Annotated in this window: 41 protein-coding genes (2 of these 41 running past the window's edge); 22 read left to right on the top strand and 19 right to left on the bottom strand. The window is 70.7% G+C overall.

Annotated elements, in window-relative coordinates; all coding sequences use genetic code 11:
- From QWU11_RS32225 to QWU11_RS32235, 3 genes are all read right to left on the bottom strand, one after another.
- Positions 1–737, bottom strand: partial view of a hypothetical protein gene (locus QWU11_RS32225; RefSeq protein ID WP_290118250.1) — the 5' portion only. 2,179 nt of this gene lie to the left of the window's left edge; the window shows 737 of its 2,916 coding nt (coding positions 1–737); the start codon lies at positions 735–737; its stop codon lies beyond the left edge, outside the window.
- A 131-nt stretch (positions 738–868) separates the two neighbouring features.
- Positions 869–2,644 (bottom strand): HAMP domain-containing sensor histidine kinase, encoded by a 1,776-nt coding sequence (locus QWU11_RS32230; protein ID WP_290118251.1) that lies wholly within the window; start codon positions 2,642–2,644, stop codon positions 869–871.
- The gene (locus QWU11_RS32235; RefSeq protein ID WP_290118252.1) at positions 2,631–3,332 is read right to left on the bottom strand and encodes a response regulator transcription factor; all 702 of its coding nucleotides are present in this window, start codon (positions 3,330–3,332) and stop codon (positions 2,631–2,633) included. Before QWU11_RS32235 ends, QWU11_RS32230 begins: the two co-directional genes overlap by 14 nt.
- A gap of 113 nt (positions 3,333–3,445) precedes the next feature.
- Here QWU11_RS32235 and QWU11_RS32240 point away from each other — a divergent pair, with 113 nt between their 5' ends.
- The 5 genes from QWU11_RS32240 (at position 3,446) to QWU11_RS32260 (ending at position 13,510) form a co-directional block, all read left to right on the top strand.
- Positions 3,446–4,483 carry a peptidoglycan-binding domain-containing protein gene (locus QWU11_RS32240; RefSeq protein ID WP_290118253.1) on the top strand — a complete coding sequence of 346 codons (1,038 nt, stop codon included), beginning with the start codon at positions 3,446–3,448 and terminating at the stop codon, positions 4,481–4,483.
- The gene (locus tag QWU11_RS32245) at positions 4,480–5,160 is read left to right on the top strand and encodes an ABC transporter ATP-binding protein (RefSeq protein ID WP_290118254.1); all 681 of its coding nucleotides are present in this window, start codon (positions 4,480–4,482) and stop codon (positions 5,158–5,160) included. The genes QWU11_RS32240 and QWU11_RS32245 overlap by 4 nt, the downstream gene beginning before the upstream one ends.
- Positions 5,157–6,353, top strand: coding sequence for an ABC transporter permease (locus QWU11_RS32250; RefSeq protein ID WP_290118255.1), 1,197 nt, complete (start codon positions 5,157–5,159; stop codon positions 6,351–6,353). The genes QWU11_RS32245 and QWU11_RS32250 overlap by 4 nt, the downstream gene beginning before the upstream one ends.
- Positions 6,354–6,379: 26 nt before the next feature.
- Positions 6,380–6,922, top strand: coding sequence for a hypothetical protein (locus QWU11_RS32255; RefSeq protein ID WP_290118256.1), 543 nt, complete (start codon positions 6,380–6,382; stop codon positions 6,920–6,922).
- Positions 6,923–6,991: 69 nt separating this feature from the next.
- A complete protein-coding gene (locus QWU11_RS32260; protein WP_290118257.1) occupies positions 6,992–13,510 on the top strand; it encodes a hypothetical protein in 6,519 nt (2,172 codons plus the stop codon).
- A 43-nt stretch (positions 13,511–13,553) separates the two neighbouring features.
- Here QWU11_RS32260 and QWU11_RS32265 read toward each other — a convergent pair whose 3' ends face one another.
- On the bottom strand, positions 13,554–14,405 hold the full coding sequence (locus QWU11_RS32265) for an RICIN domain-containing protein (RefSeq protein ID WP_290118258.1): 852 nt from the start codon (positions 14,403–14,405) through the stop codon (positions 13,554–13,556).
- Positions 14,406–14,730: 325 nt separating this feature from the next.
- Between QWU11_RS32265 and QWU11_RS32270 the strand changes: the two genes are divergently transcribed.
- The 5 genes from QWU11_RS32270 (at position 14,731) to QWU11_RS32290 (ending at position 24,397) form a co-directional block, all read left to right on the top strand.
- The gene (locus QWU11_RS32270) at positions 14,731–15,213 is read left to right on the top strand and encodes a cupin domain-containing protein (RefSeq protein ID WP_290118259.1); all 483 of its coding nucleotides are present in this window, start codon (positions 14,731–14,733) and stop codon (positions 15,211–15,213) included.
- A 145-nt stretch (positions 15,214–15,358) separates the two neighbouring features.
- Positions 15,359–19,996 (top strand): hypothetical protein, encoded by a 4,638-nt coding sequence (locus tag QWU11_RS32275; protein WP_290118260.1) that lies wholly within the window; start codon positions 15,359–15,361, stop codon positions 19,994–19,996.
- 68 nt (positions 19,997–20,064) lie between these two features.
- On the top strand, positions 20,065–20,619 hold the full coding sequence (locus tag QWU11_RS32280; RefSeq protein WP_290118261.1) for a hypothetical protein: 555 nt from the start codon (positions 20,065–20,067) through the stop codon (positions 20,617–20,619).
- A 487-nt stretch (positions 20,620–21,106) separates the two neighbouring features.
- Positions 21,107–22,279, top strand: a complete 1,173-nt coding sequence (locus QWU11_RS32285; RefSeq protein WP_290118262.1) for a hypothetical protein — start codon at positions 21,107–21,109, stop codon at positions 22,277–22,279.
- A gap of 480 nt (positions 22,280–22,759) precedes the next feature.
- Positions 22,760–24,397, top strand: a complete 1,638-nt coding sequence (locus tag QWU11_RS32290) for a substrate-binding domain-containing protein (protein WP_290118301.1) — start codon at positions 22,760–22,762, stop codon at positions 24,395–24,397.
- A 16-nt stretch (positions 24,398–24,413) separates the two neighbouring features.
- Here the strand turns inward: QWU11_RS32290 and QWU11_RS32295 are convergent, their stop codons facing one another.
- Positions 24,414–25,418 carry a LacI family DNA-binding transcriptional regulator gene (locus tag QWU11_RS32295; RefSeq protein ID WP_290118263.1) on the bottom strand — a complete coding sequence of 335 codons (1,005 nt, stop codon included), beginning with the start codon at positions 25,416–25,418 and terminating at the stop codon, positions 24,414–24,416.
- Between the two features lie 61 nt (positions 25,419–25,479).
- Here QWU11_RS32295 and hisD point away from each other — a divergent pair, with 61 nt between their 5' ends.
- Positions 25,480–26,817: a histidinol dehydrogenase gene (gene hisD / locus QWU11_RS32300; RefSeq protein ID WP_290118264.1), complete on the top strand. Its 1,338-nt coding sequence runs from the start codon at positions 25,480–25,482 to the stop codon at positions 26,815–26,817.
- A gap of 233 nt (positions 26,818–27,050) precedes the next feature.
- Here hisD and QWU11_RS32305 read toward each other — a convergent pair whose 3' ends face one another.
- Positions 27,051–29,465, bottom strand: a complete 2,415-nt coding sequence (locus tag QWU11_RS32305; protein WP_290118265.1) for an FtsX-like permease family protein — start codon at positions 29,463–29,465, stop codon at positions 27,051–27,053.
- An 82-nt stretch (positions 29,466–29,547) separates the two neighbouring features.
- Complete coding sequence (locus tag QWU11_RS32310) at positions 29,548–30,363, bottom strand: ABC transporter ATP-binding protein (RefSeq protein ID WP_290118266.1); 816 nt, start codon at positions 30,361–30,363, stop codon at positions 29,548–29,550.
- Positions 30,364–30,373: 10 nt separating this feature from the next.
- Between QWU11_RS32310 and QWU11_RS32315 the strand changes: the two genes are divergently transcribed.
- The 3 genes from QWU11_RS32315 to QWU11_RS32325 are packed head-to-tail and all read left to right on the top strand — an operon-like array spanning position 30,374 to position 32,281.
- Positions 30,374–30,907, top strand: a complete 534-nt coding sequence (locus tag QWU11_RS32315; RefSeq protein ID WP_290118267.1) for a hypothetical protein — start codon at positions 30,374–30,376, stop codon at positions 30,905–30,907.
- Between the two features lie 13 nt (positions 30,908–30,920).
- Positions 30,921–31,601 carry a histidine kinase gene (locus QWU11_RS32320; RefSeq protein ID WP_290118268.1) on the top strand — a complete coding sequence of 227 codons (681 nt, stop codon included), beginning with the start codon at positions 30,921–30,923 and terminating at the stop codon, positions 31,599–31,601.
- Positions 31,598–32,281: a response regulator transcription factor gene (locus QWU11_RS32325; protein WP_290118269.1), complete on the top strand. Its 684-nt coding sequence runs from the start codon at positions 31,598–31,600 to the stop codon at positions 32,279–32,281. The genes QWU11_RS32320 and QWU11_RS32325 overlap by 4 nt, the downstream gene beginning before the upstream one ends.
- Positions 32,282–32,460: 179 nt before the next feature.
- Here the strand turns inward: QWU11_RS32325 and QWU11_RS32330 are convergent, their stop codons facing one another.
- The gene (locus QWU11_RS32330; protein WP_290118270.1) at positions 32,461–32,949 is read right to left on the bottom strand and encodes a DUF2834 domain-containing protein; all 489 of its coding nucleotides are present in this window, start codon (positions 32,947–32,949) and stop codon (positions 32,461–32,463) included.
- Between the two features lie 63 nt (positions 32,950–33,012).
- Here QWU11_RS32330 and QWU11_RS32335 point away from each other — a divergent pair, with 63 nt between their 5' ends.
- On the top strand, positions 33,013–33,618 hold the full coding sequence (locus tag QWU11_RS32335; RefSeq protein WP_290118271.1) for a TetR/AcrR family transcriptional regulator: 606 nt from the start codon (positions 33,013–33,015) through the stop codon (positions 33,616–33,618).
- Positions 33,619–33,677: 59 nt separating this feature from the next.
- Entirely contained in the window at positions 33,678–35,237 is a 1,560-nt protein-coding gene (locus QWU11_RS32340; RefSeq protein WP_290118272.1) for an NAD(P)/FAD-dependent oxidoreductase, read from the top strand.
- Between the two features lie 75 nt (positions 35,238–35,312).
- Here QWU11_RS32340 and QWU11_RS32345 read toward each other — a convergent pair whose 3' ends face one another.
- Both QWU11_RS32345 and QWU11_RS32350 read right to left on the bottom strand, forming a co-directional pair.
- Entirely contained in the window at positions 35,313–35,813 is a 501-nt protein-coding gene (locus QWU11_RS32345; RefSeq protein ID WP_290118273.1) for an SMI1/KNR4 family protein, read from the bottom strand.
- Between the two features lie 115 nt (positions 35,814–35,928).
- Positions 35,929–36,528, bottom strand: coding sequence for a YdeI/OmpD-associated family protein (locus QWU11_RS32350; RefSeq protein ID WP_290118274.1), 600 nt, complete (start codon positions 36,526–36,528; stop codon positions 35,929–35,931).
- A gap of 80 nt (positions 36,529–36,608) precedes the next feature.
- Here QWU11_RS32350 and QWU11_RS32355 point away from each other — a divergent pair, with 80 nt between their 5' ends.
- Together QWU11_RS32355 and QWU11_RS32360 are read left to right on the top strand one after the other, a co-directional pair.
- Positions 36,609–37,559: a YafY family protein gene (locus QWU11_RS32355; protein WP_290118275.1), complete on the top strand. Its 951-nt coding sequence runs from the start codon at positions 36,609–36,611 to the stop codon at positions 37,557–37,559.
- Between the two features lie 156 nt (positions 37,560–37,715).
- On the top strand, positions 37,716–40,874 hold the full coding sequence (locus QWU11_RS32360; RefSeq protein ID WP_290118276.1) for a BTAD domain-containing putative transcriptional regulator: 3,159 nt from the start codon (positions 37,716–37,718) through the stop codon (positions 40,872–40,874).
- 47 nt (positions 40,875–40,921) lie between these two features.
- Here QWU11_RS32360 and QWU11_RS32365 read toward each other — a convergent pair whose 3' ends face one another.
- The 4 genes from QWU11_RS32365 to QWU11_RS32380 all read right to left on the bottom strand — a co-directional run bounded on the left by QWU11_RS32365 (position 40,922) and on the right by QWU11_RS32380 (position 46,679).
- Complete coding sequence (locus QWU11_RS32365; RefSeq protein WP_290118277.1) at positions 40,922–41,740, bottom strand: alpha/beta hydrolase; 819 nt, start codon at positions 41,738–41,740, stop codon at positions 40,922–40,924.
- A gap of 174 nt (positions 41,741–41,914) precedes the next feature.
- Positions 41,915–45,082, bottom strand: coding sequence for an AAA family ATPase (locus tag QWU11_RS32370; protein WP_290118278.1), 3,168 nt, complete (start codon positions 45,080–45,082; stop codon positions 41,915–41,917).
- Positions 45,083–45,348: 266 nt separating this feature from the next.
- Complete coding sequence (locus QWU11_RS32375) at positions 45,349–46,317, bottom strand: alpha/beta hydrolase (protein WP_290118279.1); 969 nt, start codon at positions 46,315–46,317, stop codon at positions 45,349–45,351.
- A gap of 44 nt (positions 46,318–46,361) precedes the next feature.
- The gene (locus QWU11_RS32380) at positions 46,362–46,679 is read right to left on the bottom strand and encodes an antibiotic biosynthesis monooxygenase (RefSeq protein ID WP_290118280.1); all 318 of its coding nucleotides are present in this window, start codon (positions 46,677–46,679) and stop codon (positions 46,362–46,364) included.
- Positions 46,680–46,863: 184 nt separating this feature from the next.
- On the opposite strand from QWU11_RS32380, the gene QWU11_RS32385 reads away from it, so the two are divergent.
- Entirely contained in the window at positions 46,864–47,808 is a 945-nt protein-coding gene (locus QWU11_RS32385) for an AraC family transcriptional regulator (RefSeq protein ID WP_290118281.1), read from the top strand.
- On the opposite strand, the gene QWU11_RS32390 is transcribed toward QWU11_RS32385, so the two are convergent.
- Together QWU11_RS32390 and QWU11_RS32395 are read right to left on the bottom strand one after the other, a co-directional pair.
- Positions 47,750–48,364: a permease-like cell division protein FtsX gene (locus QWU11_RS32390; protein WP_290118282.1), complete on the bottom strand. Its 615-nt coding sequence runs from the start codon at positions 48,362–48,364 to the stop codon at positions 47,750–47,752. The genes QWU11_RS32385 and QWU11_RS32390 overlap by 59 nt on opposite strands.
- Positions 48,361–48,861, bottom strand: coding sequence for a SigE family RNA polymerase sigma factor (locus tag QWU11_RS32395; protein ID WP_290118283.1), 501 nt, complete (start codon positions 48,859–48,861; stop codon positions 48,361–48,363). Before QWU11_RS32395 ends, QWU11_RS32390 begins: the two co-directional genes overlap by 4 nt.
- 41 nt (positions 48,862–48,902) lie before the next feature.
- On the opposite strand from QWU11_RS32395, the gene QWU11_RS32400 reads away from it, so the two are divergent.
- A complete protein-coding gene (locus QWU11_RS32400) occupies positions 48,903–49,871 on the top strand; it encodes a YbiU family protein (RefSeq protein ID WP_290118284.1) in 969 nt (322 codons plus the stop codon).
- 432 nt (positions 49,872–50,303) lie between these two features.
- Positions 50,304–50,747 carry a DUF6069 family protein gene (locus QWU11_RS32405; protein WP_290118285.1) on the top strand — a complete coding sequence of 148 codons (444 nt, stop codon included), beginning with the start codon at positions 50,304–50,306 and terminating at the stop codon, positions 50,745–50,747.
- 569 nt (positions 50,748–51,316) lie between these two features.
- Here QWU11_RS32405 and QWU11_RS32410 read toward each other — a convergent pair.
- Genes QWU11_RS32410 through QWU11_RS32420 form a run of 3 tightly spaced genes read right to left on the bottom strand, consistent with a single transcriptional unit; the run spans position 51,317 to position 55,413 of the window.
- Positions 51,317–52,411, bottom strand: a complete 1,095-nt coding sequence (locus QWU11_RS32410; protein WP_290118286.1) for a hypothetical protein — start codon at positions 52,409–52,411, stop codon at positions 51,317–51,319.
- A gap of 29 nt (positions 52,412–52,440) precedes the next feature.
- Positions 52,441–53,679, bottom strand: a complete 1,239-nt coding sequence (locus QWU11_RS32415; RefSeq protein WP_290118287.1) for a phospholipase D-like domain-containing protein — start codon at positions 53,677–53,679, stop codon at positions 52,441–52,443.
- Positions 53,680–53,727: 48 nt separating this feature from the next.
- Positions 53,728–55,413 (bottom strand): FG-GAP repeat protein, encoded by a 1,686-nt coding sequence (locus tag QWU11_RS32420; RefSeq protein WP_290118288.1) that lies wholly within the window; start codon positions 55,411–55,413, stop codon positions 53,728–53,730.
- 368 nt (positions 55,414–55,781) lie between these two features.
- Here QWU11_RS32420 and QWU11_RS32425 point away from each other — a divergent pair, with 368 nt between their 5' ends.
- Positions 55,782–57,671, top strand: the 5' portion of a protein-coding gene (locus tag QWU11_RS32425) for a polymorphic toxin-type HINT domain-containing protein (protein WP_290118289.1). Its footprint extends 5,034 nt past the window's final position; only the first 1,890 of its 6,924 coding nucleotides appear in the window; it begins with the start codon at positions 55,782–55,784; the stop codon falls past the right edge of the window.

Below are 57,671 nucleotides of genomic sequence, written 5' to 3' on the forward strand. Positions count from 1 at the left end.
TCTTCCTCTTCGGGTATGGCGGTGCGGCCGGTGACGGTGCGAGCAGGTCGTTGCCGACGCCGGTTGCTCAGTGTGTGCCGGCTCAGTCCCGCCTGCGGCGATTGCCAGGCGGGCGGTCGACTCGTACCGGCCTCGTGGGCCTGCGGCCGGGACTCCCCGATCCGCGACGCGTCCCCGATCTGGTCGGCGTCGGTTCTGCCGGGCAAATGGCGAGACGTTCCACCGGGTGCGTGGTGAGGGCTGGTGCGTTTCGTTCGATGAACGTCCCGCAGCATCTCGGAGAGCTCCCAGGCACGACCTGTGACCTCTCCGTCGTCGAGGAAGATCTGATGAGCGATCGCGCTCCGGACGTCCTCCAGGATCTCATCGCGCCGCGTCTTCGCCGGATCGGCCTCGGACCGAAAGGGAAAGGCACGGTGCCTTGAGATCATGATCTCGGTGGCCTGCAGGATGAGATGGTCGTACGTTTCCGCCGACACCTTGCCGGCGTCGAAGAAACGGCGAGCTTGTGCGACACGGCGTTCGGCATCGGCCCGTTTTCCGGGGCCGGACCGGTCGGCGGGGCGCAGGACCGTCGGCCCGCCGGGAGACGCCTCCAGGGTGACGGCTCCGTCCGGCCACAGGGACGCCGCACCGGCCTGGACACACGCGTTCCCGCGGCCCCCCAGCGCGCTGTACCGCGAGGTTCGCCACGCCGCCTGCCCGCCGTTCACCCGCGCGCCTTTCCCGATCGACATGCTCCTCCAAAAACCGCCGCGCCTGCCAGATCAAGACACCGACGAGCCCAGGCGTGAAGAACCATCAAGGCTTCCACCAGGCGGCCCCGCGAGGCGAGAACGCGTGTGCCAGCGGCCTGTACGGGCTACGGTCAACCGGCCGGCAGCTTCACGGTGAACGTGGAGCCCCGCCCGGGTTCGGAGGCGGCGGTCACGGTGCCGCCGTGGGTCTCGGCGAGCTTGCGGACGATGGGCAGGCCCAGGCCACTGCCCCCGGCCTGGCGGGTGCGGGACTTCTCCGCGCGCCAGAAGCGGTCGAAGACGTGGGGCAGGTCGGCGGCGTCGATGCCGCTTCCGGTGTCGGTGACGTCGATCTGGATCCACTCCCCGTCCCGGCGGCCGTGCACGGTGATCGTGCCGCCGGGAGGCGTGTGCCGCAGGGCGTTGGACACCAGGTTGCCGACCACCTGGCGCAGGCGTACCGGGTCCGCGTGGACGTCGACGTCGTCCTCGACCCGTACGGTCAACGCGACGTCCGCCTCGCCGGCCCGGGCCCGGTGCGCGGCCGCCACCTGGGCGAGCACGTCGCCCAGCCGTACGTCCTCCGGATGCAGGCGTAGCTGCCCGGCGTCGGCCATGGCCAGGTCCTGGAGGTCGTCGATGACCCGCTGGAGCAGGAGCGCCTCCTCCAGCAGCGAGGAGACGAGTTCCTCGTCGGGATTGCTGATGCCGTCCTCGACGGCCTCCAGCCATCCGCGGACGTTGCTCAGCGGGGTCCGCAGTTCGTGGGCGATGTCGCTGACCATCGTCTTGCGCAGCGCCTCCATGCGGACTCGCGCCTCGGCCATGTCGTTGAACGCCGAGGACAGCCGGCCGATCTCGTCCCGGCCGCCGACCCTTACCTTGACCGACAGGTCTCCGCCGGTGATGCGCTGCGCGGCCAGGGTCAGGGCCCGCAGCGGCAGGATGAGCCGTATCCCGGCCACGACGGTGATCACCACGGTGAGCAGGAGGACCAGCGCCACGACGCCGACCACACGCGACTTGTTGCCCGGGGACAGGACGAAACCGGGCGTGGCGCTGCCGCCGATGAACAGCAGCGCGGGCGGAGAGACGTACGGGGTGAGCTGTGCGCGGCGGGACTGGTTGACGCAGTCTCGGATCCGCGTGTTCGCCTGTGCGGACCGCGAGGCCGGCGAGGGGACGCGCGGGTCGATGTACCAGGTCAGATCGAGGTTGAGGACGACCGTGCCCTCCTGCTTCTGCGCCAGGCAGGCGTTGACCATCGTGTTCAGCCCCTTCAGCGCGCGGCGTTCGCTTTTGACCGGCGCGTCCAGCTCGGAGGCGCCACAGTGATCGGCCACGAGGGGGAACCAGGTCGTCACGTGCGGGTGCCCACTGGGGTCCTGTTCGATCACCCCCGCTCCCGTCCGTCCGTGGACGCACGCCAGGACCCGCTCGGCGGAGCGCCGCAACGCGGCCAGCTCGCCTGCGGTCAGCGCGAACGGGCCGACGGCCCGGGGGTCGACACGGTCGGAGGCGGCGGCCGGTACCAGAAGAGGGTTCACCGCCAGGGGGTCCACGGTCGTCGGTGTCCCGGACGGGGCCGGTCCGCCCCGGGCCGACTCTGCGATCGGCCGGCGATCCCTGGAGGTCAGGGTGACGCGGTGGCCGGTGCTGCGCGCCAGCCGGGTGACGGTCGGGCCGACTCCGTCCCAGGACGTGTGGGTGGCGGCGTAGCCGACCAGCTCGTTGTAGACGGCGGCGTCGTCGGTCACCGCCTGGGCCTGCTGGTGCCGGAGCGCGTCGGTGGTGGTCCGGATGGCCAGCCACGCGGTCGTCGTGACCGAACCGACCGCGATGATCACCGAGATCGCGAGCAGCCGGGTGCACAGGCTCCGGCTCCACGGCACGCTAGCGCGCGCCATCGCCCCGCCCGCCGTCCGTCAGCTTGTACCCGATGCCGTAGACGGTGAGGAGGTACGTCGGCCTGCGCGCCTCCGGCTCGATCTTCTTCCGGAGGTTCATCACGTGGACGTCGATGGTCCGGCTCGTGATGAACCGGTCGAAACCGTGCAGCCGGTCGAGCAACTGCTCCCGGCTGAAGACCCGGTCGGGCTCGGCGGCCATCGTCTCCAGCAGCCGGAACTCACCGGGCGTGCACTCGACCGGCTCGCCGTTCCGGTGGATCTCGTGGCGGACGGGGTCGATGACGATGTCGCCCACCCTGAGCCGTGAACCGGCCGCCGTACGCTGGGCGCGCCGGAGCAGCGTGCGGACCCGCGCGGTCAGCTCCCGCGGGCTGAAGGGCTTGGTCATGTAGTCGTCGGCGCCCAGGTCGAGCCCCAGCAGCAGGTCGTCCTCCGTGGACCGGGCGGTGAGCATCAGCACGGCGACGTCGCTCTCCTCGCGCAGGGTCCGGCAGACCTCCAGGCCGTCCACCCGGGGAAGCATCACGTCGAGCACCAGGAGATCGGTCTCCCGGCGGCGGACCGCGTCGATCGCGGCGCGCCCGTCGTGCACGACGACGACCGAGTGCCGGTCCCGTTCGAGGTAGCGGCGCACGAGTTCGGCCTGTTTGACGTCGTCCTCGGCGATGACGATCTGCGCGCACATGTCGTGAATCGTACGGTCGCGGGCGATGTGCGAACCCTCGTACGGGACTCGCGCAACGGCATCCTCATCGTCGCCTGACAGGTCTCTGACATTCACCGGTGATCGTGCTCGTCGTGACGAGACGGCTCCAACGGAAGAAGATCGTGGTGGCGGGCGTGCTCGGCGCCGGCGCGCTGGTCACGCTCGGCGTGCTCCTGCCGCACCGCCGTGTCCCCGTACGGCCGAAGGCCGCACCGGTCCAGGTGGCCACCGTCATCCGGACGGACCTGTCGGACAGCCGGTCGTTCGACGGCACGCTCGGCCACGGGAAGGCACGCCCGCTGAAGGGCGCGGGCAAGGGCGTGCTGACGCGGCTGCCCGCCGCGGGCACGGTCGCCACGCGCGGCAGGTCCCTCTACCGCGTGAACGACCGGCCCGTCCCGGTCTTCTACGGGCACACGCCGCTGTTCCGGAAGCTGGGCGCCGCGCCCGTACACGGCTCCGACGTGGCCATGGTCGAGGCCAACCTGGCGGCCCTCGGCTACGTGACCTCGGCCTCCCGGCGTGCGGTGATGACGCCGGATCTCCGCGACGCGCTCCGGCGGTGGCAGGCGAAGGCGGGACTCCCGGCCACCGGCACGCTGAGCGCCGGGCAGGTCGTCGTGGTGCCGGGGCCGGTCCGGGTCAGCGCCGTACAGGCACAGCTCGGCGACCCTGCGGCCGGGCCGATCATGACGGTGACCTCGACGACGAAGGTCGTGACCCTGCCGGTGGATCCCGCCGACGCGGACGACCTGGAGACCGGGGCGGCCGTCACCCTCGTACGGCCGGACGAGCGCCACGTACGGGCCAAGATCACTTCGGTCGGCACGACCGTGCAGGGCGGCGACGACTCTCCGAAGCTGACCGTGACGGTCACCCCGCTGCGCGGCCGGGACGTCGCGGGCCTGGACGCCGCCTCGGTACGGGTGCTGGTCGCCACCGAGAGGCACACGGGTGTCCTCGCGGTGCCCGTCGGCGCGCTGCTGGCACTGCGCGAGGGCGGATACGCGGTCCAGCCGCCGGGCGGCGGGCTCATGCCGGTCACGACCGGCATGTTCGCCCGTGAGCTCGTGGAGATCAGCGGCCCGGGCATCGTCGCGGGACTGAAAGTGGTGACGGCGTCGTCATGACAGCGGTCGTGGAGCTCCGTGACGTGAGCAAGCACTACTCCGGCGGCGTGGCCGCCCTCGACGGCGTCTCGCTGACGATCGAGGAGGGGGAGCTGCTCGCCATCGTCGGCCCCTCTGGCTCGGGGAAGTCGACCCTGCTCAACATCGTCGGGACGCTGGACCTGCCGACGCGGGGGACCGTCGCGATCGACGGCCAGGACGTCACCCGGCTGACCGACCGGCGGCTGTCGGCGCTGAGAGGACGGCGGCTCGGCTTCGTCTTCCAGGGGTTCCACCTCACCGACGGCCTGAGCGCGGCCGACAACGTCGCCACCGGCCTGCTGTACGCCGGGGTCCCGCGCCGGTATCGGCGCACGATGGCCCTGGAGGCGCTCGGCCGGGTCGGGCTCGGCCACCGCGCGGACCACCTGCCGCACCAGCTGTCCGGCGGCGAGTGCCAGCGGGTCGCCATCGCACGCGCCGTGGTCAACGCTCCCGCGCTGGTCCTGGCCGACGAGCCGACCGGCGCCCTGGACACCGCCAACGGTCAGGCCGTCCTCGACCTGCTGCTCGGCCTGGGCCGGGAGGGCACCACCATCGCCGTCATCACGCACGACCGCGACATCGCGGCGCGGCTCCCGCGGCAGGTCGCCCTCCGCGACGGGCGCGTCGTCGCCGACGCGCGGCGCACGCCATGACCGCGCCCCCACGGCTCGCCCCCGGCGACGTCCTTCGGCTCGGCCTGCTGGGCATCAGCACGCGCAAGCTCCGCGCCGCACTCTCGGCGCTCGGCATCTCCATCGGCGTCGCCACCATGATCGTCGTCACGGGCATCCCGGCCTCCAGCCAGGCGGAACTGCTCGACCGGCTCACCGCGCTGGGCACCAACACCCTGCGGGCCGAACCGATCGCGCAGCAGGACACGCCGGTCGAGCTGCCCAAGGACGCCGTCGCGATGGCCGCGCGCATCGGCCCGGTGACCGGCGCCGCCGCAGTGGCCAACACCCACGCCGTCGTACGCCGTACGGACCGGATCGACCCGGAGGACGGATCCGGCCTCACCGTGCTGGCGAGCGGCACCAACCTGCTCGGCGAGATCAACGGGACGGTTCACTCCGGCCGGTTCCTCGGCGCCTCCACCGAGAACTTCCCGACCACCGTCCTCGGCTACGTCGCGGCCACCCGGCTCGGCATCGACCGGGTGGTGCCCGGCAGGCCGGCCCCGCAGGTCTACATCGGCGACACCTGGTTCACCGTGATCGGCGTCCTCGACCCCCTGCCCCTGGCCCCGGACATCGAGCGCTCCGTCCTCGTCGGCTGGGGTGCGGCCACCGACCGGCTCGGTTTCGACGGCCGCCCGACCGTGGTCTACGTCAAGGCGCGCGAGGACGCGATCGAGGATGTACGCGCCGTGCTGCCCGCGACGCTCTACCCGCAGGCGGCCGGCCTGGTCGAGGTCAGCCGCCCGTCCGACGCGCTCGCCGCCAAGCGGGCGAGCCAAGCCACCTTCTCCGCGCTCTTCCTGGGGCTGGCCGGGATCGCCCTGCTGGTCGGCGGGGTGGGCGTGGCCAACACGATGTTCGTCTCGGTGCTCGAACGCCGCCGCGAGATCGGCCTGCGGCGGGCGCTCGGTGCCACTCGCGGCCAGATCCTCATCCAGTTCCTGACCGAGTCGGTCGCGGTCGCCGGGCTCGGCGGCATCGCCGGGGCCGCGATCGGCGTCCTGGCGACGCTCGGCTACGTGACCTGGGAGCGGTGGCCGCCGGTCATCGCACCGGCGACCGTCGCCGGCGGCCTCGCCGGCGCGGTCCTCGTCGGAACGCTCGCCGGCATCCATCCCTCGGTCCGGGCGGCGCGCCTCACTCCCACCGAAGCCCTGGCCACCTCGTGAAACCCGTTGAAGAAAGGTCTGGTCCCATGCCCGTCCCCGTACGGCTGGTGCTCCTCGGCGCGGTCGTCGCCGTGAGCACGGCCTGCTCGTCCCACCCCGCCGCGCCCCCGAAGGTCGCGTCGCTGTCCACCCCGACGCGCGCGTCGGCGTCACCGTCATCGGGCGACCGGCTCCGGTATCGCCTGGACATGACCGACGCGGATCGGACGGCGCTTCAGGCGCCGTACCTGAAGTGCATGTCACAGCACGGGGTGGACGTGATGAGGACACGCAGCGGTGACGCGCCCCGACCGTCCGGCGACACCATGGACAAGGCGAACCGGGCGTGCGAGAGCCTGCTTCCGCTGCCGCCGTGGGAGGAGGACGCCAGGAACCCCCACGCGGCGGACTTCCAGCTCAAGGTCGTCGCCTGCCTGCGCAAGAAGGGGGTCAAGTACGTCGGGTTGTCCAAGGACACCTCGTCAGGGGTCGTGGGACCGGCCCTCGGCGGGCGGCAGAGCGACCAGGACTCCATCCGGAAGGGCATGGCCCTCATCCCGGGATGTGAGAGAGAAGTGGCCCGGCACTGAGGATCAAGCCTTACCCACTGAACCGACTGTAAGTGTCGACTATCGACGTGAGCAGCACGGGAGTGGGCCATGTGGCGGAAGGCGAGCCGGAGCGCGCACGGCCCGGGGGCGTGCGTGGAGGCCGGTGCGGCGGTGCTCGAACCGGACCGCACGCTGTGGATGCTGGCGCCGGGCACCGGCACACGTGCCGCGCCCCTCGGCAGGCTCGCGCCCTCCGGCCGCTTCGAGGCGGCCGCCCCGGCCGCCGGTGCGCCCCTCGGCCGGGCGTACGCGCGGGCGCGAAGAGAGTTCGGGCTTCCCGCGAGCTACCGCTTCACCCCGTCCCACGCGGACGCGATGGAGCGGCTGACCACACTGGCGTCGAACGGTGGTTCGCGCGCGCTGGACTGGCCCGCCTTCGCGCGGCAGGTGAACCGGTCCCTGCTTGCGCGCGGCGGTGACCTTCCGGTTCTCCTGTCGGCGGCGCGTCTCACCCGGGACGTCCACGGCACGGAGTTCACCGTCGAGCAGCTGCGGAAGGTCCGTCGGCTGGCCGACGCCGTACGCGCGGACACGACCGTCCTGGCGCGTACGGGCCGGGCTCCGGGCAACGAGGTCAGGCTCGACGACCTGTACGCGGTGATCCGTACGTTCCCCGGCGTCGAGGGCGAGGTCACCGCCGAGGACACGCGTACCCTGGCCGGACTCGTGGCGGGTACGGCCGGGATCGACGCGCTGCGCGACGCCTGGTCGGCCGGAGCGCGGGCGCTGCGGGACGACGCCGCCGTGGCGCTGAACCAGGCGATGCTGGCGGCGAGCGGACTGGGGCCCGCGCTGGCGGTTCTCGGCCCGGACGCCGCCGCCGGCCTGGACGCGCCGTTCGGCCGCCTGAGCGAGATCGTCGACGGTCCGTGGCGGCCGAACCTCCAGGAGCGCGTCGAGGCCGCGCGCGCGGCGCTCGGCGAGATCGAGACCGGCGTCGGCGAGATCTACGACGCGGCGGTCGGCGCGCTGGACCAGAGGGTCGGCGCGCTCCTGGCCGATGCACCGGAGCCGCTCCGCGAGCGGTTCGCGGCGGTGGACCGGGCCGCCGGCGCCGCGGCCGTCGACGATCTGCTGGCGATCGGCGTGGAGGCCGCCGCCCCGCCGCCGGACGCGCCTGCGACCACCGGGGACGACCAGGTGCGGCGGGCCCGGCGGCTCCCCGGCCGGGTGCTGTTCGAGGCGGCGCGGAACGGCCGGGTGATCCCGTGGGGCGAGTGGGGCCACGTCGCGCGGGTCGGAGCGGCGCGGCCGGGCGCGGACCGTGCGCTGGCCGAACAGGCCACGGCGCTCCTGCCGGAGGACCGGAGACCCGCGGTGACGGACGCGCTCGTGGCGGAGTTCGAGCGGCTGGGCGCCGCGGAGGCGGGGCGGCGGCTCGCCTCGGCCGGGGGAATCCGCGTCCCCGGGGCCACGGTACGGCTGGCGCTCGGCCCGCTGACCGGCGCGGTCTACCGGCGGCCGGAGGAGGTGCAGTCGGTCCAGGTCGGGGCGCGGCCCTCCCAGGCGCTCGACCTCCCGCAGATCATGACGCCGTCGACCTACACCGAGTTCACCGACAGCCGCTCCATCGCGCCCGAGACGGCCGGCGACGGCCTGATGAGCATCGCCACCGGCCGGTGGTGGATGCCGAGCGTCGGTGTGCTCCCGACCCTCACCGGGCGGGGGTCGCGGACGTTCGGCGCCTACGAGGGCGCCGTCAACGCGTCGGTCCAGCAGATCTGGCACGACCGGTACGCGTTCTTCGACGTGCCCGGCAGCCGCTGGTCCGTCACGCTCACCGGCGGAGACGGGACGGAACGGCTCGCGACGTCGCCTGTCGGCGTGACGCTCGCCTTCGCCGAGGACGAGTCGCCGGAGGATTCGGGGCCCCCGCCGGAGACGCCCATGGTGGCCGAACTGCCGGCGAGCCCGCCCGCGGAGATGGCGGAGGCGTTCCACGGCGTCCTGCGGCGGGTCACGACGATCGTCGAGTCGCTCGTCACGGACGGCGGACCCGGCGCGGCGGCCGCGGAGATCACGCGTCGCTTCCCCGGCGCCGACGCCGCCTTCGGCGATTCGGTGTCCGATGTGTTCGCCGAGCCGTCGCTGTTCGCCGTGGCCCAGCACGTGCTGGGCCATGGGTATCTGTCCGGGGAGTTCCGGGTGAACCCGCAGAGCGAGCAGTGGGCGGCCCTGCGCCTGCGCGGCCGGGTGACGTCGGTCCGGCGCGTCGACACCGCCCACGGCTACGTCCAGCAGGACGCCCGGCACCTGTTCTGGTCCGGAGAGTCCAGCGGGATGAGCGGCGGCGTCTCCTCGGGAGTGCAGTTCGCCCCGAACTTCCCGACCTTCACCGTACGCGGGACGCCGCTGACGATCGGCCCGATCTTCTCCTTCAGCCCGGGCGGCTCGGTCAACCGGAGCCTGGCCGCCTCGATGGGCGCGGGGGACTGGCGGTACCTCGGCTACCCGTCACAGCGGCGCGTCTACCGGCTCGCGATCGACCTCGGCGCCGACGTCCGGTCCTCGCGGTCCAGCGCGGCCGGCGCCGTCCCTCTGGCGATGATCGGATACGTGGCCGTGCCGGAGCGGGAGGCCGACCGGTTCGAGCGGGAGCTGCGGGCGGTACTCGACGGTTTCGACCCGTACGGGACCGGCAACGCACTGCCGGTGGACGGGCGGCACCTGACCGACCGCACGCCTCCGCTGGGAATCCTGACGGGCGGCAGCCGTGGCGCGTCGGTCCTCGACCTGCTCGGCGGCTTCGAACGCGTGATCTCCGCCACGATGGGGCAGATCGACGGCGCGTTCGGCGACGCCCGGCTGGCGACGTACGCCGGGCCGCTGACGGCGCGGCAGCGCCACCGGCTGGAGCGGGCGCTGACCCAGCGGTTCTCCCTGGCCGCCGCGCTGCCGTACACCAGTCAGCTGATCAGCCACCGCATGTCCTACACCCGTCTCTACCAGACGAACGGCGGGCGGCTGCGGCTCACCGTACGGGTCCGGTCCGAACAGGGCACCGAGTGGACCGGCGACCGGATCGAGTGGGGGCGGATCGACCACTACCCGATCTCCTACAGCGACCTGGGCGCGGCCGAGGAGGCGGCGGCCCAGTGGGCCACCCGCGGCGGCGGCCACATCCGCGTCGGCCCGCTGAACATCCGGCTGCACAGCGCCAACTTCCCGGTCCAGTACGCCTACGGCCGGTCGAGTTCGTCCGCCCTGACCGCGCGCGCCGGTGTGTGGTCCTCACTGGGGTTCGTGTACGAGGGGCCGGTCCGGCTGTTCACGTTCGGTACCCGCTTCCACGTCGAGGTCCAGCTGACCTTCGAGCCGGAGCTCGCCTCCGGGGGCACCGTGACCGGGGCGGTGACCGGGGCCGTGCGGCGCCTGTTCAGCGGCCTGCCGGATCCCGTCGCGCGTACGGTCGCCCACCGCGGGACGGTCCCCGGCCTGATGCGCTACGCCGTCGCCGAGGGCCTCAGCCCGCTGGCCGGCGGCGACACGGTTCCGCGTCCGCTGCCGAACCTGGGCGCGCCGGTCGTACGCCGGCGGCCGATCACCGGTCCGGAGCAGTGGGACGGTGTCCTCGGCACCCCTGAGACGCTGCGGTCCGACGACCAGCCCCTGGAGGTCTTCGGCGTCGCGGACCTGCGGAGGGTCGTCGCGGAGCTCCTCGACGAGGCCGGCGTGCCCGAGCGCACCTACGCCGACACGCTGGACGTGACGGTCAACGAGGACCAGCTCATCGGCCGGCTGATGTGGGGCGGGACCACGGTGCAGGCGTCCGGCCTCGTCCACGGCGGAGAGGTCGGCGACCGGCACGCGGTCGTCGCCCTGCGGGGGCGGGCGTACGACCTCCAGCGCCAGGCCGGGGTGGTGCGGATGCGCGAGACCGACATCATGGACTCCGAGCCCGCCGTGATCTTTACCGGCCGGCGCTCCACCTCCCACACCGTGTCCGGCGGGGCCGACTTCGCCGGTACGCGAGAGGACGGCGGCCCGTACGGGAGCTGGACCTACCGGAACGTCGCCGAGACGCGCATCGACTCCAACGAGGTGCTGTCCGGCCGCTGGCTCACCCAGGAGGACCGCGACTACCGGCCGCACCGCGGCACGATGCTGTGGGACGTCACGGTGACGAGCTGGAGCGCCAACGCCGCCGGGACCTGGTCGGTGCGGCAGGATTCGGTGCAGGTGCTCGTGGTCGGCGGGATCATGGTGCTGCGGCCGGCGCCGCACGAGCGGGTCGAACGCCCGCTCCACGTACCCCAGTGGCTTCCGCCGAGCCTGATCCCGCTGGTGTCCACCTCCGACCGCCTGGATTGGCCGGGGCTCCAGCACCCGCCCGACGGGCTCAACCCGGTGCTCGACATGGTCCGCGGCGTGCTCGGTGTCGTCGACAGGCGCCTGCTGCACCGGCAGTGGACGATCGTGGACGGCACGCCGACCGCGTCGTACACGGGCCTGCCGGCCAGTCTGCACACGATCCTGGAGCGAAGCGCCCTGCTGGGCCACCGCGACACGCTCCTCGGCCCCGGCCTGGTCCTGCACCTGGCCCGCTCGCTTCCGGGGATGAACGAGCAGGTCAGCCTGGTCCTGCGCGCCGACTTCGTCGAAGGGGAGGACTACGCCTACGACGACACCCGCGCCCGCGACTTCGCGGTGTACCGGCTCAACACCCAGCGCCGGGTCGCCCGGCGCGGCACGACGTCGGCGCACTCGGCGGGCGCCAGCACCGGCACCACCCGGATCCCGCCGGTCTCCCGTGCTGTCGCGGGCGACTATCTCGAAGGCGTCGCCGAGAGCGACTTCTACGCGCAGGCCACGAACGCCCAGGGCGAGATCTTCCGTACGCGGGACGTGCTCACCATCCTCGGCGACACGCACGCCTACACCGGCCGGCTGCGCATCAGTGCGACCGTCTACCGCGGGTACAACCCGTCCAAGGCGCTGCAGGTGATCACGCTCGGCCTCGCGAACTCCGGGTTCGCCCTGCTCACGGATCCGGGCACGCCCGTTCCGGTGGCCGTCACCGACCACGTCGACGTGGTGGAGCGCGTACAGGTCCCGGTGGCGATGCTGCTTTCGCCGCCGGCGCCGATCGACCGGCGGGTGGGACCGGCCGCCGCCGCGCCGACGCCCGAACAGGTGCTGGCGAACGCGGGACGTACGGTCCTCCCCGTCGGGCGGGACCTGATCCTGTCGCGCGGCGTCGTACCGGGCGGCATCGATCCGTTGTCCCTGCGCGCCCTGTTCGACCGGTCGATCGCGGTGTTCAACGGGACCGCCGCGTCCTCCTCCGTACGGAACCTGATGGGCGCCACGGGCGTCCCGTTCGAGGCGTACGCCGCGCTGCTCAGCCGCCACCAGTTCCTGTCCGGATTTCACACGTCGCTGGGCGACGGGCAGGTGTTCCCGGCGTTCGTCCGCGAGGACGGCCCGGCCACCGACGTACGTGGCGAGCTGTCGGTCCAGGCCCGGTTCTACGACCCGCGGCCGCTCGGCTGGGTCGACGCCCGGCTGACCTCCGAGTCGCTGCACATGGCCGAGAACGACCTCCTGGACTCGGCGGGCAGCACGTTCGGCCTGTCGATGGACGGTGGCCCGGCGCTCGCCCCCGCGAGCGGGAACCCTTACGTACCGGTCGAACCGTCCGGGTACCTCGGCCAGAGCCACGACCACGGAGGAACCGCCGGCGAACGCCTCGTACGGCCGATCGTCTTCCGCCGCCGGACGCACTACCTGCGCGTGAGCGTCGGCGTGCTGGCCGGCCTGACGATCAGCGCGGTCAACCAGCGGCGCTTCGTCCGCTACGGGGCCGGCCAGGACCGGCAGTGGTACACGATGGACGAGTCCCTCGAGGTCCTCGTCGATCCCGAGACCGCGCTGGCCCTGCGGATGCTGGACGGTTCCACGGGCATTCCCACGCCGCACGGCCGCTACCTGCCGCACGTCCCGGCCACCGCACCGGCGAATGGGGCCGAGGAACTGGGCCGCCTGCGGGCGGCCTTCGCCCTGCCTCGGTACGGCGACTGGTATCCGATCGCGGGCCACTACGGGGCGGAGGGTGTCGTCCTGACCGCCGTACGGTACGACCCGGCCGCCCGGACGACCGAGCCGGTCACCGAGCGCCTGGACGCCGCCGGTTTCGCCGGCCTCCTGCGCGGACTCGACGATCTCGGCGATCGCCCGGTCGTGCTCGTCATGGGCGGCGTGGACGAGGCGTTCGCGGCCGAGGTGGCCCGGCTGAGCGGCCACGACATCCTCGCCACCACGGACGGCGTGAGCCAGGACGCGTCCGTACGGGCGGCGGACCCGGACGGACGGCCGGGCCGGTGGCGGCACTTCCCCGCCGACGGCGCCGCTCCGGCCGTCCACGGTGCCGATCTCGGCGAGGTCCTGACCGCCGAGGTCGTCCCGTCTCTCCGTGGCGTGCGGGCCGAGGACCCGCCCGGAACCATGACCTCGGAGTCGGCGGTCCTCTGGACGGCCGGGCCGGTCATCGCCTGGAAGGGAAGCAGCCACAGCGACGGGACGGCCTGCGTCGAGGTCGGCATGAGGAAAGCCCCTCTGCCTCAGTGAGGCAGAGGGGCTGGGCGTTACGGCGAAGCACGTGTTCAGAACGTCAGGCGAGGTGCCACTTCTGGTTGTTATATCCGTTGCACGTATAGATCTGCAGACGGGTGCCCGCCGCCGTCTTGTCGCCCCTGGCGTCCACGCACTTGTTCGTGCCGCTGTGCACGATGTCGTTGGCGCTGGTGTGCCGGAACAGCTGCGCGGAGCCGCCGTTGCAGGACTGGACGACCAGGGCGGACCCGGCGGACGATCCGGTGGTGGTCAGGCACATCCCCATGGATCGCATGGTGCCGTTCACGAACGTCCACTTCTGCTGCGGGAGACCGCTGCGACAGTCCCAGATCTGGGTGTAGTTGTTGTTCACGGCGCGGCCACCGGCGATATCGATGCAACGGTGTGAGGCGTTGCCGAGGAGGAAATTGCCGGAGGTGGCGGCCATCACCTTCGCCTGGCTCTGCGCCGCTCCGCCGGCCGATCCGGCGCCCGAGCCACTCGATCCGGAACCCGTGCCTCCGGTGGAGGAGCCGCCATCGGCGGAGCCGCCCTTGGCGCTCTTGCGATGCTTTCCGGAGGGAGTCGCGGGGGGCACGCCCGCCGCGGGCGGGATGGCCCCGGAGCCCGGAGGCTGCCGGTACACGATGCGCGGCGAGGCGGCCGGACTCGCCGTTTTGGAGTGCTGCTTGTCCGCGGCGGCCACCGGCTTGTCCTTGGCATGCGGACGGAAGACGATGGCGCCCACGCCCAGCGCCACGGCGCCGGCCAGCACGACCGTCATGCCGATCGTGACGAGATAGCTGGACAGGCTCTTCTTCTCGCCGGGTGGCCGCACGACCGCACTGAAGGCGCGTGTCAGATCGCGGCGTTTCGGCTCCTCCGGCTGTTCGGGCGTTGGTTCGGACACTCGGAGTTCCCTCGAGGTTAAATTAAGGTACGGATTTCTGAAGTCGCTCGGTAATGTGGAGCATGCGGCACGGAAATGACGCCGCGTTAGGGGGGTCCGTCAGTGCATGAAGGCGTACATTACCCCGTGGGTAATTCTCTCACGATCTGATGGCGTGAATGACAGAACGTGAGTGCCATGTCGGAGAATCCAAGCGCCAGCACACATCTTTGCGTTTGTGACCTCACCATAGTTAATGGCATCGCAGAGTGGTAGGTTTCGCGCTTCGTGTCATGTCCGCCCAGGTGGGCGGTGTCTCCTGGCCGGAGAAGGGTAGGTCATGGTCATGTGGGGTGAGGACGGCTGGGCGGTACGGCCCGGCGCGGGCGAGCGGGTCGATCTCGGCGGACCGCACTGGCTGGAAGTGCTGGTAAGAGGCGCCGACGTCGGTCAGGCGCTCGGTGCGTTCGTCTTCACCCACGACGTGATCGAGGAGAACCCGCCGCACGCGCACCACGGCTTCATGAAGATCGCTTATGTGCTGGACGGCGAATACGACTTCCGCGTGGGCGACGCCACGTTCTCCGGCGGCCCGGGAACACTCGTCGTCGTGCCCAAGGGCAGCCAGCACACGTTCACGACGCCGACCGGCGGCCGGATGCTCTTTGTGTCCTCTCCGGCCGGCAATGAGGAGATGTTCCTGGAAATGGGCCGGCTCGGCCCGGACGCCGCGCCTGAACGGTTCGAGGAGCTCAACGCACGCTTCCAGACCAATGGCCTGCCCGGCGACGAGGGACTTCCTTGGCGCCAGATGCGCGCCGGGGAATGAGCCCGCGCGGCCGGATAGAACCCTGGTGTCATCTTAGAGAATTGTCGTGCCAAGGGTCGAAGGCGCTTTAGATCGCGTCAACCGCCGCATTTAGCTAAGCTCGATTCTGATGTATGTCGTGGGCGCGGAAGCGAAATGGGGCAGCATGTCGATCGCGTGGCGTAAGTCGAGTCGTAGCGTTGCGGCGTGCCTGCAGGCGGCAGTGGCCGACGCCACGATGGAGGGCGGTCAGGTCGTCGGCCTGCAGCCCCCCGCGGACCTCCAGGTTCCTTCCACGAGCGCCCTACCGGCTCCTTCCCCGAGCACGGAGCCGGACGCACCCGCCACCGCGCCTCCGCGATCCGCGACCGGACGCCAGGGCGGGCCCGGCACGGGCGGCGACGTCGCTCAGATCTTCACGGCCAGCACCGACACGGCGATGGTGGCGGGACTGCGGGAGACGATCGCCGAAAGACAGGCCGTCATCAGCGCCGAACTGGCATCCGGCGGTACGGTGCCGTCCGACCAGGATCTGTCGGAGGCGTACGAGAGAGATCCGCAGCTGCGAGTACTCAACCGTTCGCTGGACACCTACACCGGGCCCGCCGACGCGGGATCGGCTCGCGCCGAAGCGCGCACACCGCGGGTGAGCAGGGCCGGTAGCCCGGTGCCCCCGCGCTCCGTGCGCAGCCGGCCCGGTTCCCCCGTACCGGCGTTCCTCGATGCCGCCCCTCGTCCGACCACGCCCGTGGAGCCGCCGACCACGCCCGTGGAGCCGCCGCTAACGCCTCCGGAGTCGCCGGTCGCGCACCCGGAGTCGCCGGTCGCGCACCCGGAGCCGCCTGTCGCGCACCCGGCCGCCGAAGTGACGGCCGACTCCGGCCCGGATCTCCCGCGCGACCGTACGGACGTCACCCTGGGCGGCCTGCCCGCGGGTGTCGGCTGGGCGCACGCCCGGTTGGCGCGTTCGTGGGACCTGCGGTTCGACACGGCGGACGCCACGTCACCGTACGCGGCGGTTCTGGCCGCCTCCAACGGTTCTGTCTCCGCCGGCGGCCAGGTCTTCCGCGATGCCGACGGCCTTCGCGGGTTCGTCGCGGGGCGGATGCGCGACGCACCTCTGCGGGCGGGCGGTCAGGGGTGGCCGCCGGTGGAGCAGGCGTACCGGCAGGCCGTGGTGGATCGGCTGGCCGGCGGGACGCCGCCGGAGGGCCTCCAAGAGGAGATCACGAGGCAGCTCGCCGGCGACGAGGCGTGGCAGCAGATGGTGGCGAGCTTCCAAAGCCCCGGTCACTGGGATGAGCTGGAGAGGGCTCTCGCCCCCGTGATGCTCAGCGAGTACCTCGGGAAGAGCCTGCTGGTGCTGCACGCCGGCGGACGGATGAGCTCCTTCGGGTCCGGTCCCGCGCTGGTGGTCGCCGAGCGTACGGATCCGGCCGGAACGGCGCACTGGACCGGTGTGCCGTCGATGGCGGCGGGCCCGGCACTGGGCGGGCTGTCCGGCGGGCAGGTGGAACGGGCGGCCTCTGACGGGATGGTGTTCCTCGGAGACCGCGGCGGTGACTTCTTCGACGCGCTGGCGGCGGCCGGCCGCGCTGTCGGCCTCGGCGAACTCTTCGGCGACCCGGAGGAGCTGCGGAACGAACTGGGTCGCCGGATGCGTGTCGACACGGAGCTCGAGCGCTCGGACGACTGGGCGGCGATCAAGGCGGAGTACATCCGGGTGGCGGTGCGAGAAGCCGTCGATGGCCTGGGGGCCGAAAGCACGGCCAACCGGGATCTGGGGACCGGCGAGGCGTGGCAGGAGATCATCGCCTACATCTCCTCACCCGGTCCCGAGCGTGGCCGGTACGACGCGCTGCTGCCGCTTCTGGTGCGGCGTTACCTCAACGTAGGTGTCCTGGAGACGAACGCCGAGCTGTCGTCCGCCCATGATGTGCCGCGGGTCACCGTGGCGCGCCTCACCGGTGACACGCCTTCCTGGCTGGGACTGGCGCCGGTCAGGGCGCCGCACGCGCTGGGCGCCGACACCCGCCCGGCCGACGTCGGGGGCGGCCGGAGCGCCTACGATCCGGCCGGGGACCTGGCCGCCACGACCGGACCGGCGCCGACGGGCCGGGAACCGGAGGGCATGTCCGCCGCGCAGTGGCAATGGACGCTGGGCCGCAACCGGCGGTTCGCCGAGGTTCCCACGGGCGACGACGCCTTCTTCGACGCGGTACTGGAGGCGTCGGGCGGCGGCTTCAGCGCCGGGCCGACGTTCGTCGGCGACGTGCCGCAGCTGCGAGCGGCGCTGGTCGAGAAGATCCGCGAGGTGGCGAACGAGGACCCGGACCTCTGGCTGGTCGTCCACACGATCTACGCCGATCTGTACCAGCGGTCGCAGGCGGGCGCCGGAGACCCGAACGCGCAGGCCCGCGCACGGATCGACGACGGTCGGGCGCTGAGTGACATCATCGATTCGATCGCGAGTCCGGGCGTCCGGCCCGAACTGGCCGAGAAGGTGGCGCCGTACATCCTGAACAAGTTCGGCCTGGCCGTACGCACCGTCGACACCGCCGGTGTGGTCGGGCGGTACGGACGCGGCCGGCCGCTGTACGTCGCCCCCCTGACCGACGCGGCGAACGGAGACCGGCGGTGGGCGGCACTGCCGCGGACGACGACGCGGTTCGCGCTGGGGTCGCCCCTCGCCGCTCCCAACCTGTCCGATCCGATCCTGGTCCGCCTCGGCCAGGCGGCCGACGCGCGCAGAGCCGCACTCACGGCGGACGGTGTCCAGGCCGCTTCGGCCGACCCGGTTCTGACGTGGCTGACCGACGCCCGCAAGAGCTGGCTGGCCGGCGGGGCAGACTCGCCGTCGTCACCGGGAGGCGTTCGCTGGACGCCTGACGAGCTGAAGGCCAAGGTCGCAGAGCTGGACGCCGCAGGTCACGCGAGCCTCGGTTCCTTTTCGCGAGGTGGCGGTGACGCGGTCGGGGCCGGGCTGAACCTGGGGTCCGCGGTCAGGCTGATGTCGCTGCTCTTCCCGGCGGAGCACGGCGGCATCCGCCCGGCGCCGGATCCCGGACGGACCGGCGACGTGGGCCAGGCCGAGATCGGGGCCGACCAGTGGGTGGTCGCTCCGTCGCTCCGGGAACTCATCCGTGAGATCCCGGCGGGCGGCGCCGTGCTGTTCGCCGGCGACGAGCGTACGTGGGTCGCGGTGAACACCACCGGTGGGCTCCGGCTGACGGAGTTCGGGCCGGGCGACCCGGCGGACCGGGTGTTCGTGCCGTCACCAGTGGACATCGCATCGATGAAGTCGCCCGGGCTGGCGCTGGTCGTCGGCCAGGACGGGCAGGTGATACCCGCCGAAGCGCTGACCGGGCCGTTCGACTCGGCCGCCGGCTGGGACGGCGGTGACCTGCCCGCGACCGGATCCTTCCACCGGACCCCGGCGGCCGCCGGCGCGGCATCGTGGGCGAGCGAGAAGCAGAACACCTGGGTGCGGGAGCACGGCCGGCGATTCGTCGACCCCCGGCCGGGAGACAACGCCTTCTTCGAGGCGGCGATCACGGCGGCCGGCGGCCGGCTCACCGTCAACGGCGAGGAGGTCACCGACGCCACCGGCCTGCGTACGGCGCTGGCCGAGTGGATCCGCGTGAAGGCCGCCGCACCGGGCGGGCTGAGCCAGTGGCCACTGGCCACGGCCGCGTACAGGTTCGCAGCCAAGGAACGCGTCATCGAGGAGTTCCTCGGTGAGGACCTGGCGAAGCTGAACCACAAGAGCGTGGACGGCCGCATCGACGTACACCTCGGTTCCGGAGCGGCGGCCGAGTACACCGGGGCGGGCGTCGCCGAGCCGGGGCACTGGGAGGAACTGGTCCGGATGCTCGCACCGGGCCTGGTGGCCGAAGGCGCCGGCGTCGGGGTGAAGGTCCTCGAGCCCGACGGGCGTGTCCGCGCGTACGAGCCGGCCGGCGGCGGCCGGGCGGACGACCTCGTCCTGGCCCGTGCCTCGGGATCGTCGGGCTGGGCGGCGCTCATGCCCGAGCCGGGCGCACGGCCGGCCGAGGTCGGCGCCGACGAGACGACCCGGTTCACCGCCGGCGTACCCACCGGTGAGATGGCCGTCCTCAGCGGCGGCCAGCAGCATGCCCAGGGACGGCTGACGGTCCAGCCCACCGAGGCGGGCGCCAACTCGTTCTACAGCGCGCTCCTTGCCGCGTCGGGCGGCGGCGTCATGCTCGGCCGCGAGACCTTCGTCGACACTCCGTCCGGCCTGCGCGAGGGACTGGCCAGGCTGGTGCGGAACCGGCCCGACGTTCTGAGCGAGGAGAACCTGCAGGCGATCGGGCAGAGCGTCGGCGCGGAGACCGTCATCGGTGAGCACATCGTTGCCGCCCTCACCGACCCCGCGGCCGGGAACATCGACGAGATCGCCCGGCACCTGGTCGGCCCGTACCTCGGCGTCGAACTGAGCGTCCTCGAACACGACGGGGAGATCCGCACGTACGGCCACGGCCGGCCGGTCACCCTCGCCCCCACCGGCGACGCGGCCGACCCTCACTGGGCCGCGCTGGTCCCGGGCCGGCCGCCGGCGGCGCTTCAGGGGCTGCCGGGGCTGCCGGGCCTCCCTGCGCTTCCCGGCATCGACGAGCCGCTGAGGGAGGTCAGGTGGAGCAGGGACCACTTCAAGAACGTGGGCCCCGGCGCCCAGGAGGCCGAGGACCCCTGGCGCAACTCCACCTTCTGCCTGACGGACGCGGCCGGCGCGATCAACTGTGTGTCCGTCACCGTCGTCTACCAGGGCTCACAGCCGTGACACCGTCCGATGGCCCGAGAAGGGCGGAAACCTCTGCCTGAGCCCGGCGGCATCTGGGCGGCTACCGGATGGCGGACCTCCACCCACAGCGCCGCGGCCGCCGCCTGACGCAGCGGAAAGACTCAGGCCCGGTCGACCTGCGCGTCGAGGTCGATCGCGTCATCGAGCGTCTCCCGGACGCGGGGCGCGACGGCGACCCCGCCGCGGATCAGGCCGGACGTGAAGCCACCGATCCTGACCAGCCCGGTAGCCGCGTGAGGGCCGTGGGCGACGCCGCGCAGGAGCTCGTCGGGGCGTTGCAGTGGCGCGGCGACTCCGTGCCCGACCCCGATGCCGCCTGGATGGTGAGCGAGCACACCGACCAGGGCCATCAGAATGACTTCGCGCGATGGATCCGCGACAGCGGAGGCGTACCGGACGAGGACAGCACGATGAGCAGCGGAGAGGCGCTCCTCTTCTCCGCGTACCAGGCTGGCCTGGTGGACAAATCCTGGCTCGTCGCGATCCATGAGCGAGCCGCCGCCGCGGAGCAGGTGTCCGATTCTTTTCGGCGCCGGGGCGCGGAAGCCTCGACATCCACCGCCGCCTACGGCATCAGCATGGAAAAGCCGTACATGGCATAGAGAAGCTCGCTCATGAGAAACCTGTATTCAGGCGATCTCACGCGACATCCGAGCGACGGTCCGCAGCAGGCGGACCGGCGGAGCTCCACCCGGACCTGACGAGTATCGGGCTTCTGCTCTACCACCCGCATCGTCCGCTGGCCGCCGAACAGGGCCCGGCCGGCCAGGTCGGCAGCAACGCCGATCGTCGGGGGACATCGTCTGCCGGGTCTGCCGAGGTCAGGAGTGGGTTCCGCTGGATGGAGAGCAGCCACAGCCTGCCGGCGCCGGACAGCGACGCGGTGAAGGCGTGTGTGTCGGTCGCCGTCGTCTTCACGGCGTCGGGGACGGCCCGATGACGGCCCGGGCGGTACGCGGTCGCTGCTGATCCAGGTTTTGGCGTCGTCGTCATGGCGTGCCGTACCGGCGAGGTGCTTGGATTTTTTGCGTCAATGCCCGGGACCGCTCGAAAGCGTCGGTCGTCGGCGATACGGCGGTGGAGGAACCGGTGTCCCTTACTGAGGAACTGCGAGCCGGGACTCCGAACGCCTACGCCGCACTCTACGACGAGCACGCCGGGCCTCTGCACACCTACTCCTACGCCATGGTCGGCGACGGGGCGGCGGAGACCGTGCGCGACGTGTTCGTCGCGGTCGCGCGGCATCCGGAGGCGGTGCCGCTCGACGAAAACGTGCTGCCGGTGTGGCTGCACGCGCTGGCCCGTGCCGAGTGCGCGCGGCACGGCGCCCTCGACCGCGGTCCGGCGACGACGCCGATGTCGGACCCGTTGTGGCGGGCGCTGGCCGGCCTGGAACCCGAGGACCGTGACGTCCTCGCCCTGTCCATCTCCCTGGTGCCGGAGGAGATCGCCTGGATCCTGGACGTGACACCGGACACGGCCGCCGGTCTCGTACGGGACTCGCGGCGGAGACTGGAGCACGCCCTCTCCGCGGATGACGGTCAGGAGGCGCACGTCGTCCCGTTAGACGAGGACACGCTGCGCCGGCGGATGAGGCGCCTGTACGAGCCTCCGGAGGACCAGTCGCAGCGGGTGGTCGCCGCGTGCGCGGACGCGGAGCGTACGTTCGACGAGACGTCCATCTTCGACGCGGACGGCATGCCGGTCATGCCGGACCCGCCGGCCGAGACCGCCGACGCTTCGCCGGACGACGACGCGGCCACCGGCGTTGAAGAAAAGAACGACGAGCCGTCGGCCGCCCGCGCCGAGCAACGGAGGAAGTTCCGCGGTCGTCGCGTCGAGGGCCTGCTCCAGGCCGGAAGCCTGGCTGCTCTGGTGCTGCTGGCGGTGGGCGTCATGGCCGTACGGTCGGACCACTCCTCCCCGGGCTCCTCCGGCGACGGCGGAAAAAGCCGGACGCACGAGCGGAAGCACCCGGCCGACCCTCCGGTCCAGATCTTGCCGCCACCCCAGATCCGACCGTCCGCGCCGCCGGCGACCGCGCCGACGGCCGGGCCGCCGGCGGCCCGGGACGTTCCCCTCCCGAAGGACGACCCGGACGGGGGCGACAAGGCCCCGCCCCCGTCCGACCCGGACCTGCCGTTCCCCCCGGCCCCACCGTTCTTCCCGCCTCCGCGGGTCCACCACTCGAAGACGCCGACCCCTTCCCCGAGTGATGAGGACTCCGGATCCCCGACGCCCACTCCTGGTCACCGGTGGTGAGAGATCACCCACGACGCCGGCGAGCCGAGCGAGACAGTGGGCCGTCGCGGGGACGGCCGCCGGCCTGGCAGTCGGATGGTCCACACCTTCCCGGTACACCGACGAGGTCGCCCGGCACATGGCCGGTGAACCTCTGCCTACGCGGCCGCCACCACCGAAAGAGCGACGGAGTCGAAGACTTCAGTAGTGATGAAGACGAGTAAGTTGTATTTCACTATTATGGAAGTCTCGCGTATGAATAAAACTTCTCGGCAAGAAAAGTGGCGCCGATCTTTTGGATGAGCGCGCCCATCTTAGAACTGCGATGTCCATTCACCGAATCGTTGCCTTCGCGTTGAATCGGACACGTTAGAGTTCCGCCCCTAATCCACAAAAGGGACATTAGGGGCAGAAGTGGGCGGACGCCGTCGTAAAGGTCGATCCCATCGGGCGGCGAGGCTGATCGGTGTAAGCGCTGTAGTCGGTGCGCTGGTCGTGCTCATGGCGTTGGGGGCGTACGCCGTGGCGAGCCCTCGCGGGTGTGGTCACCGGCTCGTGCTCGATGTCGCCGTGGCGCCCGGGCTGGCTCCAGCGGTTCGCGACGTCGCGACGGACTTCGACCGGCAGCGGCACGAGGTCGACGGCCGATGCGTGCGGGCCGTGGTGCGAGCGGCCGACCCGTCCGGGACGGCGATGGTGCTGTCAGGCACGGGGTCGGTGCCGGGTGATACGACCCCTGACGTGTGGATTCCCGACTCCTCCTTCTGGTTGACGCTGGCGCGCGGTTCGGTGGGTGACCGGATCGCACTCGACGGGACGCCGGTCTCGATGGCCCGTACGCCGGTGGTCGCCGCGACGACGCGTCCATTCGCCACCCGGCTCGGCGGTGATGGCGTCAAACCGACCTGGGAGACCCTGCTGAGGGCATCGGCGGAGCCCGCGGGTACCGCGACGGCCGAGACCGGTGGAATGACGGGAGTCGACCTGCGGATCCTCGATCCGGCCGCCCAAGCCGCAGGCATGGCGGCGCTCGTCATGATGCAGACGCTGCTTCGGAACACACCGGATGCGGCGTCGGCCTTCACCCAGCTCGTCCAGAACGTGCGCAACACCGTTTCACCGACTCCGGAATCGCTCCTCGCCGCACTGGGCCGCGGCACCAAGGGCAAGGCCCCCGTGCTGATCGTTCCCGAACAGTCCCTGTGGGCGTACGGTCACGCGGCTCCGGCGGTCGAGGCCGAGGCGTTCTACCCGAGTGAGGGTGAGATCAGCCTGGACTACCCGTTCGTGCCGACCGCCGGCGACGTCGCGAAGAGGCGGGCCGCTCGTCTCCTGGAGCAGGCGATGGGCACCGCGCGGGCACGGGCCGCCGTACAGGCGCTGGGCTTTCGCGACCCCGGCGGGCATGCCGGAGACGGCTTCACCGAAGTCGGCGGGTTGAGTCCGCGCATCCCGCGTACATTTCCTCGATCACCGGCCGCCGCGGTGACCGGCGTGATCGCACAGTGGAACAAGCTGTCGCTGGGCACCCGTGTGCTGGCCCTGGTCGACGTGTCCGGATCGATGCTGCGACCGGTCGCGAAGGGAGTGAGCCGCATGCAGGCGACCGTTCAGATCGGGCAACACGCGCTCGCGACGCTGCCCGACGACACCGAGGTCGGCCTGTGGACCTTCGCCACACACCTGGACGGGAAGCGGGACTACCGCGTACAGGTGCCCATCGGGCCGCTGTCGACCCGGACGGGATCGGTCACACGCCGTCAGTCCATCTCGTTCGCGCTGAACGCCGTGCGGCCGAGACCCGACGGCGGCACCGGCCTGTACGACTCGGTGCTCGCAGCGGTCCGGTCGCTCCGGAGCACCTACAGGCCGGGGTACTACAACAACGTCCTGCTCTTGACCGACGGCAGGAACGACGACCACGGCATCAGCCTCACTGAGATGCTCGACACCCTCAGGCGGGAGGACGACCCGGCCAGACCGGTCCCGGTCATCTCCATCGGATTCGGTCCCGGCGTCGACATGGCCACCCTGCAAAAGATCGCCGCTCCGACCGACGGTGCCGCCTACCACGCCCTCACGCCACAGGACGTCCAGCGGACCCTGCTGAAGATCATCGCGGAACGAATCAAGAAGTGACCCCCTCGCCTGACGGTCATGGTGGCGGGGCGTGGGTCCCGCGCAGCACCAGCGCGGGAGTGATCCGCCGTACGACCGGTGTGGCCTCACCCCCGATGGCGGCAAGCAGCATCGTGGCCGCCGCGCCGGCCATCGCGGCGAGGTCCGTACGGACGGTGGTGAGGTCGATCACCGGCCAGCTCGCCATCCCGATGTCGTCGAACCCGATGACGCTGAGGTCGGCGGGCACGCTCAGGCCGAGCCGCCGGGCGGCGGACAGGGCACCGAGCGCGATGACGTCGTTGCCGCACACGAGCACGGTGGGCCGCGTACGCCGGGTCAGGAGATCGAGGGCGGCGGCCTCGGCCTCGTCGTGTGCGAACGGGACCCGGCGGGTGAGGTCGCGGCGTACGGCCATGCCGCGCTGCCGCAGCCGGCCGGACAGCGCCTGGGCGCGCTCCCGGCCGGTGGAGGTGGCCACCGGGCCGTGCAGCATCCCGACCAGGACATGGCCGAGATCCGCGACGAGGTCGGCGACCTGCGTGGCGCCGAGGCGGTTGTCGACGCCGCAGCTCGGCGACTCGGCCTGGTCGAGCACGCGGTTGAGGAGCACGTGGGGGACTCCTCGTTCGGTCAGGTCGCGCGGCAGGGTGGAGCGCCGCAGCGTCGTGGTGAGGACGACGCCGTCGTACGAGCCGTCGGCCAGCGCCGGCAGCGACGCCGAGCCCGCGTCGTCCGCGACCACCACGCACCGATAGCCCTTCGCCTCGAGCGCGCCCCGCAGAGGGTCGACCAGCTCCGGGTAGAAGGGGTTGGTGAGCTCGCCGGCCACGATCGCCACGCGGTGCGTCGTACGGGTGACCAGGGCGCGTCCCCGGTCACTGGGGACGTAGGAGAGCTCGTGCGCCGCGGCGAGCACGCGCTCTCGCGTCTCGGGGCTGACCCCCGGCAGGTTGCGCAGCGCGCGCGACACCGTCGGCTGCGTGACCTGGGCGAGGCGGGCGACGTCGAACCCGGTCGGCCCACGGTCCGTGACGGACATGTTGACAAGCATACGTATGCGAACGAGCGTCGACCTCGACCGCCGTTCGAAGGAGCGATACATGTCCACGTACTTGAAGTCGGCCGTCGGCGCCGCGGCGGACGAGGCCGCGCGACGCCAGGTCGAGGCCACGGTCTCCCAGGTCATCGCCGACGTGCGCGGCCAGGGCGACGCGGCGGTGCGCCGCTACTCGGAGCGGTTCGACCGCTGGTCCCCTGATAGCTTCCGGCTCTCGGAGGAGGAGATCGAGCGCATCGTCGGCGGCGTACCGGAGCAGACGATCGAGGACATCAAGGCCGTCCAGGCGCGCGTACGCAACTTCGCCCGGCACCAGCGCGCCTCCCTGGTCGACTTCGAGGTCGAGACCGAGCCCGGGGTCCACCTGGGCCAGCGCAGCATCCCCGTCGAGGCGGCCGGGGCGTACGTTCCGGGCGGCCGCTACCCCCTGGTGGCCTCGGCCCACATGACGGTGGTGACGGCGAAGGTCGCCGGTGTCTCGCACGTACGGGCCTGCACGCCGCCGATCCGCGGTGAGGTGCCGGCCGCCACGGTCGCCGCCCTGCACCTGGCGGGCGCGGACGAGATCTACCTCCTGGGCGGCACCCAGGCCGTCGCGGCGATGGCCCTCGGCACCGAGACGATCGGCAAGGTGGACCTGCTCGCCGGCCCGGGCAACGCGTACGTCGCCGAGGCGAAGCGTCAGCTCTTCGGCGAGGTCGGCATCGACCTGTTCGCCGGCCCGACCGAGATCCTGGTGATCGCCGACGACGCCGCCGACCCGTTCACGGTCGCGGTCGACCTCCTCAGCCAGGCCGAGCACGGCCCCGACTCACCGGCGATTCTGGTGACCACCTCGGAGGAACTGGGCCGCGAGGTCCTGCGGCTGGTCGAGGAGATCCTGGTCGACATGCCGACCGCCGACATGGCCGGGCCCGCCTGGCGCGACCACGGCGAGGTGGTCGTCGTCACCGACCTGGACGAGGCGTGGCGCGTCGCCGACGCGTACGCCTCCGAGCACGTCCAGGTGCTCACCCGCGCGCCCCGGCAGGCCCTGGAGAGGATGCGCAACTACGGGGCGCTGTTCCTGGGCGAGCAGACCTGCGTCAGCTACGGCGACAAGGTGATCGGCACCAACCACACGCTGCCCACCCGTGGCGCCGCCCGCTACACCGGCGGCCTGTGGGTCGGCAAGTACCTCAAGACGGTCACGTACCAGGAGGTCACGGACCCGGCGGCGAGCGCCGAACTCGGCACACTGTGCGGCCGCGCCGCCCGGGTCGAGCTCTTCGAGGGCCACGCCCGCTCGGGCGACCTGCGCGCACACCTGTACGCCGGCGCACCCCTGCCGTGGGCGCCTGAAGGGGCCGGGGCACGGTCGTCCACATCCGCCGCGACCTGATCCGGCCGAGCGCGGCGTTTCAGGACGCGGCCGGTGTCACGTCGGCGTGAGAATCCACAGCGCGTACGAGGTGCCGTGGCCGGCGGGACAGGAGAAGTTCACCGCCTGACCGCTGCTCACTCTGGTGCCGACCTCCCGGGGCGTCAACCGAGGGAGGTCGGCATCGGCGTTCTCGCCGCGCCGTGCAGTGCCCAGCACCGCTTCTGCCGCGGCGACCGGCGGCTCTGCTCGTCCTACTCGGTCCGCAGCGCGGTGGCGGTCCGGGTTTGTGCCGCCCAGCTGGCCGGCAGCAGTGCCCCGAGCAGGGCGATCACGATCCCGCCGGCCAGCAGGGGGATGAGCAGCCCGGCGGTGTAGGTATGGGACACGCTCGGCGGCAGGTGCCGGCCGATCGCGTTCCCCATCGGGTTCAGCGTCGCCTTCTCCACCGCGACCCCGAGCGGGACCCCGATCAGCCCGGCGATCAGGCCGGTGAGGGACACCGAGGTCAGCACCATCGCGATGGTCTGTTTGGGCGTCATCCCGAGGGCCTTGAAGATTCCCAGGTCATGGACCCGTTCCCGGGTGTCCTGCACCACCATGCTCAGCACCCCGAGCGCGGAGACCGCGATCATCATCAGCGTGAGCGTGGCCACCAGGGCGCCCATGGTGATCACCACGATGTTCTTGCCCCCGCCCGAGTTCGGCTGGACCGAGGCGTTCAGCGGGGTCAGCGCGGCGGCGGCCGAGGTGGACCAGTCCGATCCGTTGACGTCGTCGGCCAGCTCGACGTTGAACTGGTCGACGTGCGGGGTCAGACCGGCGGCGGTGAAGGTGGCCGCATCCGTCATGAGCGTGTAGTCGCCCACGTTGGTGTCGAAGTTGATGCCGACGGCCTTCAGCGACAGGCGCTTGTTCTTCTGCACCACGGTGACGTCGTCACCGACGTGGATCCCCACCGCCGAGGCCAGCTTGTCGCCGACCACGGCCTCGCCGGGCGCCGAGTACCAGCGGCCGGACAGCAGCTCCAGGTGCGTCCAGGAGAAGTCGCCGGTGACGGTGAACACCCGCGTCGGTTCGCCGCCGGGCGGGGCGCCGACCATGGTCGCGCCGCTTTCGCCCCAGCCGAACGCGGCCTTCGTGCCCGGGATCCCGGCGAGCGCGGCAGCCACTTTGGTGGCATCCAGGTGCGGGTCACGCGGGTCGTTGGGCCCGTAGAGACCCCAGGGCACGCCCACGTCGGCGGTGGGTTCCACGAACTCCGACGCGACGTTGAAGCCTGAGGTGCTGGTGTCCAGGTACTTGTTGAACCCCCTCTCCAGCCCCACCGCGAACGTGGCACTCACCACGCCGAACAGCACCGCCGTACCGACCAGTGCGGTCCGGGCCGGCCGGGCGAACGGCTGGGCCAGCCCCAACGACATGGCCCGGGGCAGCGGCAGGCGCGAGGCCAGACGCTGCGCCGTCTGACCGCCCCCGGCCTGAGGCTTGGGGGCGCGGCCGACCACCAGAGCCCGCATCGTCGGCATCCGGCCGGCCCGCAGTGCCGGGATCAAAGCCGTGACGCCGACGATCAGCAGGGTGCCCAGCGGCACCACGGCGCTGACCCACAACGGAATCGTGGCACTGGCCGCGCCGAGCTGCTCGGTGGCCCCGCCCAGGATCGGCACGGCCAGGAGGTTGCCGAAAACCGTGCCGAGCACCAGGCCGAGTGTCGCCGTGATCATGGCCTGCGCGGTGTAGGCGCGGGCCACCTGCGAAGGGGTGAAGCCCAGCGACTTCAGAATCCCGATGCGCCGGATTCCCGAGGCCACAGCCCCGCTGACCACGATCGAGATGATCAGCACCGACATGAACAGCCCGAGGAACCCGAAGCCGACCAGGAACGGCACGTAGGCCTTGGCGTTGCCGGTCGTCTGCTGCTCCGCGATCAGGTACGTCTGTCCGCCCTCGACCGCGCCGGCCGGCGCGGCGGCGGCCACCGCCTGTTTGTCGGTGGCGATGTCGGCGTTGGTCCCGGCCTTGGCGAACCGGTAGAGCATCTGTTCGTCGGACTTGGCGCCGGCAGCGGTGAGCCGCGCGAAACCGTCGGCGGTGGCGAAGGCGGTCGCGGTGTTGGTCACCGAGCCGCCGAAGCCGACGACCCTGAACGACGGCTTGCCCGGCAGGGAGGAGAACACCACCGAATCGCCGAAGCAGGCGGTGGCGTAGTGCTGCCACGGCAGGGCGATCTCGCCCGGGCTCGTCGGCCAGCGCCCCTGGGTCAGCACGAGTTGGTCCATCCCGGAGGTGCTCCCTAGGCCGGTCCGGGTGGTGACGGTGATCGGACCGTTGTCGTGACCGGCCCAATCCTTCTGGGAGCAGTCCATGCCGACGGTCGTGTCCAGGGCGGCGGCGATCGGGTACGGTCCGGCCGCCTCGGTGACACCGGCGGCGTGCGCGGTGGCGGCGGCCTGCGCGGCCGTGGCCTTCGAGCCGTCGAACTGGACCGCCAGGTGCGCCCCGTTCCGAGCGCTGAAGGCGTGGTCGAACGGGGCCTGCACGACGGCCAGCAGGCCGAGGGAGAGTACTGATGACGTCACCGCGGCGAACGTCGTCAGGGCCACGACGAGGGACTGGACCCGACGACGGCCCACGCCGGAGCGTACGACCTTGCCCAGGGCGCTCACCGGCTCACCGCCGGCAGCAGGCGGGCCATGGCAGGGAATCCGACCTCGAAGAGGCGCCGGGGCATCGGCGGCTCGCGCAGTGTCATCCGACCGCTCCCGCCGGACGGGTCGGCGGTGTGCGGGCGGCCAGACCGGCACCGTCGCCGTGGTTGATGACGTCGCGCTCGACAGCGCCGTCCACCAACTCGATCGTGCGGCGCGCGGTGCTCGCGGCCAGCCGCACGTCGTGGGTGACCAGCAGGATGGTCTGGCCCTCGCTGTTCAGGTCCAGCAGCAGCCGGCGCACGTCCTCGGCCGAGTTCGAGTCCAGAGCGCCGGTCGGCTCGTCGGCCAGCAGCAGCGCGGGCTTGTTCATCAGGCCCCTGGCCACCGCCACCCGCTGCCGTTGCCCGCCGGACAGCCGCTGCGGGTAGGCCTTGACATGCCGGTCGATGCCCAGCGAGCCGAGCAGCTCGATGGCCCGCCGCCTCGCTTCGCCCTTGCCCATCCCGGCCAGCCGCGCTGGAACCATGACGTTGTCCAACACGGTCAGGTCGTCGAGCAGATTGAAGAACTGGAAGATCATGCCGATCGAGGCCCGGCGGTACTTCGCCGAACCGGCCTCACCGAGCCGGTCGACGCGGGTGCCGTCGACGGTGACACTGCCGCTGGAGGGCCTGTCCAGGCCGGCGATCAGATTCAGCAGTGTGGACTTCCCGCTGCCGGAATGGCCGAGGACCGCCACGCACTCACCGGACGCCACGGACAAGGTCACACCGGCCAGCGCGGGCGGGCCGTCGTCGTATTTCTTCGTCGTATCGCGAAGATCGATCAGCGGTGCATTCGTCATGTCCCCGAACCTAGGAACAGCCCGCCATCCGTCGCGTCGGCCGGCGGATGTCACCGTTCCCCAGGTCATCGGCCCGGCAGTGTACGGCGCGTACATCCCTGGGGCGACGCGCAGCGCCGACGTCGCTGAATACGATCTCCGTATGGAAGAGCTTCTCCGGCGTCTCTCGACATCGAAGCGCGTGACCTGGCTGATGTCACAGGCCGCGGTGCTGGCCACCACCTGCTTCTACGCGCTGATGCTCGCCTGGACGATGCCGGCCTCCCGGACCGGGCTCTTCTTCCTGCTCGCCCTTCCGGTCCTGCTCGTGCGCCGTCTGCCGGCGGCGGTCTTCGCGGCGGTCCTGGGCGAAGCAGTGCTCGGCGACATCTTCGGCGCGCGGCCCTCGATCGTGTTCGTCCTGCTCGTCGCCCTGGGCGGGTACCTCGCTGTCCGGCGGCCGAAGGCTGCCGCCGTCGGCTCCGTCGCGGCCGTCGCGGCCGCGTTCGTCAACGTCACCCACATCCCCGGGGAGACCGTCAGCGACGCGGCCCAGTTTTCCGGAGGGCTCGCGGTGGGGTTCGCGGTCGCGTGGGTCTTCGGGGGGGGGGGGGGTGTATCGCAAACGCCGTGAATACCTCGGAGCCTTGCACGAGCAGAGGGCGGCCCGCGCCGTCCTGACCGAGCGGCTGCGGATCGCCCGCGAACTGCACGACAGCGTCGCGCACAGCATCGGGATCATCACGGTGCTGTCGGGAGCGGCGGCACGGGTCGTCCAGACCAGGCCCGAGCAGACGCGGCAGGCGCTGACCGGCATCGAGACCACCAGCCGGGAGACACTGCTCGAGCTGCAGCGCATGCTCGGGGCGCTCCGCCGCGCCGAGCCGGACGACGCCATGCCGGGGGCCGCTTCGCTGGCGCCGGCCGGCAGCCTGGCCGACGTCCCACAGCTCGCCGAACGCACGGCCGACGCCGGGGTGCGGGTCCACGTGGCCTGGCGAGGCGAGCGGCGTCCGCTGCCGTCGGAGATCGAGCTGTCGGCGTTCCGGATCATCCAGGAGTCGGTGACGAACGTGGTGCGGCATTCCGGGGCGCGGACGTGCCGGGTCGCGGTCGGATACGAGCCGGAGGGAGTGACGATTGAAGTGGTGGACGACGGGGACGACGGTCTCGGCGGGCCTGGCCGTCCCAGGCACTCGACGGCGCCCTGCGGGAGCGGCTTCGGCCTGCTCGGCATGCGCGAGCGGGTGTCGCTGCTGTCCGGCCAGTTCAGCGCCGGCCGGCGTCCGGAGGGCGGATTCCGGGTGACGGCGAGGCTCCCGGCATGAGCGTGCGGGTGCTGCTGGCCGACGACCAGCCGCTGATGCTGGTCGGGCTCGGGATCCTGATCGGCGGCACCGACGACCTGGAGGTGGTCGGCGAGGCCGGCGACGGCCGCGAGGCGGTGCGCCTGGTACGCGTGCTGCGGCCGGACGTCGTGGTGATGGACATCCGGATGCCGGGCATGGACGGGATCGAGGCGACCCGGCAGGCGACCGCCGAACCGGACCCGCCCAAGGTGCTGGTGCTGACGACCTTCGACGACGACGAGTACGTCTACGGCGCACTGCGCGCCGGCGCCAGCGGATTCCTGCTCAAGAGCATGGCCCTTGACGCGATCCTGGACGCGATCCGCGTGGTGGCCGCCGGCGACGCGTTGATCGCGCCAAGCGTGACCCGACGGCTGATCGCGGACTTCGCCGGAACGTCCGGCCTCGCGGCCCCCGAACCGGACGCCGGGCCCGCCGCGGACTCGAGACCCATCACGGGGATCACCGACCGGGAGCGGGAGGTGCTTGCACTGGTCGGACAGGGATTGTCGAACGCTGAGATAGCCGAGCGGTTGGTGATCAGCGCGGCGACCGCGAAGACGCATGTCGCGCGTCTGTTCGCCAAGCTCGAGGCTCGGGACCGCGTCCACCTGGCGATCGTCGCCTTCGAGGCGGGACTCGTGCCGCGTGGACGGTAGGGGCAGGATCAGAAGAACGATCGCGACCACGAGTCCGCCGCGTTCCAGATGCGCCGGCACACCCGTGGTCGCAGCAGGATTGGGCTTCGGGGAGTATCTGTCGCCCGCGCCGGAGGCCCTGGTGGGCGGCCGGTCGGTGCGGCTGACTCCGGCCCGCCGGTCCCTCTGCGGGCGGTTGTTCAGATCTTGTCGTGAGTGAGCGCGGGTGATTCCGCCAGGCGGCGCTGGCGTTCGGTGGTGGCCAGGTAGAAGGCCCAGGCGAAGGCGAAGCTGGTGAACAGGCTGGAGACGAAGTACAGCCACGGGTGGCGGATGCCGCGCCTGCGGCCGTCGATGATCGTCATCAGTGGCAGCAGGATCACGTTGCCGATCGTGTAGTCCTGGCCGGCGGAGCTCGCCGCCGGGTTGACGAACATCAGCCTGATGTACTGCGCCCAGCTGCCGTCGCCCCAGATCGGGTTGGCGTTGCCGTCCGCGTACTCCCGCACGAAGCGGATGTTGAAGTACCAGCCCAGTGCGACCGACGCGATGCCGACGACGTAGTACACGCATTCCAGTGGCGAGAGCAGTGAGCCGGCCGCCGGGCGGCGGAAGATCGCCCGATTGGCGGCGACGAGGAACCAGATGACCGCCACGCCCAGAGCGGCGTGGGCGATGAGCGACACCATCTCGCCAGCGTCACCTCGGTGGCGAGCTATGTCAATATTGTCGAAACAGATAAGTTCTGGTGCATGGACAGGCCGGCGCGCACGGTGCGCAGCGAACGCACGCGCGAGGCGCTTCGGCGTGCCGCTCTGGTCCGGTTCCTGGCCCAGGGTGTCGAGGACACCTCCGCCGATCAGATCGCCGCGGACGCCGGGGTGTCACTGCGGACCTTCTACCGTCACTTCACCTCCAAGCACGATCTGCTGTTCGCCGACTACGACGCCGGCCTGCACTGGTTCCGCAACGCTCTGGCCGCGCGTCCGGACGACGAGCCGATCATCGAGTCGGTACGGGCGGCCATCTTCGCCTTCCCGTACGACGTGGGGACGGTCACGCAGATCGCCTCCCTGCGTGCCGAGGCGCTCGATCCCGGACGAATCGTCCACCACATCCGCCAGGTCGAGTCGGACTTCGCCGAGGCCGTCGCCGAGCGGCTGGGCCGCCGTACGGCCGCGGGCACGCCACTCGCCGTGACGGTCACCGCGCGCTGCATCGCCGCGGCCGTCTTCGGCGCGATGGAGGTCTGGATGCTGCGCGACGAACGCTCCCTGTCCGAGCTGGCCCAGCTGTGCCACTCCGCGCTCACCTCGATCGAGCACGGGATGGTCGACGGCATGTTTCGTCACTATTGACGAAACATGTGGCGCGTGCCAGCCTGCCGGCAGAGCCAGCAGAACCGGGAGGCGGCGCAATGCAGGGCTGCGACGCGATCGTCATCGGCGCGGGACACAACGGCCTGACCGCGGCCGCCCTGCTGCAGCAGGCGGGCCTGAGCACCATCTGCCTGGAGTCGAAGCGGTACGCCGGTGGGATGGCCGCCACCGTGGAGCTGTTCGAGGGCTACAAGTTCGAGATCGCCGGCTCGCTGCAGTTCCCGACCTCGGCGACGGTGAGCCGCGAGCTCGACCTGGACTCGGTGCCCACCATCGACCTGGACGTGATGTCGGTGTCCATGCGGGGCATCGGCGACGACCCGGTCGTCTACTACACCGACCTGATGCGGCTGATGACCCACCTCACCGAGGTGCACGGCGCCGAGGCGGTCAACGGCATGGCCGGCCTGATGGCCTGGAGCCAGGCGCCGGCCAGGGCGCTGGGCCGCTTCGACGCCGGCCGGCCGCCGAAGACGCTGGACGAGATGTACGCCTGCGCGACGAGTGAGGCCGAACGGGCCAGCATCACCGACCTGCTGTTCGGATCCGTCACCGACGTACTCGACCGTTATCTCCCCGACAGGGACAAGCACGGCGCGCTACGCGGGATGCTCGCCTTCCTGGCGGTCAACACCACCTACCGCGGACCCGCGACACCGGGCAGTGCCGCGGCCCTGGCCTTCGGCCTGGCCGTCCCGGATGAGGACGCGGTGCTGATGAAGAAACCGCGAGGCGGCATCGGCGCGCTCACCACGCATCTGCGGGACCTGTTCACCTCCGCCGGAGGAGAGCTGCGGCTGCGTACGGAGGTGAAGGAGATCCGCGTCGCCGGCGGACGCGTGGTCGGCGTACGGACCGAGGACGGATCCACCCTGGACGCTCCGATCGTCGTCTCCTGCGTCGCCCCCGATCTGACCCTCACCCGTCTGGTCCCGCCCGGTGCGGTGGCGGCCGACGTACGCGAGCGGTTCTCCCACGTGGACCACCGTGGGAGTTACGTACAGATGCACTTCGCGCTGGACGGCGCGCCGGAGTTCGCGGCACCGTACGAACTCTTGGACGACCCGGCGATGCAGGCGGCGATCGGCCTGTTCAGCACCCCGGAAGAACTCCAGCAGCAGTGGGAGGACTGCCGCCGCGGGATCGTACCGGCCGACCCGGCCATCGCGTTCCAGATCCCGTCGGCCCACGACCCGGACCTCGCCCCACCGGGCAAGCACGCCGCGTCGGCGTTCTCCCTGTGGTTCCCGATCGAGGCCGGCCACGCCGACTACGCGAGGCTGAAGGCCGAGATGGGGCAGCGCGTCATCGACAAGATCACCCGGATCGCCCCCGACTTCGCCCGCCTCATCACCAAACACACGACGTTCACGCCACGCCACATGGAGACCATGTTCGCGGCGCCGGGGGGCGACTACTGCCACGGTCTGCTCCATCCCGAGCAGATGGGCCCGGGCCGCCCCGGACCGAACGGCTACACCGACCAGCCGCTCGGCGTCGAGGGACTGTACCTGGGCAGCGCGGGTTGCCACGGCGGCCCCGGCATCACGTTCATCCCCGGCTACAACGCCGCACACGCAGCACTCGCCAACGACTGACGCGCGGAGGCTGCTGTTCGGGGCGCCGACCAGGTCCTCGGAGGGTACGCCGCCGAGCCCGGCGGGCCGTGAGCGTCACGCCTCCGCTTCGGCCAGCCACTTGTCGCGTGCGCTGAGCAGCAGCGCGCCGAAGCTGTCGTAGGGCGACAGGTCGCCGCCGTCGCCCGGCCACCACTCGTACGCCCGCCACTCGCCGTCCGCGCCGATGTGGCCCGCGCTGAGCACCCAGACGTCGCCCTGGTGGGAGTCGGTCGAGATCAGTACGCACCGTGTGAGCTCGGACTCCAACGCGGGGAAGTCCATGCCCGGCCCGAACCACGCGGTCCACATCTCGGGGTCCGCCTCCGGGTACCAGCCGATCGCCTCGACCGTTCGCAACGTGCCCGCGTTGGTCGGCATCTCGGCCCAGCCGTCGCTGACCAGCAGGAAGTTGCGGTAGCTGGGCGGCAGCGGGACACCGAGCCGCCGCTCGACGGCGCGGACCGCGTCCTCGCCCGCAGGCTGCGTGCCGGGCCATCGGGTGCCGGGACCGGTCAAGAACTCATGCCACTCGGGAACGGTCACCGGCGTGGACATGCGCGTACTCCGTTCGTGATGGCGATACGCGCCGATCCTAAGGGATGTCCCGTGGCGCCCCCTGCGGCCGAACGCGGGCTGTCATGTACGTGGGTGTGGAGGAGAGGGGCGGCGTTCAGCCGCCGAGGGCTCGCCTTTGCGGGTGGATCGTCTCGCCGCGCGCGAGCATCTCAACGAACTGGGTGATGCGGCGCGCTCGGGTCTCGGCGCGTTTGGCGTTCGCGATCCGGTAGAGGACGGCGTAACGGTTTTGGGAGGTGAGGATGTCGAACATCGCCTGCGCCCGGGGTTCTGCGGCCAACGCGGTGGCCAGGTCGGCTGGCACCTCGATGCCGGCCTGTCCCGCATAGGCCGCCTCCCACCGGCCGTCGGCCTTGGCGCGTTCGACCTCGGTCACTCCGGCCGGATGCATCCGGCCCTCGCCGATCAGGCGGGTGGCGATGGAAACGTTCCGCGCTGACCAGGGACTCTGCTTCCCGCGGGGGGTGAAGCGCCGGCAGAAGGTGACCTCATCCCGCCGTCGTAGACGACCGTCGATCCAGCCATGACACAGGGCTTCGTCGAGGGCCTGTTCATAGGTCAGGCCGGTGGGACTGGTCGTGTTCTGCTTGGCGAGGACCAGCCACACCCCTGCCGAGCCGCCGTGGTGTTCGCCGAGCCACTCCCGCCAGGCTCGGGCATCGGTAACGGTCAGTTCCGTTGGTTCGTCGCTCATCGTGAGTTCTCGGTCATGTCGACGACGCTACGGTATGACCCGGTCAGAAACGGTCCTGGTCATCGAGCAGACTGTCGTCCGTGGTCACCACCTCGGCACGGTTGCTCCGGCTGCTGTCCTTGCTGTCGACACGGCAGTCCTGGACATGCGCTGATCTGGCCGCCCAACTGGAGATCACCGAACGGACGGTTCGCCGTGACATCGCCCGGCTACGCGAACTCGGCTACGGCATCGAATCGGAAATGGGCCCATGGGGCGGCTACCACCTCGGGCCCGGGACCAGCATTCCGCCGCTGATCCTTGACGAGGAGGAGGCGCTCGCGGTCGCTGTCGGGCTGCGCACCGCCGCCCTCAGCGGAGTCTCCGGCAGCGACCAGGCAGCCCTGTCGGCGCTGCTGAAACTACGCCAGGTGCTGCCGGCCAGGATCGCCGACCGGCTCGGCGAACTGGACGCCGCGTTCACCCACACCGCGCGACCCGACGACCGCCAGATCTCCCCCGCGTTGCTGCTCGATCTGGCGACCGCGTGCCGGCGATGTGAACGTACCCGGTTGACCTACCGCGACAGGGCCGGGACAACCTCCACCCGCCGGGTGGACCCCTACCGCCTGGTCTACACAGGCCACCGCTGGTACCTCCTCGCCTACGACGTGACGCGACAGGATTGGCGCACCTTCCGCGCCGATCGCATCGTCGATGCCACAGCCACCGGGCAGCCCACCGCCCTGCCCGACCCGCCAGATCCGGCACAGATGGTCAGTACGGGGATCGCGCTGAGGCCCTACCCGGTGCGGGTGACCATCCGCCTGGCCGTACCGGCCGATGAGGCACGCAGGCTGGTACCACCGACGGTCGGCGTCCACCGCCCGGACGGCGATGACGCCACGATCATCGACATCGGCGGGCCGGACGCCGACGGCCTGGCCCGCTACCTGCTCAGCCTCGGCCGACCACTCCGGATACTGCACCCAGAAGACGTCCGCCAGGCATTCCTCACCCGCACGCAACAACTCCTCAAGGACAACCAATAGACGCCCTCCGGTGCCGAGCCTCACACCGAGCTGGATGGCCTTCTTCGCTCGCTCCCGCTGACAGTTGCCTGCGGGGGACGGCAACGCGATCGTTGCAAGCGATTCGACGTACCTCCGGCGGTCGCGCGTCCGGTGGGAAGAGGTTGGGAGCCGCCTGTGTCCAGTTCCGTGTCGGGCCGGCCGGCAGGCGGCCGCTCCTTGCGTCTGCAGATTCTGGGTCCGTTGCGGCTGTGGCGTGGGGATGTCGAGCTCGATCCGGGTCCGCGGCAGCAGGCGGCTCTTCTGGCGGTGCTGCTGGCTCGCGCGGATCAGCCGATCGGCCGAACCGAGTTGATCGATCTGATCTGGGACGACGAGGCCCCGGTCAGCGCGCTGAATGTGATCCACAAATATGTCGGGGCGCTACGCCGGGTGCTGGAGCCGGACCTGTCGGCCCGCGGGACGGGTTCGTACGTGCAGCGGCGAGGCGACGGCTACCTGTTCGAGAGCCGTGACAGTGGACTGGATCTGATTTCCTTCCGCGGGCACGTCAAAGCGGCCCGAGCAGCCGTCGCCGAGCAGCGGCATCAGGTGGCACTGGATGGTCTGGTCGAGGCGCTGGCATTGTGGCGTGGCTCGGCCGGAGACGGGGTGGGTCTTGGTCTCCGGGCCGCACCGGTCTTCGTCGCGTTGAACGGCGAGTTCTTCACGGCGTGCGTTGCAGCGGCCGATCTCGCAGTGCGGCTGGGGCAGCCGGAGCGGGTTCTGTCCGCCTTGCAACTGGCTGCGTCGATGGCGCCGTTGGATGAGGACGTACACGCGGCACTTGTCACCAGCATGGGTGCCGCCGGTCGTCGGGCCGAGGCGCTCGCGACGTTGCGAGCGGTTCGTATTCGTCTGGCCGATGAGCTGGGTATAGATCCCGGTCCGGCGTTGCGCGCCGCGCTGCAGCGAGTACTGGCCGAGACCTCGGCGGCCGACGCGGACGGCGGAACCGTCGACGAAGCCGCGACCGGTCTGATCGGCCGCGCGGACGAGCTCGACGTGCTGGGAAGCGCCCTGGGCTCGGCCTTCGCCGGCCGCACGGGCGTCGTGGTCGTCGACGGGGAGCCCGGTGTCGGGAAGACGCACCTGCTGAGGGAGATGACCGCTCGGGCGGATCGCCGGGGCGCGCTCGTGGTGTGGGGCATGTGCCTGGAAGGCGCCGGGACTCCGTCGATGTGGCCCTGGGTGAAGATCGTCGAGGCGATTCTGGACGGCCTGCCCGTCGAAGAGCGGGCAGATCGGCTCGCCGGCGAACTCGGCGGGCTCGTGGAGCCGCCCAGGGACTACGACGCGTTGTCCGCGCCGCCCGACAGCGGCGCACGCTTCCGACTGTTCGAGCAGGTCGTCGCCCTCGTTGGCCGGGCGGCGGCCCGGCGGCCGGTCGTCCTCGTCGTCGATGATCTCCAGTGGGCCGACGTGGCCTCCCTTCAGCTGTTCGGCCACATGTCCGCCCGGTTGCCCAGTGGTGGCGTGGTCGTCGGTGCCCTGCGCGACCGCGCCCCGACGCCGGGGACGGAGCTGTCGCGGTGCCTCGCCACGGTGAGCCGGGCACCCGGCCACCACCGGATCCACCTCGGCCCGATGGGCGAGGCCGAGCTGACCGATCTCGTACGCCGGGAGACCGGCGACGAACCCGATGCCGGAGCCATCCGCAGCATCCACGCGCGTACCGCCGGCAATCCGTTCTTCGTCCGGGAACTGTCCCGGCTGCTCGCCGACACCGGTGCCATGACCGTGGCGTCGACCGGCGGACCCGGGGTGCCGTCCACCGTACGAGACGTCGTCCGTAGCCGGACCACGGACCTCGGCGATGACGTGAGATGGCTGCTGCGGACCGCCGCACTCGTAGGTCGTGAGGTCGGCATCAGCCTGCTCGCGCACGCGGCCGCGATAGAGGTCCAGGCCTGCCTCGACCGGCTCGAGCCCCTGGAAGCACTCGGTGTGCTGGAGCCGGCGCCAGGGGACCCGTTCTCGCTCCGCTTCCCGCACGACCTGGTTCGCGAGTCGGTCGCCGTCGACATGCCGCCGAGACAGGCGAATGAGCTGCACCTTCGTATCGCGGACGCGCTTGAGGCCGGTAATGCCGCCGACGACTCCGTAACAGAGCGTCTCGCCTACCATCTGTCGGCGGCCGGCCCGCTCGCGGACTCGTCCCGGACGGCCGGGGCACTCGTACGGGCGGCTCATCGGGCGGCGTCCAAGTCCGCGTTCGAGGCCGCCCAGCGGCAGTTGCGGTCGGCCATCCACGTGGCACGGACGGCGGGTCTGGCGGAGGTGGAGCTGTCGGCCGCCGCACTGCTGGCCACCGTCTTCTGGAGGCAGTCGGGATTCGGCGGGTCGTACACGGATCTCCTGACGCGCGCCGAGCACCTGGCTCGCGGCCTCGGGCAGCAGGCGAGGGCCGCCGACTTCCTGTTCATGCGCGCGATCGTTGCCTTCAGCCACCATCACCCGGAAACGGACCTCCTCGTGCGGCGGCTGGTCGAGTACGGCGACGAATCCGCGGATCCGACGTCGCGTGCGTACGCCCGGCACATCAAAGGCATGCATGTATGGAAACAGGGCGACGTCAGCACGGCATTGCGACACATGAGTGAGGACGACTGGACCGCGATCGAGGATGCCCGATGGCGGCAGGAGAATCCGCTGCGGCGCGATCGGCGGATGCTCGCACCGTTGTTCCGGGCGCTCATAGTCACTATGCACGGAGACGTCGACGCGGCACGAGAACTGCTGAACACAGTGGAGGATGTCGTCGGCGACGACCCGTACGCGATTTCGGTCTGGGCCCACTGGGCGAGCCACACCGCTCAGTGGGCCGGTGACCCGGCCTGGGGACTGCGTATCACCGACCGATGGCGGACGGCGGACCCGTACCACTCCTTCGTCAACATCGACACGTATCTGCGGGTGAGCCGGTGTTGGGCACGTGCCCTGACCGGTGACGACCCGGCCGGTTCCGCGACCGAGGCCGAACAGCTCATAGGCACAATGCGCGACCCGCCGATGTACGGCGTGACCCAGTACTACTCGGCGCTCGCCGAGATGTGGCTGGCGGCCGGGATGGCGAACGAGGCCGGCGTCGCCCTCGACGACGCCGACCGTTTCGCCGATCGCCACGATGAGCGGTACACCGAATGCCTGCGCCTCCTGCTTCGTGCGAAGGTGCTGCACGCTCGTGGCGAGCCGGTGGGGGCAGTCCGGGCCGCGGCGGCGGAGGCCGAGATCGTTTCGATCGAACGCGGGGCGTACATCATCGCCCGTCGCGCGGGGGAGCTGATGACCTCCTGAGGATGAGGCCGGTCCCCTTCGTCGCCCGCAGCGCCCGGTCCGTCCGGTCAGGACTGGATGAACGCGAGCAGGTCGGGGTTGAGGACGTCCGCGTGCGTGGTCAGCATGCCGTGCGGGTAGCCGGCGTACGTCTTCAGCGACCCGTTCTTGAGCAGCTCGACCGCGCGCGGCACGGAGCTGGCGAAGGGGACGACCTGGTCGTCCTCGCCGTGCATGACCAGGACCGGCACAGTGATCTTCTTGAGGTCCTCGGTGTAGTCCTCGAGCCAGGAGAACACGGTCTCGTAGTGGGCCTGGGCGCTGCCGGCCATGCCCTGCCGCCACCAGTTCGCGATGACGGCCTCGGACGGCTCGGCTCCCGGGCGGTTGTAGCCGTAGAACGGATTCTCCGGCACGAACCGGAAGAACTCCGACCGGTTGGCCAGGATCCCCGCCTGAATCTGGTCGAACCATTCCTGCGGCTGACCGGCCGGGTTGGCGTCGGTCTTCACCATGTTCGGCGTCAGGGAGGCGACGAGTACTGCCTTGGCGACGCGCTCCTGGTGGCGGGCGACGTAGCGAGCCACCTCACCGCCACCCGTGGAGTGTCCGATGTGTACCGCGTCGTGCAGGTCGAGGTGCTCGGTCAGCGCCGCGAGGTCGGCGACCCAGTGGTCCATGTCGTTGCCGGTGCCGACCTGGTCGGACCGACCGTGCCCGCGCCGGTCGTGTGCGATCACCCGGTAGCCGTGGTGGAGAAAGAACATCATCTGGGCGTCCCAGTCGTCGGCCGACAGCGGCCAGCCGTGGCTGAAGACGATCGGCTGGCCGGAACCCCAGTCCTTGTAGAAGATCTCCACGCCGTCCGAAGTGGTGATGGTGGGCATCTGCTCGGTCCTCTTCAGTGGTCCAAGATTGCTGGTCACACGCATTCAACGATGCTCTACACGATTTATTGTGAGTGACCGTCGCGAGCGGTCTACGAGCGATGAAGAAATCGTCAAGTCCGCTTCAACTGCGCGCGGAGGATCCGGGCCGCGGGCCGGCCGTCGCGGCTACGGTCACTGGCCGGCCGGCTCTTGGAGTTCCGCGAGGAGTTTTTCGGCGCGGTGGGCGAACAGGTGAGCCCCGCGTTCGGTGGACAGTTTCCGGGCCTTTTCGGCGGCGTTCCGTACGACGGCCGAGGGCTCGCCCCTGGCCTGGAGCAACTGTGCCCGCAGCAAGAGGATCAGGCCTTCTGAGTTGCGCTGACCGTAGGTGTCGAGGCAGACATCGGCTCGGTCGAGGGCCGCGGCGGCCTCATCCAGCGCCGCGGCCGCGAGGTGCATCTCGCAGAGCAACCCGTACCAGGTGGAGATACACGAGCGCGGCGGGTTGAGCAGGTTCGTCTCGATGAGCCGCTGCGCTTCCACCGCCGCGCCGGCCGGGTCACTGCCGGTCATGGCCAGCGCCCAGCACCGGGCCAGCCGCTGGTAGGTGCCGAGGAGGCCGAAGGTGAAGTCGGGGTCCACGGCGATCCCTCGCTCGGCCGCCCGCAGCGCTTGAGCGGCGTCGCCGACGACCGATGTGGTCCTCGTGGTGGTGGAGGCCCAGACAGTGATCGCGTAGGCGTCGTCGCCGGCGGCGACCTCTATCGCGTCGAGCAATGTCTGCGCTCCGTCGACGTCACCGTAGTGCGCGCTCGTCTCCGCGACCATCCCGGTCATGAGCAGTTCCAGGTCGTATCGGAGTGGTTTTTCCTCTCGCGGGGTGTGGTCGGCGAGGAAGGTCGAGCCCGCCTGGCTCAGATATCGGAACGCCTCGCCGATATTGCCGGTGGCCCATTGGTGGATGCCCCAAGCGTGTATCCCGTAGGCACGCACGGTCGGATCGGACGAGACCTTGCCCTGCTCGAGCAATCGGTGCGCCAGCGGGCCGCCGCGGTCGAGCTCCATGGCCTGGTTGTGCATGGCCCAGCGGGCGAAGAGAAATCCGGTGGCTTCCAGCTCGCGGCCCAGGTTCCGGGACAGGTGCTCGGCACGTTCCAGTAGGTCGACCGCCCACTGCCACATCGAACGCATTCCGACGACGACGGTGAGCTGCGACAGCGCGGCCAGCTCCAACTCCGCCAGACCCGCCGTCCGCGCCACCTGGACGGCCGTTCGCAGGTGCCAGTCGGCGGCCTCGAGTGCGGACTTGCCGGCCGCGTGACGGCCCGCGTGCGTCAGGGCGGCGGCGGTCCGGGCCGGGTCGGCGAGCGGGCCGGCGGCCCAGAGGTGATGGGCGAGGCGCTCGGCCACGAACTCTCCTTCCGCGCCGATCTGTTCCAGCGCGTCCGCGACTCTCAGGTGCATCCGGGTCGCCTGCCGCTGCGACGTGGACGCGGCGACCGATTCGCGGACCAGGTCGTGCGGGAAGCGGATCGTGTACGGATCCCCAGGTGCGGGCTCGAGCAGGCCGAGCGCTTCCAGCGGCTCGAGGCGGTCGACGCAGGTTTCGCCGTCGAGGCCGGCGACGCGGACGAGCAGACGGAGGTTGACGTCCCGGCCGATGAGTGCGGCGATCTGCAGCAGGCCTCGTGTGCCGTCGTCGAGGTCGGCTATCCGGCCTCGGACGACGTCCCGCACGGTGGACGGCACCCCGGCCCGCGCCGTGGCGTCCCCGGTGAGGGCGTCGCCGTCGGCGAGGAGTCTGGACAGCTCCCGGACGAAGAACGGGTTGCCGGCGGTACGGGCGTGAATGTTGCGGACGGCACCGGGATCGGGATCCTGGCCGATCTCGCCTCGGACGAGCTCGGCCACCTCGGCCAGGTCGAGCGGACCGAGCCGGATGCGACGGTGGCCGGGTACCCGGCTCGCCGCGGCGAGCATCCGCGCCAGCTCCGAGCCCGGTGAGGGCGCGCGGTCGCGGAGAGCGCCGATGATCACGATGCCGTCCGGCAGACGGGCCGCCAGGTGGCTGAACAAATGCAGCGAAGCGACGTCGGCCCACTGGAGGTCATCGATCACGAACACCGGCGGCCGCAGCGCCGCGACCTCGCCGACGATGGCGACGACCCGCTCGAACAGGCGGAACTGCGCGCCACTGTCCGGTATCACCGAACCGGTGATGACGTCGTCGCGGGGCTCGACGAGGCGGCCGATCTCGTCGGCGAGCCACTTCCCCCGCGCCGCGGCGGGCAGGGCGCGCAGGACGGCACCGATCACCTGCACCCACGGCCACATCGACGGCGTGCCTTCACCCTCCAGGCAGCGGCCCCAGATGATGAGCGCGCCGCGCCGGTCGGCCTCGGCCGCGATCTCCTCCAGCAGGCGGCTCTTGCCCACCCCGGGTTCGCCCTCGACCAGCACGAGCCCTCTACCGCCGGTGAGCACTCTTTCCACTGCCTGCCGCAGCACTGTGAGCTCGTCGGTTCGGCCGACCATGCCGCCGCCGGCGGCCGTACCCGATCCTGGGGCAGCCACCCGCCGGGCCGCTGGTCGCCCGATGGGCGGCTCAGCGGCCGCCTGCCGGTCCGCCACGGCAACGGTTTGGTGCAATACGCGCTGGTAAGCGGCCTGCAGCGCCGGGCTGGGGTCGATGCCGAGGTCGTCGGCGAGCCGACTGCGAACGGCGCGGTACACGGATAGCGCCTTCGCCTGCTGGCCGGCGGCATCCAGGGCGGAGACGAGGCTCGCTTGTACCGGCTCGTGCAGGGGCGCCATCTTGGCGGCCAGGTGAAGTGGGAGCAGTACTAACTGCGGTCGACCCAGCGATATCGCGAGCCCGGCCGCCGCCACGCACGCGTCGAAGAACTCACCGTCGAGCTCGGAAAAGATCGACATCGCGGCGGTTCCATGAACCAGCCCGTCACCCGCACGGCCGTGCCAGAGCCCCAGCGCTCGCACGTAGGACTCCAGCGCCGATTCGCCGCACTGCGTCAGGGCCCGCTCGGCGGACTGGACGAGATCCCGGAACGTGACCAGGTCCAACATGCCGGGGCGGGCCGCGAACAGGTAGCCGTTGCCCCGTCGCTGCATGTACGAGCCGGCACTCCGGACCGGAAGGCCGGGCTCCAGTAGTCGTCGCAACGCGCCGATGTATTTGTGGACGACGTTCCGGCCGCTGACCGGAGGATCGTCGTCCCAGAGCAGATCGAGCAGCTCGCTTGTGCTGACCACTTCACCCTGCCGGGCCAAGAGCACGGCGAGCAGATAGGCCTGTTGCCGAGGACCGGGGTCCAACTCGACGTCATCTCGCCACAGCCGCAAGCGACCAAGAATCTGAAGAGACAGGGAACCGCCAGACGCTGGCCGACCCCCAGAACGGGCATCCCCGAGCCCGCCTGACACAGCCACGTCTGTCAACCTCTCGGGACCGAATAAGCCTCGCCCACTGCGCGCTCGCACCCATCGCGCAGCCCGAGTCTACGCGCGAGTTTTGTGGTGTCGGGAGACCGGAGATTCATGCCGGTTGGCGGGGCGGGCAGATCCTCTCGTACTCGATCGGGGTGAGCATTGCGGCGATGCTGCGGGGTTCATTCCGTGGTGCGTGGCGCCGTGAGGGTGCGGGTGAGCCAGTGGGTGCGGGCTTTGCGGGCGGAGGTGGAGAGATCGGCGTTGGGGAAGAGGGCGTCGAAGCCGTGGAAGCCGCCTGACCAGAGGTGGAGTTCGGCTTGGCCGCCGCAGGCCCAGATCCGGGTGGCGTAGCTGACGGTCTCGTCGCGGAAGACCTCGGCGGTGCCGGCATCGAGGTAGGTGGCGGGCAGGCCGGACAGGTCGCCGGCGCGGGCGGGTGAGACGTAGACGGGGATCTGGTCGTCGGGGAGGTCGCCGAGGACGGCGTTCCAGGCGAAGGCGTTCGTCTCGTGGGTCCAGATGCCGGGTTCGCCGGAGTACTGGTGGCTGGAGGAGGTGAGGTTGCGGTGGTCGAGCATGGGGCCGATGAGGATCTGGGCGGCGATGGCGGGGGTGCCGAGGTCGCGTGCCATGAGGGAGACGCCTGCGGCGAGGCCGCCTCCGGCGCTGGCTCCGGCGACGATGATGCGGTCGGGGTCGATGCCGAGGTCGTCGGCGTGGTCGGCGATCCACAGCAGGCCGCGATAGCAGTCCTCGACGGGGGTGATGCCGTTGTGCTCCGGGGCGAGCCGGTAGTCGACGCTGACGACGACGGTGCCGGTGGCATCGAGCCATTCCAGGGGGATGTCGATTTGGGAGAACCGGTCACCCATGATCATGCCGCCGCCGTGCATCCAGTAGACGCAGGGCGCTCCTGGGGCGGCTCCGGCCGGGGTGAGAACGGTCATCGGGATCTCGTCGCCGTCCGCGACGGGAACGGTGATTTCGCGGCGGCCGACCTGGCGGCCGTCCAACAGGACGTCGATCGGGGCGGAGGGCATCTGGCGGAGCTGGGTGAGGATCTCGGTGGTGATCTGCGGGATGAGCGGTATTCCGGCGAGGAGCGTGTCGAGTTCGGGGTCGAGTACGGGACGGGCGACGGGCGACATGGGGGTTTCCTTTTCGGGGGGCTGGGTGGCGGTATGCGGCGCGGTCACAAGACGGCCTTGCCGCCGACCGGTACGTAGTCGGTGTAGGGCGTGGTCGCCGCGACGAGGTCAGTGACCTTGGCGACGATCGCCTGAGCGGGCGGGCTCGCGAAGATCCGATGGTGGTCGTCCTCGCTGGTCCAGCCCTCGGTGATGTGGACGACGTCGGGGTCGGCCGCCGACCGGCAGACGAGGTACACCAGGCAGTACTCGGTGGAGGCGGGGTTTCCTTCATCCAGCCCGGTCAGCAGCAGCTCGACCAGTTCGTCGCCTCGACCGGGCTTGGCGGTCATGACGGCGTTGAACCCGTAGCGAACGGTCATGGACGGTCTCCTTCAGATGAGTGCGATTCTCCCCACTAGCTCGATCGTTCTCGTCGAATCAGCTAGCTTGTTGGTTCAATTTCATAATCTGACGTGCGGAAACACTAGATCAAAGCTCCTGAGTTTTTGCACGATCCTCCCTTCTTGTGGAGTCGTGTGCGGATCGGTGTGATCCACTGGAGGTATGGGATTCGATGAGCTCCAGTCGCTGCTGGCCCGCCATACCCGGCCCGATACGACGACGGCCATCGACGGCCTCTACATCGCCAGGGTTGAACGGTCGGAGCCGCCGGCTCCGGAGATGTCCGGCACCGTGCTGGCGGTGCTGGCGCAGGGGGCCAAACGTCTCGCGGTGGGTGAGCAGGTGCATGAGTACGGGCCGGGCCGCATCCTCGTGGCGTCGGTCGACCTTCCGGTCACGGGCCATTTCGTGGGCGCCAGTAGCCGGTATCCGGCGCTCGGTTTCGCCCTGACCCTGGAGCCGTCGGCCATCGCCGACCTCCTCCTGGACCTCGGCTCCGCCGATCTACCTCGGTCGCGTCCGGGAGCGGTGCCGGGCATCGCCGTCGGCGACCTGACCCCGGAGCTCCTCGACGCCTCGCTCCGGCTGTTGCGGCTCCTCGACCACCGGCGTGACCAGGCGGCACTGGTCCCGCTGGTCAAGAAGGAGATCCTCTGGCGGCTGATCAGCGGGGCGCAGGGCGGAGCCGTCCGGCAGCTCGGCCTCGCCGACAGCGGCCTCAGCCACATCGCGCGAGCCGTCCGGTGGATCCGCGAGCACTATGCCGAACCGTTCCGGGTCGAGGATCTGGCGGCCCTGACCGGGATGAGCGCTTCGGCGTTCTACCGGAACTTCCAGGTCGCGACCGCGCAGAGCCCGATCCAGTTCCAGAAGCAGATCCGGCTCCAGCAGGCCCGGCTGCTCCTCGCGGCTGATCCGCACGACATCACGACCATCGCCCATCGCGTCGGCTACGACAGCCTGTCCCAGTTCAGCCGCGAGTACCGGCGCCGGTACGGAGTGCCGCCCAGCCGTGACGCCGCGAGCCTTCACCGGCTCGGCTCCCGGGTCACCTCCTCTGGCGTACCAGCGTCAACTCCACGCCGGGCCGTCCGCGGAAGGCCTTGACGATCTTCCGGGTGTCAGCGGGGCGGCGGACCGTCACGCGGTAGGAGTCCGGGATGTCTCCCAACTGGAGGGTGTCGACGAATCCCGGGGAGTCCGCGAAGCGCTTCTTGGCCTCGGCCAAGGCCTGAGGTTCGGAGATGTAGGTGCTGTCGAGCACTTCGGGGCGTTCACTGAGGGCGCTGGCGATAGCGGAACGCTGGGCCTGGGTCGCGTCCTGCTTATGGCACCAGCGCTCGGCGCTCAGCTTGGTACAGAGGTAGATCTCGACCTGGTCGTCCCGGCTGGGCCGCATCACCATGGCGAGCATGGACATCCCGCCCGGACCGGCGGACGTGGAGTGCGGGGTACTCGGCGTGTGGCTTCGGGGGCCGGTACCCAGCGCGCCCGTGGCCAGCACGGTGGCGGCCACGGCCGCGGCCGCGGTCAGTGGTGCGGCGAGCCAGGCCGTACGGCGGTGAGCGGGGCGACGTACGGGGCGGCGCATGGGCGGGGCGACGGCGGGCCCGAGGTCGTCGATCAGCGTGTAGGCGTCGCGGACGCGGTCTTCGATGTTCATGCGTTCTCCTTGAGCAGCCGGGCCAGAGCGGTGAGGGCGCGAGACGTCGTGGCCGACACGGTGCCGCGGCTGATCTTCAACGTGCGGGCGATCTGCTCCTCGGGAAGGTCGCAGTAGAAGCGGAGAGCCAGGACCTCGCGTTGCCTCCGGGGCAACCGGGCGATGGCGGCCACGACCTGCCGCCGTTCCTGCCCGTCGATCACGCGTTCTTCGGCCGACCACACCGGCGGCTGGTACGGCTGCCGGAACCGCCCGGCAACGGCCCTGCGGCGCAGCAACGAACGGCAGCGGTTCAGCACCGCCGACCGCAGATACGCCAGCGCGGCCGCCGGATCGCGCAGCGCGTTCCGGTTGCGGTGAAGACCGAGGAACGCCTCCTGGACCACGTCTTCGGCGCTCGGGGCATCACCCACCATGAGCATCGCCAGCCGAATCAGCCCGAGGGCATGCCCGCGATACAGCTCGCCTACGTCCACGGGCGCCCGCGCGGGCGCCATCACTTCAACATCCATATCCCAGAGACGCCGCGGAGCCCGGAATGCTGCGTCCCCTGTTCCATTTTTCGGAAGCTGCCGGGGCCGGCGAGCGCAACGGCTTCTTCGACGCCTACCGCGGGCCGGGCGACGACTTCTTCGGCAGCGTCGGGTCCAAGCCGGAGATCTACCCGATCTACTGGTCCGCGGCGCAGATGCAGGCACGCCAGAGCGACCGGATGGCACGAGTGCAGGCATTCCTGAACGTCCAGTGGAAGCACGAGTCCGAGGGCGTCCGCTGGTTCGAGCCCGACCGCGACTCCCTGTACCCCGACCGGATCCGCCGCCGCCCGCCGGGCACCGACTCGGGCGGGCTGGGCACCCACCTGGACCCCGGCACCCTGGACCTGTGGATGACCAAGGCCTACCAGCAGGCGTTCCGGCACCTGTTCGACGGGACGGTCGAGGAGTACGACCCGTGGGACGCCGCCCACCGTACCGACGGCCCCCAGTACCCGGGGACCACCATGTGCTCGGCGTTCCGCACCTTCCAGGGCTGGACGGCCCTGTCGGACATGGACCACGACCAGGGCGTCCTGCACACCGTCCCGATCCCTGCGGCGATGGCTTACCTGATGCTGCGGCCCCTGCTGCCCGACGTACCCGAGGATGACATGGGCGGCGTCACCATCAACCGGGTCTTCCCGGTGAGCGAACGCTTGCACCCGCTGCTCCTGGAGGCCGTCAGCGGCATCCCCGACGTACGCGCCGGCGACTCGGTGTGGTGGCACTGCGACATGATCCACAGCGTCGCGCCAGTCGAGAACCAGAAGGGCTGGGGCAACGTCATGTACATCCCCGCCGCCCCCTGGTGCCCACGCAACGAGCGCTACTCCACCAGCGTTCGCGAGGCGCTCCTCACGGGGGCAAGCCCTGCGGACTTCCCAGCCGAGCACTACGAGCAGTCCTGGCCTGATCGGTTCCGGCAGAGTGACCTCAACATCACCGGCCGACGCGGCCTCGGCCTCAATTGATCTTCACGACACAGCAAACACTGCGCCTCTCGCACGAGAGTTCCCGAGCGGTAGTTGGCCCAGTGCACATGCCGGCAGGCCTGTAGCACCGGGACCGGACGGCCGTGGCGGGCGGGGACCGGTAGCCTGCTCACCGCTGTGGACGGGAGCGTGGGCCCGCGACCGGCCGGGTGTACCGATCGAGTGCCTACGAAATGCCCACGCTCGCTGCTGCCTGACCGCAGGTCAGAGAACCAATCCAATATGTGAGCGGCATAGGGCCCAGGGGCCCGGAGGGCTGACAAGACCATCCCCGCGTGCGCGGGGGGCACCAACCTCCGGTCCGGCGGCGGCGTCACCTACTAAAGTCGGATGCCGCTCCGACTCGGGCAGTGGAAGGTCCGACCGTATGCCCGATGTGGCGGGCCGCCCCGCCGGGCCAGGCTTTGCGGTATGAACATCTCACGCGAAAGAGTCCTCGCGGTGATCGGCGCCCCGGCGGCGGCCCTGGCGGTCTGGGCGGTGGCGGTGCCGCTGGCCGGAGCCACCTTGACCGTACGGGCGGGCGACGGCACGCAGACGGTCGGACCGGCGTCGATCGTGGCGGCGAGCCTGCTGGCCGCAGTCGTGAGCCGGGTCCTCCTGGCCGTCCTGGAACGCCGGGTGGTCCGGCCGGGCCGGGTCATGGCGATCATCACCGTGCCTGTGCTCGCCGCCTCCCTCTCGGGCCCGCTCGGTGACGCGGTCGGGACGACGGCGAAGCTGGTGCTGGTCGCGCTGCACCTGGCGGTCGCGGCCGTCATCGTGGTCGGACTGGTCCTCGACGCCCGCCAGGAATGCGGCCCGGCCCGCGCTCCCGGGCGGCCCCGCCATCGGGACGCCACCGCTCGTGGCTGACCCCACACGAAGTCCCCGCCCGGCAACCGACCGGGCGGGGACTCCGTTCTCAGCGGTGGCGCGGGGCATGAGGTGCATCCCGCCCGTTTGCTGCAAAGCGTTCAGAGACAGGGACGTCAGGAGAGGATCTTCTCGCGCAGCGCATGACGAGGAGGTGATGGTTGCCGCCTGCGATGATGGGATGCTCCAACCCCAGCCGACGGGGGCGTGGGGGGCGGAGGCCCCTCACATCGGGGGTTCCAGGGGGTCGCCCCCCTGGGCAAATACAGTGTCCGAGGGGCGACACGAACCAAACGCACATCCCTTCCTTCTCCGCACGTCGCTCCTGCCGGGCGGTAGATGAGCCGAGTCACAAGGGCGCTTTTAGCTGCGACTCTCTGGATCTCCACGAATCGCGGCCTGCTTGGAGTGGTAACCACCCGAGCCGGTAGTACCGGGCGGTCGCCGCATTGGCGCTCGCGAGGTAGGCGCGCTTCGGCGTGATTCGCCGTCGTGACGACGCCGCCTCAGGTCGCTCGTCCGGCTGGTCTACGCGGTCCCAGGTCGTCTATTCGTTGCTGTGGCCAGGATCAGTCGTGGCGCAGGACGGCGCCGCGCCAGTCGTAGCTGTACGAGTAGGTAAGTGTCGCCGCGCCCCACATCGACGTAGTCCCTGGAACGTTGGCGAGTTCCACCTCCTCCACGCCACGCCCGTCAGGAGCGCCGGACACCGGTACCGGCGTCCAAGTATCGCCGGTGTGGTGCAGGAGCTCCTTCTTGGCGAACGTCGGCGCGATCTCCGGGATGTCCTGCACCATCCAAACGTCGCCGGCGCCGTCCGGAGTCACCCCGGAGACCGCGTGCTGGCCCTCCGGAGTCGCGACGCGGGTCCAGGACGTTCCGTCCCAGTGCAGAGCGACCGAACGGTACTGCCGTGGCTGCCCGTCGGTGGGAAGCCAGTTGTAGTCGCCGACCGCCCAGACGTCGTCCGAGGCGAGCGCCGTGACGCTGTGCAGACTGGTTTCGGCTCCCGTGGGGGTGGCGATACCGGGTAGCGGAACCCTGGTCAGCGCGGTGCCGTCCCAATGCACGGCGGTGGCGTTCGCTCCGTACCGGCCGACGATCCACACGTCCTCGTCGGATATGGCGGCCAGCGACTCCAAGGCGCTGATCTGCACGGAGTACGAGCTCCATTCGGTACCGTCCCAGTGCTGGAGGTACGCCGTGCCTTCACTGGTGGCGCTGCCGGCCCAGACGCTGTCCGCCGACAGTGCCGTCGCGCCGACCCAGCCGTGCGGCGCCATGGTGGCGTCCGTCCAGCTCTGGCCGTTCCAGCGCAGGAGACGCCTGGCGTACCCGTCCAGTGCCCACACATCGGTAGGCGAGGACGCCGTTACGCCGTCGAGGCTGCCCGGGAGGGCGTCCGGCAGCGGCACCTCGGTCCAGGACACACCGTCCCAGTGCTCGGCGAACGGTACGCCTCTGTTCGCGCGGAGCTGACCGCCCACGACCCAGGCGTCATCCGGTGACACGGCCGTGACGTCGGCGACAGAGCGGCTGTCGGGCCCGGAGGCGCCGCCGAGCAGCTGGGCCACTTGCCAGCTTTCCGTTTCTGCGCCCGCAGGGCCGGTGAGCCCACCGAGCAGTAGTGAGATCGCGCTGACGGCAACCGTCAATCGCCGCACTGAAGTCTCCTTAGTGGTGGTTATCCGGATCAATCGGGTGTCGCGCTTGCGTTCCAGGCGTCGGTGAAGTTCTGGCGGTACTGGTCGTGGACTAGAGAGTTTTCGATCTTGAGGAGGGTTTCGTCGTTGTAGCGAAGGCCGTCGATGGTGTAGTTCGGGCTGCCGGTGAAGACGACCTTGTCGTCGGGGATGCCGAAGTAATTGCCCTCGACGAGTAGGTACTTGGAGTGGACGTACATGGGCTGGCGGTTGCCGTCGGGGTCGTTGTAGTGGGCGTTGGAGTTGCGGAGTTCGGGCTCTCCGCCTGCGCCTCCGGGTTGGGTGAGCTGCGTTTTCGCGCCGTCGCCGAGGAGGGTGTAGAGGACTTGGACCTGGCAGCCTTCGTTGTCGAGGTCCCAGAGTTTGTCGGCGACGGCGGTGCGGGTGAAGAAGTACATGGCGACGCGGATGAGGGTCTTGCCGCCGTTGTTGGCGTTGCCGGTGCAAGTGATGTTGTTGAGGATTTCGACGATGCTGTCGCTGTCGACGTCGGAGGTTCCGGCGGGTTGGGCGCGAGGGAAGAAGTAGACCTTGGCGGTTCCGGCGGTGGTGGAGCGGTAGTAGTCGGCGGTTTTGGCCATGGCGGCCAGGTCGGTGAAGTAGGCGCCGTAAGCGTTGTAGAGGGCGGTGTTCCCGCTGAGGCTGACGGCGTTGTTCCAGGCGTTCTCCTGCTGGTCGGCGGAGAGGTTGGCGGAGGTCTGGAAGACCACGTTGGTGGCGCCGGCGGTGCTGGAGAAGAGCGCGAACTTGTTCTGCATGACGGGGGTGCCGGCGGTACCGATGCAGGCGGCGTCGCGGGTGCAGTTCATGGCCCAGGACGCGCGCGTGGTGTCGGTTCCGAGGCCGGCGGTGACCGTGGTCCAGGCAGGCGTCGGATAGAACGTGCCGTCGTCGGGGTTCTGCAGGTGGGTCGATTCGAAGTCGACGATGACTTTGATGTTCACGCCGCGGGTGTGGGCGCTGGTGAGGTCGTCGGCGATCGTGTCGAGGGTGAGGTACTGGACGGCCAGGCGGATGGTGGATCCGGGCGCGGCCTGCTGGATGAGCCGGCGGAGGTAGTTGACGATGCGGTATTGCGCGGTCGGCTGTGTCGGGTCGTTGAAGATGGCGCCGTCGCTCAGGGGCGGGGCGGCTGCTGGTAGCCGCGGCACGGCGTCGGCCGGCGTGGCGGTGAACATGCCGGCGATGGCGATGACGGCGCCGCACAAGACGGCGGTGGGTCGGGGCATGGTGGGTTCCTCCAGGACGGCGCCGGGATCAGGAACGCGCAGGTCCGGTTATCGCGTGAGGTTCGGTCCGGCGGATGTCTCGACGGGTCCGGATGCGGCGCCGGCGATGGGGAATCCGGGGCCGAAGCAGGAGGCCGCGGTGCTTTCGGCGCAGGTGTCGGTGAACAGCGCGTCCCGGTTGTAGCGGGTGGCGGAGGTGACCGTTGTGGTGGCGCCGGAGTGGGCGAGGTTGATGACGTAGGCGGCGGCCGTTTCGTAGTCCTGGTCTTCGCGGTGAGCGGTCACCAGGAGCTGGGACGTGGCGCTCTCGTCGAGAATGCGTACGGCGCGGCCGAAGTACTCTTCGGTCTTGCGCGTACCGCCGACGCCGGGAGTGGCCTCGTTCAGGAAGAAGTCGGCGGAGGCGAAGATGCCGTTCGCGCCGCCGTAGAAGACGCTGGCGGCGCCGCGTCCGGAGTCTTCGCCGGGGGCGCCGGTGGCCAGGTCGGCGTAGCCGTCGTGGTTGAGGTCGCCGACGGCCATGGACAGGCCGAACTCATCGCCCGCCTCGGCGCGGTCGAGGCCGCTGACGTCGGGGACGAGGGTGTCCTGGCTGATGGTGGTGACCCGGGTCGGGGAGATGCCGTCGGCGGCACCTTTGAGAAGGACGAGCGCACCGGAGTCGGCCTGGGGGCCGCCGGCGGCCCGGCCGGCATGGACGACGACGTCGGCGGGGTTCGCCTGGCCGCGGAATTTTCCGATGGTGAGGGTGTCGAGATGTTCCAGGGTGTTGGTGGACGAGACGTTGACGGTGGACAGGCCCGTCTCGGTGACACCGGCGGCGCTGCCGGGGTACACGATGACCGCGCCCTGAGCTCCGGTCACTCCGCTGACGGCCTCGTTCTGGGTGGTGAAGGCCAGATCGTCGACACCGTCCCCGGTGACGTCTCCGGAGGCCAGTGACCAGCCGAAGTGGTCGTCGGCTTCGGCGGTGCCGACTCCGGCGTTCGATCCGTCGATGTTCTGCGCGCCGGTTACGGTCAGGCCGTTGGTGGGGCTGCCATAGAGGACGTAGAAGGCACCGGCGTCGGTGAGGCTGCCGACGTCCTCGTACGGGGTTCCGATGGCCAGGTCGGCGTAGCCGTCGGCGTCGTAGTCGCCGGTCGACAGCGACAGTCCGAACCGGTCGCCTGCCTCGGGGGCGGCGTTCAATCCGGAGGCGGTCTGGATGATCTGGGAGAGCCCTCGCGATTCGAGGTAGGGGAAGTCGGGTGTGCCGTACAGGACGGTGACCGATCCGGCATCGCGTTGGAGTACGCCCGCGGGATCGGTCACGTCCTTGTACGGGGCGCCGATGGCGACGTCGGTCAGGCCGTCGCCGTCGAAGTCTCCGGTCGCGAGGGCGAAACCGAAGGCGTCGCCGGCCTGGGAGGTGCCGGGCACGCCGGGGCTGTCCTGGCTGATCAGCGAGGTCATGGCGCCGGGAAGGTGACTGCCGCCGGGGATGACCTCGACCGAGCCACCGACGTCGGGGGCCCTGCCGTAGTCGGGCAGCATCCGCGCGGTCGTGGAGGTGACGATGTCCTCGACGCCGTCGCCGTTGACATCGCTGAACGCCGCCACTGTCGAGGTCGGCGTACGCGGTGTGGCGGCCCGTACGGCCGTCGGCTCGGCGGCGGCAGGCGAGTTCCCGCCGAGGACGATCAGGGCGAGAGCCACGGCGATGATGCCACCACGCCGTCTGGGTCGGGACACGGGCCACCTCCACGCGTGCCGTCACCGTCTTGGGCTGGGCGAACGGCGTCGTGAGTGAAACCCACCGAACGTGATCATGGCAAGGTGACACAGATCATGCGCCGATCTCGAATCCACTGTCCTTTTATCTGAATTCTGACTTGGTCGTAGTCGGTGATCAGCGCCACGAAGCCTCCCGACATTGGATGACCGAAAACTAGGTTTACAGCACCAGTTGACCGTATTCAGCCACTTTCACCGCTATATGCGCTTTTAGTTATTGACGTCTGTTGGTGGTTTTGAGGTAGAACCCGGGTGACTTGACTCGAGCCGATCACCGAGGTGTGGGCGCCGGATGCGCCGCCTTGGCGGCGCCTGGGGAGGTTCGCGTGCACGCTCGTGTCTCGGCCGGACGCTTGGTCACGGCGATCGTGGCCGTACTGGCCGTCGCCATCGGCATTCTCGCAACACCCCCCGCCGTACGGTCGGTGAGCGCCGAGACGATCGGTACGAAGCCGTCGGTTCCGGGCCGGCCCCTCCACGCGGTCGCGGCCGAGGCCGATCCGGAGGCGAGTCCGCCGCCGCGTCGCCCGGCGCCGCAGTGGCCGACGGCGGGTGCCGCGGAGGTGGCCGTACCCGCGGAGACGAACAAGGCGACGAACGCATCGTGGGCGCGGGCGGGCGGCCTGCCGGTCTTCGTCGGCCCCACGACCGCGGACACCGGCAAAGCAGCGGCGGCCAAGGCCGTACCGCCCTCACGGGTACGGGTCGAAGTCGCCGGTCAGGACGTGGCGCGGCGGTTGGGGGCGGCCGGGCTGGTCGTGCGGGTACACCGCCGTGACGGAGGCGCGCAGGCGGGCCCGGTCGCGGTGGCGCTGGACTACTCGGGCTTCCGGTACGCCTACGGCGGGAACTACGCCGACCGGCTGCATCTGTACGAATTTCCGGCGTGCGCGCTGACCACCCCCGATGTGCCGGCGTGCACGCAACGCACGCCCGCGCGTTCGAGCAACGACGTACGCTCCGGCCGGGTCACCGCCCGCGTCGACGCGGCCCCGGAAACGGCCGCGGGCGCGGCCGACACGGCGTCAGTGTTCGCGCTGGTCCCGACCGCGTCCGGAAACCAGACCGGGGACTACCGCGCGACCGACGTACGGGCCTCCGGCAAGTGGGAGGCCGGGCAGGCGTCGGGGGCGTTCGGCTACTCCTACCCCCTGGTGCTCCCGCCGTCACCGTACGGGCAGGCGCCGGAGCTGGGTCTGTCGTATGACTCCCAGTCGGTCGATGGGCGTAGCTCGGCGGAGAACTCGCAGGCGTCCTGGGTGGGGATGGGCTGGGATCTGCAGGCCGGGTTCATCGAACGCAAGTACAAGCCGTGCGCCGACGACGCCGGATCGGGCCAGGACGCGCTGAAGACCTGGGGGGATCTGTGCTGGGACTCGCCGGTCGCCGGCAAGGACGACGGCGCGGTGTACGTCATCTCCCTCGGTGGTCACACGACGGAGCTGATCTGGGACTCGGCGACCAGCCGGTACCGGATGAAGGACGACCAGGACTGGAAGATCGACCACCACACCAGCGGCGGTCACGGCGCGGACGATGAGTACTGGGTGATCACCGCGCCGGACGGCACCCGGTCCTACCTCGGCTACGGCGCCGACCCCACCAAGACGACGGCCAATGCCACGAACTCGGTGTGGACGGTGCCGGTGATCGGCGACGACGCGGGCGAGCCCTGCCACAACAGCAGCACTCCGGCGTCCATGACGCCGTGCACGCAGGCGTACCGGTGGAATCTCGACCGGGTCATCGATCCCGACGGCACCGAGAGCGCCTACTACTACACCGCCGAATCCAACGCGTACAAGCGCCACCAGGGCGGCGCGGTGCAGTCCTACATCCGGGGCGGATACCTCGAGCACATCGAGTACGGGCTGCGCGAGGACCAGCCGGCCGGCACTCCCGCGCCGGACAAGGTACGGTTCGCCTCCTTCAACCGGTGCGTCGAACGCAACGCCGTCGACGACCCGTACGACGACCCGCCGGCCACTTGCCCGACCGTCGCCTCCGGCGGGTCGGATTCCTACCCGGACGTACCGGTCGACCTGGTCTGTACGACCTCGTGTTCGAGCGAGTCACCGTCGTTCTTCGTCGTACACCAGCTCGCCCAGGTCGTCACCCAGGCCCGCAAGATCGACGGCTCGGCGGGCTATGACGATGTCAACACCTACCAGCTGAAGTACGCCTACCCGGGCACCGGCGACACCACCTCCCCATCG

The organism is Actinomadura sp. DC4, assembly GCF_030406325.1.
Lineage (GTDB): Bacteria > Actinomycetota > Actinomycetes > Streptosporangiales > Streptosporangiaceae > Actinoallomurus.

What these genes read in the sequence shown, in the direction of transcription:
- QWU11_RS32400 (WP_290118284.1), top strand. Translation starts at nt 48,903, where the DNA reads ATGCTGCGTCCCCTGTTCCATTTTTCGGAAGCTGCCGGGGCCGGCGAG.
- QWU11_RS32250 (WP_290118255.1), top strand. Translation starts at nt 5,157, where the DNA reads ATGACCGCGCCCCCACGGCTCGCCCCCGGCGACGTCCTTCGGCTCGGC.
- QWU11_RS32380 (WP_290118280.1), bottom strand. Translation starts at nt 46,679, where the DNA reads ATGACCGTTCGCTACGGGTTCAACGCCGTCATGACCGCCAAGCCCGGT.
- QWU11_RS32260 (WP_290118257.1), top strand. Translation starts at nt 6,992, where the DNA reads ATGTGGCGGAAGGCGAGCCGGAGCGCGCACGGCCCGGGGGCGTGCGTG.
- QWU11_RS32350 (WP_290118274.1), bottom strand. Translation starts at nt 36,528, where the DNA reads ATGAGCGACGAACCAACGGAACTGACCGTTACCGATGCCCGAGCCTGG.
- QWU11_RS32310 (WP_290118266.1), bottom strand. Translation starts at nt 30,363, where the DNA reads ATGACCTGGGGAACGGTGACATCCGCCGGCCGACGCGACGGATGGCGG.
- QWU11_RS32290 (WP_290118301.1), top strand. Translation starts at nt 22,760, where the DNA reads ATGGCGTTGGGGGCGTACGCCGTGGCGAGCCCTCGCGGGTGTGGTCAC.
- QWU11_RS32270 (WP_290118259.1), top strand. Translation starts at nt 14,731, where the DNA reads ATGTGGGGTGAGGACGGCTGGGCGGTACGGCCCGGCGCGGGCGAGCGG.
- QWU11_RS32385 (WP_290118281.1), top strand. Translation starts at nt 46,864, where the DNA reads ATGGGATTCGATGAGCTCCAGTCGCTGCTGGCCCGCCATACCCGGCCC.
- QWU11_RS32330 (WP_290118270.1), bottom strand. Translation starts at nt 32,949, where the DNA reads ATGGTGTCGCTCATCGCCCACGCCGCTCTGGGCGTGGCGGTCATCTGG.
- QWU11_RS32245 (WP_290118254.1), top strand. Translation starts at nt 4,480, where the DNA reads ATGACAGCGGTCGTGGAGCTCCGTGACGTGAGCAAGCACTACTCCGGC.
- QWU11_RS32235 (WP_290118252.1), bottom strand. Translation starts at nt 3,332, where the DNA reads ATGTGCGCGCAGATCGTCATCGCCGAGGACGACGTCAAACAGGCCGAA.
- QWU11_RS32280 (WP_290118261.1), top strand. Translation starts at nt 20,065, where the DNA reads ATGGCGGACCTCCACCCACAGCGCCGCGGCCGCCGCCTGACGCAGCGG.
- QWU11_RS32275 (WP_290118260.1), top strand. Translation starts at nt 15,359, where the DNA reads ATGTCGATCGCGTGGCGTAAGTCGAGTCGTAGCGTTGCGGCGTGCCTG.
- QWU11_RS32295 (WP_290118263.1), bottom strand. Translation starts at nt 25,418, where the DNA reads ATGTCCGTCACGGACCGTGGGCCGACCGGGTTCGACGTCGCCCGCCTC.
- QWU11_RS32335 (WP_290118271.1), top strand. Translation starts at nt 33,013, where the DNA reads ATGGACAGGCCGGCGCGCACGGTGCGCAGCGAACGCACGCGCGAGGCG.
- QWU11_RS32325 (WP_290118269.1), top strand. Translation starts at nt 31,598, where the DNA reads ATGAGCGTGCGGGTGCTGCTGGCCGACGACCAGCCGCTGATGCTGGTC.
- QWU11_RS32365 (WP_290118277.1), bottom strand. Translation starts at nt 41,740, where the DNA reads ATGCCCACCATCACCACTTCGGACGGCGTGGAGATCTTCTACAAGGAC.
- QWU11_RS32340 (WP_290118272.1), top strand. Translation starts at nt 33,678, where the DNA reads ATGCAGGGCTGCGACGCGATCGTCATCGGCGCGGGACACAACGGCCTG.
- QWU11_RS32395 (WP_290118283.1), bottom strand. Translation starts at nt 48,861, where the DNA reads ATGGCGCCCGCGCGGGCGCCCGTGGACGTAGGCGAGCTGTATCGCGGG.
- QWU11_RS32345 (WP_290118273.1), bottom strand. Translation starts at nt 35,813, where the DNA reads ATGTCCACGCCGGTGACCGTTCCCGAGTGGCATGAGTTCTTGACCGGT.
- QWU11_RS32405 (WP_290118285.1), top strand. Translation starts at nt 50,304, where the DNA reads ATGAACATCTCACGCGAAAGAGTCCTCGCGGTGATCGGCGCCCCGGCG.
- QWU11_RS32375 (WP_290118279.1), bottom strand. Translation starts at nt 46,317, where the DNA reads ATGTCGCCCGTCGCCCGTCCCGTACTCGACCCCGAACTCGACACGCTC.
- QWU11_RS32415 (WP_290118287.1), bottom strand. Translation starts at nt 53,679, where the DNA reads ATGCCCCGACCCACCGCCGTCTTGTGCGGCGCCGTCATCGCCATCGCC.
- QWU11_RS32390 (WP_290118282.1), bottom strand. Translation starts at nt 48,364, where the DNA reads ATGAACATCGAAGACCGCGTCCGCGACGCCTACACGCTGATCGACGAC.
- QWU11_RS32255 (WP_290118256.1), top strand. Translation starts at nt 6,380, where the DNA reads ATGCCCGTCCCCGTACGGCTGGTGCTCCTCGGCGCGGTCGTCGCCGTG.
- QWU11_RS32230 (WP_290118251.1), bottom strand. Translation starts at nt 2,644, where the DNA reads ATGGCGCGCGCTAGCGTGCCGTGGAGCCGGAGCCTGTGCACCCGGCTG.
- hisD (WP_290118264.1), top strand. Translation starts at nt 25,480, where the DNA reads ATGTCCACGTACTTGAAGTCGGCCGTCGGCGCCGCGGCGGACGAGGCC.